Source organism: Nitrososphaera sp. (assembly GCA_039938515.1).
Taxonomy (GTDB): Archaea; Thermoproteota; Nitrososphaeria; order Nitrososphaerales; family Nitrososphaeraceae; genus Nitrososphaera.
The window spans coordinates 1-56,703 of sequence record JBDUUL010000016.1 but is presented as its reverse complement, the minus strand read 5'-3'; the positions used below and the strand labels follow the sequence as shown (position 1 = coordinate 56,703).

At 51.8% G+C, this 56,703-nt stretch carries 60 protein-coding genes and 2 tRNA genes; 21 read left to right on the top strand and 41 right to left on the bottom strand.

Annotated features, from left to right (window positions below; translation table 11 throughout):
- Both ABI361_10225 and ABI361_10220 read left to right on the top strand, forming a co-directional pair.
- Positions 1 to 98 (top strand): plastocyanin/azurin family copper-binding protein (locus ABI361_10225; protein ID MEO9321039.1); only part of this gene is annotated, 98 nt, incomplete at its 5' end.
- Between the two features lie 140 nt (positions 99 to 238).
- On the top strand, positions 239 to 583 hold the full coding sequence (locus ABI361_10220; protein MEO9321038.1) for a P-II family nitrogen regulator: 345 nt from the start codon (positions 239 to 241) through the stop codon (positions 581 to 583).
- Positions 584 to 592: 9 nt separating this feature from the next.
- Here ABI361_10220 and ABI361_10215 read toward each other — a convergent pair whose 3' ends face one another.
- The 16 genes from ABI361_10215 to ABI361_10140 form a co-directional block, all read right to left on the bottom strand.
- Positions 593 to 742, bottom strand: a complete 150-nt coding sequence (locus ABI361_10215; GenBank protein ID MEO9321037.1) for a hypothetical protein — start codon at positions 740 to 742, stop codon at positions 593 to 595.
- A gap of 58 nt (positions 743 to 800) precedes the next feature.
- Positions 801 to 1,145, bottom strand: coding sequence for a P-II family nitrogen regulator (locus ABI361_10210; GenBank protein ID MEO9321036.1), 345 nt, complete (start codon positions 1,143 to 1,145; stop codon positions 801 to 803).
- A gap of 129 nt (positions 1,146 to 1,274) precedes the next feature.
- Positions 1,275 to 1,787 carry a biotin/lipoyl-containing protein gene (locus tag ABI361_10205; protein ID MEO9321035.1) on the bottom strand — a complete coding sequence of 171 codons (513 nt, stop codon included), beginning with the start codon at positions 1,785 to 1,787 and terminating at the stop codon, positions 1,275 to 1,277.
- The gene (locus tag ABI361_10200; GenBank protein ID MEO9321034.1) at positions 1,787 to 3,334 is read right to left on the bottom strand and encodes an acetyl-CoA carboxylase biotin carboxylase subunit; all 1,548 of its coding nucleotides are present in this window, start codon (positions 3,332 to 3,334) and stop codon (positions 1,787 to 1,789) included. Before ABI361_10200 ends, ABI361_10205 begins: the two co-directional genes overlap by 1 nt.
- A gap of 25 nt (positions 3,335 to 3,359) precedes the next feature.
- A complete protein-coding gene (locus ABI361_10195; protein ID MEO9321033.1) occupies positions 3,360 to 4,901 on the bottom strand; it encodes an acyl-CoA carboxylase subunit beta in 1,542 nt (513 codons plus the stop codon).
- Between the two features lie 148 nt (positions 4,902 to 5,049).
- Positions 5,050 to 5,262, bottom strand: a complete 213-nt coding sequence (locus tag ABI361_10190) for a hypothetical protein (GenBank protein MEO9321032.1) — start codon at positions 5,260 to 5,262, stop codon at positions 5,050 to 5,052.
- 21 nt (positions 5,263 to 5,283) lie between these two features.
- The gene (locus ABI361_10185) at positions 5,284 to 5,670 is read right to left on the bottom strand and encodes a hypothetical protein (GenBank protein MEO9321031.1); all 387 of its coding nucleotides are present in this window, start codon (positions 5,668 to 5,670) and stop codon (positions 5,284 to 5,286) included.
- Complete coding sequence (locus tag ABI361_10180) at positions 5,667 to 6,929, bottom strand: AAA family ATPase (GenBank protein ID MEO9321030.1); 1,263 nt, start codon at positions 6,927 to 6,929, stop codon at positions 5,667 to 5,669. Before ABI361_10180 ends, ABI361_10185 begins: the two co-directional genes overlap by 4 nt.
- A gap of 4 nt (positions 6,930 to 6,933) precedes the next feature.
- Entirely contained in the window at positions 6,934 to 8,067 is a 1,134-nt protein-coding gene (locus tag ABI361_10175; GenBank protein ID MEO9321029.1) for a hypothetical protein, read from the bottom strand.
- 79 nt (positions 8,068 to 8,146) lie between these two features.
- A complete protein-coding gene (locus tag ABI361_10170) occupies positions 8,147 to 8,755 on the bottom strand; it encodes a 30S ribosomal protein S7 (GenBank protein ID MEO9321028.1) in 609 nt (202 codons plus the stop codon).
- Complete coding sequence (locus ABI361_10165) at positions 8,752 to 9,189, bottom strand: 30S ribosomal protein S12 (GenBank protein MEO9321027.1); 438 nt, start codon at positions 9,187 to 9,189, stop codon at positions 8,752 to 8,754. Before ABI361_10165 ends, ABI361_10170 begins: the two co-directional genes overlap by 4 nt.
- A gap of 4 nt (positions 9,190 to 9,193) precedes the next feature.
- Positions 9,194 to 9,673 carry a NusA-like transcription termination signal-binding factor gene (locus ABI361_10160; protein MEO9321026.1) on the bottom strand — a complete coding sequence of 160 codons (480 nt, stop codon included), beginning with the start codon at positions 9,671 to 9,673 and terminating at the stop codon, positions 9,194 to 9,196.
- 137 nt (positions 9,674 to 9,810) lie between these two features.
- Positions 9,811 to 10,140 (bottom strand): ribosomal L7Ae/L30e/S12e/Gadd45 family protein, encoded by a 330-nt coding sequence (locus tag ABI361_10155; protein ID MEO9321025.1) that lies wholly within the window; start codon positions 10,138 to 10,140, stop codon positions 9,811 to 9,813.
- Positions 10,127 to 13,945, bottom strand: a complete 3,819-nt coding sequence (locus ABI361_10150; GenBank protein MEO9321024.1) for a DNA-directed RNA polymerase subunit A' — start codon at positions 13,943 to 13,945, stop codon at positions 10,127 to 10,129. Before ABI361_10150 ends, ABI361_10155 begins: the two co-directional genes overlap by 14 nt.
- A 12-nt stretch (positions 13,946 to 13,957) precedes the next feature.
- Complete coding sequence (locus tag ABI361_10145; GenBank protein MEO9321023.1) at positions 13,958 to 17,308, bottom strand: DNA-directed RNA polymerase subunit B; 3,351 nt, start codon at positions 17,306 to 17,308, stop codon at positions 13,958 to 13,960.
- Positions 17,309 to 17,315: 7 nt separating this feature from the next.
- On the bottom strand, positions 17,316 to 17,567 hold the full coding sequence (locus ABI361_10140; protein ID MEO9321022.1) for a DNA-directed RNA polymerase subunit H: 252 nt from the start codon (positions 17,565 to 17,567) through the stop codon (positions 17,316 to 17,318).
- Positions 17,568 to 17,805: 238 nt separating this feature from the next.
- Here ABI361_10140 and ABI361_10135 point away from each other — a divergent pair, with 238 nt between their 5' ends.
- On the top strand, positions 17,806 to 18,657 hold the full coding sequence (locus ABI361_10135; GenBank protein ID MEO9321021.1) for a PEFG-CTERM sorting domain-containing protein: 852 nt from the start codon (positions 17,806 to 17,808) through the stop codon (positions 18,655 to 18,657).
- A gap of 68 nt (positions 18,658 to 18,725) precedes the next feature.
- Here the strand turns inward: ABI361_10135 and ABI361_10130 are convergent.
- Positions 18,726 to 18,818, bottom strand: a tRNA-His gene (locus tag ABI361_10130).
- A 46-nt stretch (positions 18,819 to 18,864) separates the two neighbouring features.
- A complete protein-coding gene (locus tag ABI361_10125; protein MEO9321020.1) occupies positions 18,865 to 19,686 on the bottom strand; it encodes a Nif3-like dinuclear metal center hexameric protein in 822 nt (273 codons plus the stop codon).
- Positions 19,687 to 19,795: 109 nt separating this feature from the next.
- On the opposite strand from ABI361_10125, the gene twy1 reads away from it, so the two are divergent.
- Entirely contained in the window at positions 19,796 to 20,833 is a 1,038-nt protein-coding gene (gene twy1 / locus ABI361_10120) for a 4-demethylwyosine synthase TYW1 (protein MEO9321019.1), read from the top strand.
- A 45-nt stretch (positions 20,834 to 20,878) separates the two neighbouring features.
- On the opposite strand, the gene rdgB is transcribed toward twy1, so the two are convergent.
- Together rdgB and ABI361_10110 are read right to left on the bottom strand one after the other, a co-directional pair.
- Positions 20,879 to 21,430 carry an RdgB/HAM1 family non-canonical purine NTP pyrophosphatase gene (gene rdgB / locus ABI361_10115; protein ID MEO9321018.1) on the bottom strand — a complete coding sequence of 184 codons (552 nt, stop codon included), beginning with the start codon at positions 21,428 to 21,430 and terminating at the stop codon, positions 20,879 to 20,881.
- Positions 21,431 to 21,469: 39 nt separating this feature from the next.
- A complete protein-coding gene (locus tag ABI361_10110) occupies positions 21,470 to 22,078 on the bottom strand; it encodes a KEOPS complex kinase/ATPase Bud32 (GenBank protein MEO9321017.1) in 609 nt (202 codons plus the stop codon).
- Between the two features lie 33 nt (positions 22,079 to 22,111).
- Between ABI361_10110 and ABI361_10105 the strand changes: the two genes are divergently transcribed.
- Positions 22,112 to 22,441 (top strand): hypothetical protein, encoded by a 330-nt coding sequence (locus ABI361_10105; GenBank protein ID MEO9321016.1) that lies wholly within the window; start codon positions 22,112 to 22,114, stop codon positions 22,439 to 22,441.
- Here ABI361_10105 and kae1 read toward each other — a convergent pair.
- Both kae1 and ABI361_10095 read right to left on the bottom strand, forming a co-directional pair.
- Positions 22,407 to 23,423 (bottom strand): KEOPS complex N(6)-L-threonylcarbamoyladenine synthase Kae1, encoded by a 1,017-nt coding sequence (gene kae1 / locus ABI361_10100; protein ID MEO9321015.1) that lies wholly within the window; start codon positions 23,421 to 23,423, stop codon positions 22,407 to 22,409. The two genes, ABI361_10105 and kae1, sit on opposite strands and share 35 nt — an antisense overlap.
- A gap of 17 nt (positions 23,424 to 23,440) precedes the next feature.
- Positions 23,441 to 24,652: a redox-regulated ATPase YchF gene (locus tag ABI361_10095; protein MEO9321014.1), complete on the bottom strand. Its 1,212-nt coding sequence runs from the start codon at positions 24,650 to 24,652 to the stop codon at positions 23,441 to 23,443.
- Positions 24,653 to 24,775: 123 nt separating this feature from the next.
- Between ABI361_10095 and ABI361_10090 the strand changes: the two genes are divergently transcribed.
- The 5 genes from ABI361_10090 (at position 24,776) to ABI361_10070 (ending at position 29,725) form a co-directional block, all read left to right on the top strand.
- Positions 24,776 to 25,483, top strand: coding sequence for a 7-cyano-7-deazaguanine synthase (locus tag ABI361_10090; GenBank protein ID MEO9321013.1), 708 nt, complete (start codon positions 24,776 to 24,778; stop codon positions 25,481 to 25,483).
- A gap of 10 nt (positions 25,484 to 25,493) precedes the next feature.
- A complete protein-coding gene (locus ABI361_10085; GenBank protein ID MEO9321012.1) occupies positions 25,494 to 26,234 on the top strand; it encodes a 7-carboxy-7-deazaguanine synthase QueE in 741 nt (246 codons plus the stop codon).
- A gap of 6 nt (positions 26,235 to 26,240) precedes the next feature.
- On the top strand, positions 26,241 to 26,825 hold the full coding sequence (folE, locus tag ABI361_10080) for a GTP cyclohydrolase I FolE (GenBank protein ID MEO9321011.1): 585 nt from the start codon (positions 26,241 to 26,243) through the stop codon (positions 26,823 to 26,825).
- Positions 26,826 to 26,915: 90 nt separating this feature from the next.
- Complete coding sequence (locus tag ABI361_10075) at positions 26,916 to 29,327, top strand: FTR1 family protein (GenBank protein MEO9321010.1); 2,412 nt, start codon at positions 26,916 to 26,918, stop codon at positions 29,325 to 29,327.
- A gap of 125 nt (positions 29,328 to 29,452) precedes the next feature.
- Entirely contained in the window at positions 29,453 to 29,725 is a 273-nt protein-coding gene (locus ABI361_10070) for a hypothetical protein (protein MEO9321009.1), read from the top strand.
- A gap of 10 nt (positions 29,726 to 29,735) precedes the next feature.
- Here ABI361_10070 and ABI361_10065 read toward each other — a convergent pair whose 3' ends face one another.
- Entirely contained in the window at positions 29,736 to 30,764 is a 1,029-nt protein-coding gene (locus tag ABI361_10065) for a replication factor C small subunit (protein MEO9321008.1), read from the bottom strand.
- 140 nt (positions 30,765 to 30,904) lie between these two features.
- Here ABI361_10065 and ABI361_10060 point away from each other — a divergent pair, with 140 nt between their 5' ends.
- Positions 30,905 to 31,441: a hypothetical protein gene (locus ABI361_10060; GenBank protein MEO9321007.1), complete on the top strand. Its 537-nt coding sequence runs from the start codon at positions 30,905 to 30,907 to the stop codon at positions 31,439 to 31,441.
- A complete protein-coding gene (locus tag ABI361_10055) occupies positions 31,434 to 33,515 on the top strand; it encodes a minichromosome maintenance protein MCM (GenBank protein ID MEO9321006.1) in 2,082 nt (693 codons plus the stop codon). The genes ABI361_10060 and ABI361_10055 overlap by 8 nt, the downstream gene beginning before the upstream one ends.
- Before the next feature lie 15 nt (positions 33,516 to 33,530).
- On the opposite strand, the gene ABI361_10050 is transcribed toward ABI361_10055, so the two are convergent.
- Together ABI361_10050 and ABI361_10045 are read right to left on the bottom strand one after the other, a co-directional pair.
- A complete protein-coding gene (locus tag ABI361_10050; protein ID MEO9321005.1) occupies positions 33,531 to 33,869 on the bottom strand; it encodes a hypothetical protein in 339 nt (112 codons plus the stop codon).
- A 60-nt stretch (positions 33,870 to 33,929) separates the two neighbouring features.
- The gene (locus ABI361_10045; protein ID MEO9321004.1) at positions 33,930 to 34,673 is read right to left on the bottom strand and encodes a response regulator; all 744 of its coding nucleotides are present in this window, start codon (positions 34,671 to 34,673) and stop codon (positions 33,930 to 33,932) included.
- A 202-nt stretch (positions 34,674 to 34,875) separates the two neighbouring features.
- Between ABI361_10045 and ABI361_10040 the strand changes: the two genes are divergently transcribed.
- From ABI361_10040 to ABI361_10025, 4 genes are all read left to right on the top strand, one after another.
- Positions 34,876 to 37,026, top strand: coding sequence for a DEAD/DEAH box helicase (locus tag ABI361_10040; GenBank protein MEO9321003.1), 2,151 nt, complete (start codon positions 34,876 to 34,878; stop codon positions 37,024 to 37,026).
- 250 nt (positions 37,027 to 37,276) lie between these two features.
- Positions 37,277 to 38,308: a UDP-N-acetylglucosamine-1-phosphate transferase gene (locus ABI361_10035; protein ID MEO9321002.1), complete on the top strand. Its 1,032-nt coding sequence runs from the start codon at positions 37,277 to 37,279 to the stop codon at positions 38,306 to 38,308.
- 1 nt (position 38,309) lies between these two features.
- Positions 38,310 to 38,546, top strand: a complete 237-nt coding sequence (locus ABI361_10030) for a hypothetical protein (protein MEO9321001.1) — start codon at positions 38,310 to 38,312, stop codon at positions 38,544 to 38,546.
- A 179-nt stretch (positions 38,547 to 38,725) separates the two neighbouring features.
- Complete coding sequence (locus ABI361_10025) at positions 38,726 to 39,700, top strand: lamin tail domain-containing protein (protein ID MEO9321000.1); 975 nt, start codon at positions 38,726 to 38,728, stop codon at positions 39,698 to 39,700.
- A 123-nt stretch (positions 39,701 to 39,823) separates the two neighbouring features.
- On the opposite strand, the gene ABI361_10020 is transcribed toward ABI361_10025, so the two are convergent.
- Positions 39,824 to 40,189, bottom strand: coding sequence for a winged helix-turn-helix domain-containing protein (locus ABI361_10020; protein MEO9320999.1), 366 nt, complete (start codon positions 40,187 to 40,189; stop codon positions 39,824 to 39,826).
- Between the two features lie 177 nt (positions 40,190 to 40,366).
- Here ABI361_10020 and ABI361_10015 point away from each other — a divergent pair, with 177 nt between their 5' ends.
- Positions 40,367 to 40,714, top strand: a complete 348-nt coding sequence (locus tag ABI361_10015; protein MEO9320998.1) for a P-II family nitrogen regulator — start codon at positions 40,367 to 40,369, stop codon at positions 40,712 to 40,714.
- Here ABI361_10015 and ABI361_10010 read toward each other — a convergent pair whose 3' ends face one another.
- Both ABI361_10010 and ABI361_10005 read right to left on the bottom strand, forming a co-directional pair.
- Positions 40,715 to 42,151, bottom strand: a complete 1,437-nt coding sequence (locus tag ABI361_10010; protein MEO9320997.1) for a DUF87 domain-containing protein — start codon at positions 42,149 to 42,151, stop codon at positions 40,715 to 40,717.
- Positions 42,148 to 43,155 carry a DNA double-strand break repair nuclease NurA gene (locus ABI361_10005; protein MEO9320996.1) on the bottom strand — a complete coding sequence of 336 codons (1,008 nt, stop codon included), beginning with the start codon at positions 43,153 to 43,155 and terminating at the stop codon, positions 42,148 to 42,150. The genes ABI361_10010 and ABI361_10005 overlap by 4 nt, the downstream gene beginning before the upstream one ends.
- Before the next feature lie 103 nt (positions 43,156 to 43,258).
- Between ABI361_10005 and ABI361_10000 the strand changes: the two genes are divergently transcribed.
- Positions 43,259 to 43,747 (top strand): hypothetical protein, encoded by a 489-nt coding sequence (locus ABI361_10000; GenBank protein ID MEO9320995.1) that lies wholly within the window; start codon positions 43,259 to 43,261, stop codon positions 43,745 to 43,747.
- Here the strand turns inward: ABI361_10000 and ABI361_09995 are convergent.
- The 4 genes from ABI361_09995 to gatE form a co-directional block, all read right to left on the bottom strand.
- Positions 43,719 to 44,276, bottom strand: coding sequence for a hypothetical protein (locus ABI361_09995; protein MEO9320994.1), 558 nt, complete (start codon positions 44,274 to 44,276; stop codon positions 43,719 to 43,721). The genes ABI361_10000 and ABI361_09995 overlap by 29 nt on opposite strands.
- A gap of 64 nt (positions 44,277 to 44,340) precedes the next feature.
- A complete protein-coding gene (locus ABI361_09990) occupies positions 44,341 to 44,979 on the bottom strand; it encodes a CPBP family intramembrane glutamic endopeptidase (GenBank protein ID MEO9320993.1) in 639 nt (212 codons plus the stop codon).
- A gap of 75 nt (positions 44,980 to 45,054) precedes the next feature.
- Entirely contained in the window at positions 45,055 to 45,381 is a 327-nt protein-coding gene (locus ABI361_09985; protein MEO9320992.1) for a hypothetical protein, read from the bottom strand.
- 2 nt (positions 45,382 to 45,383) lie between these two features.
- Positions 45,384 to 47,297, bottom strand: a complete 1,914-nt coding sequence (gene gatE, locus ABI361_09980; protein MEO9320991.1) for a Glu-tRNA(Gln) amidotransferase subunit GatE — start codon at positions 47,295 to 47,297, stop codon at positions 45,384 to 45,386.
- 216 nt (positions 47,298 to 47,513) lie between these two features.
- Here gatE and ABI361_09975 point away from each other — a divergent pair, with 216 nt between their 5' ends.
- Entirely contained in the window at positions 47,514 to 48,728 is a 1,215-nt protein-coding gene (locus ABI361_09975; protein ID MEO9320990.1) for a trypsin-like peptidase domain-containing protein, read from the top strand.
- A 33-nt stretch (positions 48,729 to 48,761) separates the two neighbouring features.
- Here ABI361_09975 and gatD read toward each other — a convergent pair whose 3' ends face one another.
- The 3 genes from gatD to ABI361_09960 form a co-directional block, all read right to left on the bottom strand.
- On the bottom strand, positions 48,762 to 50,114 hold the full coding sequence (gene gatD / locus ABI361_09970; protein MEO9320989.1) for a Glu-tRNA(Gln) amidotransferase subunit GatD: 1,353 nt from the start codon (positions 50,112 to 50,114) through the stop codon (positions 48,762 to 48,764).
- Positions 50,115 to 50,233: 119 nt separating this feature from the next.
- Positions 50,234 to 50,581: a hypothetical protein gene (locus ABI361_09965; protein ID MEO9320988.1), complete on the bottom strand. Its 348-nt coding sequence runs from the start codon at positions 50,579 to 50,581 to the stop codon at positions 50,234 to 50,236.
- Positions 50,582 to 50,797: 216 nt separating this feature from the next.
- Positions 50,798 to 51,328: a nicotinamide-nucleotide adenylyltransferase gene (locus ABI361_09960; protein ID MEO9320987.1), complete on the bottom strand. Its 531-nt coding sequence runs from the start codon at positions 51,326 to 51,328 to the stop codon at positions 50,798 to 50,800.
- A 109-nt stretch (positions 51,329 to 51,437) separates the two neighbouring features.
- Between ABI361_09960 and rtcA the strand changes: the two genes are divergently transcribed.
- Positions 51,438 to 52,505, top strand: coding sequence for an RNA 3'-terminal phosphate cyclase (gene rtcA, locus ABI361_09955; protein ID MEO9320986.1), 1,068 nt, complete (start codon positions 51,438 to 51,440; stop codon positions 52,503 to 52,505).
- On the opposite strand, the gene ABI361_09950 is transcribed toward rtcA, so the two are convergent.
- Positions 52,502 to 52,999 (bottom strand): CopD family protein, encoded by a 498-nt coding sequence (locus ABI361_09950; protein ID MEO9320985.1) that lies wholly within the window; start codon positions 52,997 to 52,999, stop codon positions 52,502 to 52,504. The genes rtcA and ABI361_09950 overlap by 4 nt on opposite strands.
- A gap of 95 nt (positions 53,000 to 53,094) precedes the next feature.
- Between ABI361_09950 and ABI361_09945 the strand changes: the two genes are divergently transcribed.
- On the top strand, positions 53,095 to 53,598 hold the full coding sequence (locus ABI361_09945; GenBank protein MEO9320984.1) for a hypothetical protein: 504 nt from the start codon (positions 53,095 to 53,097) through the stop codon (positions 53,596 to 53,598).
- Between the two features lie 36 nt (positions 53,599 to 53,634).
- Here ABI361_09945 and ABI361_09940 read toward each other — a convergent pair.
- From ABI361_09940 to ABI361_09920, 5 genes are all read right to left on the bottom strand, one after another.
- A tRNA-Gly gene (locus tag ABI361_09940) sits at positions 53,635 to 53,725 on the bottom strand.
- 53 nt (positions 53,726 to 53,778) lie between these two features.
- Positions 53,779 to 54,342, bottom strand: a complete 564-nt coding sequence (locus ABI361_09935) for a hypothetical protein (protein ID MEO9320983.1) — start codon at positions 54,340 to 54,342, stop codon at positions 53,779 to 53,781.
- A complete protein-coding gene (locus tag ABI361_09930; GenBank protein MEO9320982.1) occupies positions 54,343 to 54,669 on the bottom strand; it encodes a hypothetical protein in 327 nt (108 codons plus the stop codon). It abuts the gene before it with no gap.
- A 28-nt stretch (positions 54,670 to 54,697) separates the two neighbouring features.
- Positions 54,698 to 56,164 carry a UbiD family decarboxylase gene (locus ABI361_09925; GenBank protein MEO9320981.1) on the bottom strand — a complete coding sequence of 489 codons (1,467 nt, stop codon included), beginning with the start codon at positions 56,162 to 56,164 and terminating at the stop codon, positions 54,698 to 54,700.
- The gene (locus ABI361_09920) at positions 56,112 to 56,516 is read right to left on the bottom strand and encodes a hypothetical protein (GenBank protein MEO9320980.1); all 405 of its coding nucleotides are present in this window, start codon (positions 56,514 to 56,516) and stop codon (positions 56,112 to 56,114) included. The genes ABI361_09925 and ABI361_09920 overlap by 53 nt, the downstream gene beginning before the upstream one ends.
- Positions 56,517 to 56,703: the final 187 nt, after the last annotated feature.

The following is a 56,703-nucleotide window of genomic DNA, read 5'->3' as shown; positions in this document are numbered from 1 at the left end:
CAAAGTCAAGCTACAGCTTTACCTTCACAAAGGCAGGCACGTACAAGTACTTCTGCCAGCTGCACCCGACGATGCTAGGCACCGTTAACGTATCTTAAGGGTCGGATAAAGCCGACTCCCTCTTTTTCCTTTTTCTAAAAGCAGTCCTTTCTACGACAGGCAATATCGCGCAAAAGAGCTCCGCAGGCACAATAAAAGATTAATAAAACATGCTGGAATTCCCAGCGGTCATTTAAACATGAAAAAGATCGAGGCAGTAATCCCTACCGCCAGGCTCGATAAGGCATTCACAGCTCTCAAGGAGTTGAACCTTGGCGGACTGACTTATTATGATACCAAGGGGCGCGGTGAAATACCTCGGCCCGAGGTTCACGGAAGCAGAGGCACCACAACGTTCCGGCCAGCGTTTAACATGAATTCGACGATTGTTATAGTTGTCAATGAAGCGATGGTAGACAAGGTGGTTGAAAAACTGCTTTCAAGTACTAGCACCGGAATAAAGGGAGAGGGCAAAATCTTTGTCTCTGATATCGACGATGCCGTGGATATCGGATCAAAAGTGAGGGGAGAAAAAGCGATCTAGCCGCGCAGGCTAGTTTGCGTTGCCTGCCACGTCCTCAATAGCTTGGCTGGCATTGAGCATTCCTTTGCTCTTTGCGTACAACTCGATTACCTTCAACTGATCCGGGCTGAGGCAAACCGGCATAGTCCTTCTCTCTTGCGCTTCAGACTGGTTTTGCATTACACACTCTTGCGCGCACACAAGATTATAACTTTTTCTTTGGATTAGTCGCCAGTGACTAGAGGGCCACGTCCCCGGTTTCTCCGCTCCCGATGTCGTACGCTTCTGCTACATCGTAGACGAAAATCTTGCCGTCTGACGCAGAACCGGTTGTAATTACTTTGAGGACATCTTTGATAATTTCCTGTGCGACAGAGTCCTGGACTAGCACCTCTATCTTGGTTCGAAAGCTGAATTCTGGCACGTATCGCATGACGCCCCTGCCGACTGAGACGGGTTCTCTCTTTGCCCTTCCCCTTCCCTTGACATCGTAAAACGTCATGCCACCAACCTTGTGTCTGTGGAGGAGCTCATTAACTTCGGTAAGGCGCTCGTGCGGGATTATCAGGTCCAGTCTCTTCATGGATAATTGCCTGTAAATGCTCGGATTATAAAAATATAGCAAAAGAAGAATTTCATGTTGCTATCCGCTGATCTCGAGCAACATTGCTCGGGATGCGAAATACATTGCAGGGAGTTCAGTGACAGGCGATTACTCGATTACCGCCAGAACGTCATGGCGCGCAACACTAGCGCCCTGCTTCACCCTGATCTCCTTGAGAGTCCCGTCTTTGTGTGCTTTGACGGCTACCTGCATCTTCATGGATTCCAAGACTACGACCACGTCGCCCTTCTTTACCTCCTCGCCGGCTTTGGCGTTGATGCTTACAACCCTGCCAGGTATCTGGCTGGCAAGGTTCCTGTCTCCGCCCGAAAGCCCCGCCGCAGCAGAGGACTTTTCGAGGACCTCTGTAAGCTTTGAGTGCTTTCTCAGGGTAACTGGGACTCCGTCGACTACTAGCCTGACTTCTGCACTGCTGGACTGCAGAATCTTTGCGTGGTGGTATGAGTTGTCGAGTATGAACTCAAAGTCGTTGCTGGTAGATTTTAGGAGCCTCAGTGTCCTTTCCTTTCCACCGATGTTCAAGATAACCGAAGAATTGTCTGCAGTCCGGACAATCTCACCTCCCAGCAGCTGCGCCAGGTCGCCTATTTTGAACTCCACTAGTTGTTCCCCACCCTGGACTTCCAGCGCGCCGAAGAGCTAGGGCTCTTGGTGACAGACTTGGCCTGCTCAGTTACCGGAGCCACACTACTTCCCTTTACAAACTCTGAGTAAAGCAATGCCGCGGCCACAGCTGCAACAGAAGACTTGGACGTCTCAGCCTTCTGGTCCTCGGCCATCCTGTCGAAAACCTTGTACCTCTCCAAATAGTCCGTCGAAAGCTCCCCCTTGATGAAATTTGGCTCCTCCATGATAGTCTTGTACAAGGGGATGGTAGTGTTGATACCCTCAATTGTAAATTCAGACAAGGCGTTTCTCATCCTGACACGCGACTCGTCAAAGTTGCGCCCCCATGCAAGTAGCTTTGCAACAAGCGAATCGTAGTAGCCTGATACCGTGCATCCTGGGTAGAGATAGGTGTCAACTCTGATGCCGGGCCCGTATGGAATGTTGCAATTCGGCACGGGTCCCACCGACGGCGCAAAGTCATAGAACGGGTCTTCCGCGTTGATCCTGCACTCCATTGCACAGCCATTCATTTTCAAGTCCTCCTGCTCGAAGGGAATTTCCTCTCCTTCTGCGACAGCAATTTGCAGCTTGACAAGGTCAAGACCTGTGACAAGCTCGGTGACAGGGTGCTCTACCTGAAGCCTGGAGTTTATTTCTATAAAGTAAAAGTTGCCTTCGGGGTCGCGCAGAAACTCGGCCGTGCCTGCATTGAGGTAGTCAACTGCATGGGCAGCCCTCACCGCGATCTCGCCTATCCTGTCCCGGGTCTTTTGATCAACTACCGGGGACGGGGACATTTCAATGAGTTTCTGGTGCCTTCGCTGTATGGAGCATTCGCGCTCGAAAAGATGCCTGCCATTGCCGTGGGAGTCTCTTATCAATTGGAATTCGATGTGCCTGATTTTTTGTAGGTACTTTTCAACGAAAAGGGCTGCTTTTCCAAAGGCAGCTCTCGACTCAGCGGAGGCCATCTCGAATTCCTGCCGCAACTGTTTTTCGTCCCTAGCAAGCCTGATGCCCCTTCCCCCGCCTCCAAACGCAGACTTCAGAAGCACAGGGTAACCGGCGTTGTGAGCGATATCTGCGGCCTTTTCCACGTCTTCGATTATCCCGTCGCTGCCCGGAACGGTTGGAACCTTTGCGTTTTTCATCACCTCTTTGCATTTCATCTTGTCGCCCGTTACTTCCATGGCTTTCGCTTTTGGACCGATGAACACAATGCCGTTTCTTTCGCACATTTCCGGAAAGTTCTCGTTTTCCGACAGAAAGCCATAGCCGGGATGGATTGCGTCGGCACCCGCCGCCTTGGCGGTCTCGACTATCTTTTGCATGTTGAGATAACTTGCTGCCGGGGCCGCCGGTCCGATGTGGAACGCTTCGTCAGCGCGCTTGACGTGGACTGCTCTGACGTCCTCGTCGGAATAAATCGCCATGGATTTTATGCCAAGCTCGCTGCAGGCCCTGATTATTCGCAGGGCTATTTCGCCCCTGTTTGCGATCAAAATGCTTGATATTTTCCTGCTCATTTTCTCAACCATTCCTTTCCTGCCATTCTATCCACCTTTAGAGGTTGATGTTCCCGTGCTTTTTCCATGGCCGGGCCTCACGCTTGTTCGCAAGTGCTTCGAGAGCCCTGATTATCATCGGCCTGGTCTCTGCGGGGTCGATCACAACGTCGATTGTCCCCTTTTCGGCTGCGATGTATGGGTTTGCAAACTTGTCCCTGTATTCTTTGGCCAGCTTCTTCTTTGTTGCCACAGCATCCGGCGAGCCTTTCAGGTCCTTCCTGTGTATTATGGTGATGGCTGCTTCCGGTCCGAGCACGGCAATCTCTGCAGTGGGCCATGCGTAGTTAATATCCGCTCTCAGGTTCTTGCTTCCCATGGCGATGTAAGCCCCCCCGTAAGCCTTGCCTACAATGCAGGTTATCTTTGGCACTGTCGCTTCGCAGTAGGCGAACAAAAGTTTGCTTCCGTGCCTGATAATGCCGTTGTGCTCCTGTTCGGTGCCTGGCAGATAGCCTGGCGTGTCAACTAGCGTGACTATCGGGATGTTGAACGCGTCGCAAAAGCGTATGAATCTTGAAGCCTTGTTGGACGAGTTGATGTCAAGTGCGCCTGCAAGGTACATGGGCTGGTTCGCGACTATTCCTACGGTCCTGCCGGCCATTCTTGCAAACCCGACCACTATGTTTTCGGCAAAAAGCTCGTGGACCTCGAAAAAGTCGCCGTTGTCCACTATTGACTTTATGATCTCCTTCATGTCGTACTGCTGGTAGGGGTTCTCTGGAAGGATGTCAACCAGTTTGGCGTCTATTCTGTTGGGGTCGTCACCCGTTTCAATGATGGCCGGCTCTTCTGTGTTATTCTGGGGCAGGAATGAAATCAGCTTCTTTATCCTGTCAATGCATTCATACTCGTTTTTGGCGACAAAGTGCGCAACGCCTGACTTGGATCCGTGCGCCTTTGCGCCTCCCAGCTCTTCAAAGGAGACTTCCTGGCTGAGGACTTCCTTTACGACTTCCGGGCCAGTGACAAACATCTGGCCAATGTTTTCGACCATTATAACAAAGTCAGTCATTGCAGGCGAATACACGGCCCCGCCGGCACATGGGCCGATGCTCGCGGTAATCTGGGGTATCACGCCGGAAGCCATTGTGTTTCTAAAGAAAATGTCGCCGTACCCGTCGAGGCTGAGGACGCCCTCCTGTATCCTTGCCCCGCCAGAGTCAATTATCCCAATAATCGGGCAGCCGACTTTTGTCGCATGATCCATTACCTTCGCAATCTTTTTGCCAGTCATTTCCCCGAGCGATCCTCCAAGGACGGTAAAGTCGTACGCAAAAACAAAGATCTGCCGTCCGCCGACCGTCCCAAAACCTGTTACCGCGCCGTCGCCGAAGGACTTGCCAACTGATGGGTCGTCGCTCCGGTGCGTGACGTACTTGTCAATTTCAATGAACGAGTTTTCATCAAGCAACAGGTTGATCCTTTCCCTTGCCGTCAGTTTGCCTTTAGAGTGCTGGGCTTCAACCCGTTCCTTTCCCCCTCCGCCTTCGGCAGATTTTTTTAAAGTAGCAAGTCGCTTGATTTTATCCTCATGCATAGAACGTGAAATTAGCCAGCTTTTGGCAATATAAATTCATTATTAGCGTTAAAGATTCTTGTTCAAGTCGAAACATGTGGCGTAAAGATTGATGTTTATTCGCCGATTAGGCGGATATTTCACGTCCGGTGTGCATAACGCGGAAAATCTATTCTCGCAGGCCCGCTCGGCCGCCCTGCGCTCTGCGAAAAACGTTCATTCCCAGGTTATAGTTCTCGTAAAGAGATTGAAGAGTCTCGATTTCGGTGGTAAGCGATGCGATTTCAAGCCTGTTGCGAACAGGGTCGCTTTGGAGTTTTTCAAGCGCCGCCTTCTTTTCGGCCAGCAGTTTTCCCACGTTCTGCTCGTAGTCGCTTGACATTCAGACATCAGGTCATCATGTTCAAATTTTAACTTTTGGAATCTTCCTTGCCTTCTTTAGAAACTCGCGCTGATAGGCAATATACGGATCTCCGTCTCCGGCAAAGCATTCCTCGCAAATACACCCCTGTGACACCATGGTCCTGTCGCAGTCAAGGGCCAGACTGCATTTTCCGCAGCCCGAAGGCTTGCCGCAGATAAAGCAGTCAAGCTCCATCACCGGTGCAGGGGCCTCGGGAATTGGAGTTTCGTTGGCGGATTGCGGTGGCTCGCAGGAGACATGCCTGACCGTCTTTGAAGCCTTGGACCACAAAGCAACCTCGCCGGACGGGATTTCGCGGCCACAGGCCGAGCACCTGCCGCGGAACTTGAGCGGAATTTTGAGCCAGTCTTTGGGAGATGCGCTCATGTCAATTTCCTCTCCAAGACCTTCACGAGCGACTCTGCAACCGACTCGTCGCCAAAGTTCTCTAGCGCGAAGCGCTCTATGTCAACTTTTGGCTCATGCCTGGCAAGGATTTGCAGAAGATAGGGAAGCATTGCAGCGCTGCATGTCCTCCTAGAGGTGATGGTGGCAGGCGCCAGCGCGGCTGCCAATTTCCTCGTGGTCTGGCCGCGCGCATACAGCGGGCCCATCAACGGCCAGGGGAGCGAATACTGCGAATACTTGATCCCTTTATTTCTCGTAAGCTCGTACAGCCCCTGGGAGAGCATTGGGGCGACGTACTTGAGCAATGCCCATTCCCTGTTGCTGCCGGCCCTGCCTACCACCATGTCCGCCTTTGAAATGATGTCCAGCATGGGTGCCATATCGTCAGTTTTGCCATCTCGGTCCTTCTCCCTGCTAGCTAGCGAGGATACTATACTTGAAAAAAGGGCCGCAATCATGTCTTTTCTTCTAAGTTCTGGGCTCATACCTTCGAATCTGGGATCCGGGTATGATGCATCGGCGGCCAGAAAGGCGCCGATAGCTTCCTCCCTTGAAGTGGAGGAAAAATATCTGTTGAGGGCGTGGGAAATCTCGAGCTCGGGGGCGCTTTTTGATCCGGTGGCGTAACCGGCAGCCCTCGACTGTGCATTGTTCAGAAGAGCCCGGACATCCCCGCCGCTCGTAGTGATTGCCGCCCTCTTGTCGCCCGGCCCCAGACTCCTGCCCTCGACTATTAGGACATGATCCAAGAACATCTGAAGTTCGCGCGGTGGAATCCGTGAAAACTCGATTGTCTTGCACACCTTGGCAAGATCCTTAATTTTCGCGCTCTTTTCGTTTGCAGCCATTATTACGGGCACTGTCGGCTCCTTCATCATCTCCGTCAGAGCCTCAAGCCCTCCGCTATCCTCCCTTCCGGCGATTCCGTCAACCTCGTCCAGGAAGAGCAGTATCCGCCGGCCGAGAAGGTTGCTCGTATTTGACAGCACGGGAAGTATCCTTTCCCGAAGCGAGGCCTTGTTCCTCGTGTCGCTGGCATTCATGTCAACCAGGTCATAATCAAACTGCGCAGCCAGAATTCTTGCAAGGGTGGTCTTGCCGATGCCAGGAGGACCGACAAGCAGCAGTGGCTTCGTGCCTCTAGCCCAGCTCGCAATCCAGCGTACAGCTGCCAGTCTTTCCTGCTCATTTCCAATCATTTGTTCGACTTTGCTTGGCCGATGTTTTTCGGACCACATCATGTCAATGTATTTGCCCTAGCCCTTCGATTCTTTCCCTAAATTCCCTAAACGGTGACCGTCTCAAAAGCTCGAGATACCAGTATTCGTTGTAGTGCCTCACCGTGAGAAACAGAAACTCCAAGAACGGCCGGTATTCAAATTTTTCCGGCAGCATGTCAAGCGCAAGCTTTGCCTCCTGCAGGTACAGGTCGGCCTTTTGCATGCACAACTCAAAGCCCCTCTTGACATCGTTAGAGTTCAGAGCAAAATAAAGCGGCCATGATGGAATCTTCACGTACCCGTTCTTTATGGCATCCTCTATCTCGTTTCCGCAACCGACGGACTCTGCAGCTTTGGCCATTCCTAGGTAAAAGATGTCGCCAAGTGGCCTCCTATCAAGCGCCATGTTCCGGCCAGCCGTGCCCATGACTGCCCTGTATTTTTTGTAGCAATCTGCCATCTTCTCGTCAGATATGCTCAGGGGTCGCTGCTTGAGGCCGACATCTATTGCCTGGCCTTTTCGAGCGTCCTTGAAGCCTTCCTCAAATGCCGCAAGTACCCTGTCACCGCCGATTGCGATTTTCTCCCTTGCCAGCGCGAGTATGTACGGGCACATGAACTTGTATTCTTCCAGGTATTCCAGGTCCTCGTCGCGGTCGACAATTCGGTCCATCGGCTCGGACAGGTCGATGGCAATAATGTGGCCATCGATCACCGCGTTTTTCTTATCCTCTGCGACGGAATCGCCAAAGAACGCAGCGGACGAGTCAAAAAGGGCGTGGAAAACCGGAAATGTCATTTTAACAAAGTTTGAATCTAGTATCCTCGCAACCCTGTCCTGCAGCACCGGGAGTGACGAAAGTCGCTCCCTGAGGGCGACATATTCGCTCTCGCGGGGAACAAGAAGAGCAGACCCGACCTCTGACGCAAAGTTGTCCATTGTCTTGGAAACGGATGCGTCGCTTTCAATTAGCTTGTGCAGCGACAAAGCAAAGCGCGACGAAAAGGCGCCGAATTCGCGCTCAGTCTTCTCCTTGTACTGGTTGAATTGCTTGTAGCCCTTGCTGCGAAGCAGGCCCTGCTTTAGAATGTCCTTCCCTGACTGAGTGCTCATCAGAGCCTCCTTTGAGAACACCGACTTGTCCTTGCCGCTCATGCGCTCTTGATGCGACGGGAATATTATTTAATTATTGAGAATCGTAGATTGCTAAAGGGGAAAAAGTAAGAAAGTATGGTTATCTCGATGCCATCGAGATTCTTTCTTGCTCGTTCTTCTTCTTGACGGCGTGACTGGCCATGTCGTTGTTTGACGCCAGAATGATTTCCTTGGCAAGGGCCTCTTCTATTGTCTGTGGGCTTGAATAAGTGGATTCGCGGACGCCCTCTGCGATAAACCGTAGGGCCAAGTCTATCCTCCGAAGCGGCGCGACATCGACCGATACGTGGTAAACCACACCACCGTAGACAATCCTAGTGGTGTCCTCGTTCGGCGAAGAGTTCTCGATTGCCCTGACCAAAAGCTCGACCGGATTCTTGCCAGTTTCGAGGTGAATGATTTCAAATGCCGACCTGACAATGTTGAGCGACTTTGCCTTCTTGCCTCCCATTCTGCCCGTGTTCTTTGCATATTTTTTGCCGAAGTGCATCAGTTTGTTTGCGAGCCGTTCCACGATGTGGACTTCGGCCTTTTTGAGCCGTTGGTGCTCATGCCTCCCAAAGGTATTGGGAATTGCCGCGGCCGGATCCAGCTTGATGACTCGCTTGAGGCCGATGTCGTTGACGCCAATGGTTGTCGTGTCCCACTTGTTAAAAAGTAGAATGTTGATCTGTTCCTTCCCGCTCATCTTCTCGGCTTCTCCTTTCTTCCATGTACAAGTTCATTCAACGACACTCCGTTGACCTTGAATACCTGCCATCTGACTCCCGGAATATCGCCCATTGCTCCTCCCATCGACCCTCCGATTCCGCCAATGATCACTTCGTCGTGCTCGTCGACAAAGTTAAGTGCGCCGTCTCGGGGCAAAAATGCAGTGACCGACTTGCCGTTCTTTATCAGCTGCACTCTGACACACTTGCGCACCGCAGAGTTTGGCTGCTTTGATTCGATGCCGACTTTTTCCAGCACTATGCCCCTTGCCTGAGGTGCACCCTCCAGAGGGTTCGCCTTCTTGTCAAGCATGAGCATTCTTCTCTTGTAATACTTGTCAGCCCAGCGTCCGCGGCTTTTCTTTGCGCGCAGAACCCTGCCTGCAAACAATCCTAAAGGTGATTTACCCATTTTTTCACATTTCCATCCTGTTGCTATTACCTGCTAGCTGTTGCTCGGGGCTTACTATCAGTAGACTGGTTATTTGGAAGTATCGCTTTGCAAGGAGCCTTGCCTTCTCGGCGTTTCTGCCCTCCCTGCCGACTACAGCTCCCTTCTTTTTGGCGTCAACAACGACCACTGCTTGCTTTGTGCCGTCAATCCTGTCTGAAAGCCTAATTTCGTTTATGAGTTCCGCATTGAGCATGTTGCGGATAAACTCGGCCGCGTCCTCTGAAAACTCAACCAGCTCTACCTTGCGCCCTACAACATTCTGCAACTGTTTGATTGTGGCACCACCTTTGCCGATTGCAAGGCCCATCTGGCCTTTGTTTACGACAAAAATGACGCGGTCCATTCGCTCATCAACGATGCAGTCCCTTGCGGTCGCGGTGGTGACGCTCTGGAAAAGAGACATTAGCCTAAGTTCGTCAGAGGTGAGCTTTATCTCCGTCAAACTTTACGTAGTCCCTCTGAAAGTAGCGCGACACCGCCACTAGTCGATGTCGTGGCAACGATAGCAGGCATCACAACACAACCACAGCTGTAAGGTTCAATTTAAGTTTTGACGAATTGGAGGCAAAAAAATCAGGCCTAGCCTTTGGCCTGGGTTGGGTTCTTGCTTGCGACGTCCGCAAGTATTGACTGAATCTCTTCGTTGGTTCCGGTCTTTATCGCAATTGCAGTCACGCGGAAGGGCCTGTTGCACAGCTTTCCAAGCTCTATAGAGTTGCCTGCGAACTGGTAAATCGGGATGTTTGAGGCCTTGGCCTGGTCCTCTATCTTTGTCCTGTCCTTTGCATCGATTGACCTTGATATTATGAGAAGCTTCGATCCCTTTACCGAGCCTGAAACTTCCTTGACTCCGCTCTTGTACTTATTTGTGGTGATTGCTTCCTTGATTACCTTCTCAATTGCCTTCATTATCTTGATCTCCGTCGCCAACCTTCATGTAAAGGTCAACCATTCCAGTGCCGACTGGTACGGTTGCTCCCACTATAACGTTTTCTGTCACTCCTTTCAGCGTCTCGACCTGCCCTTCAAGGGATGCTCTGGCAATCGTGGGGACAGTGATTTCAAACGCTGCCCTGGCAAGGACAGAAGTCTTTGTTCCTGCAATTCCGTGCCTTCCGATTTGTTGCAAGTATCCCTTTGAGGTCATGAGATCGGCCACAAGCATGATGTGCCTCACGTCCACTTCAAGGCCCTGCTCTTCCAGCGTGTTTGTTATTTCGCGGACAAGCGCGGTACGCGCAGCCTCGATGCCGAGAACCTGCCAGATCTCGTAGACGTTGTTGGTTGTAGTGCGGGTGGTGTCTATTCCGTCAATTGCCACTACCTTTGCAAGGTTAGAGCCAGCGGTCTGTATTACCCACTCATCGTCCTGCTTTACAATTGTTACACGCTCAATGTCCGGAACGCCTTTTACCCTGGTGTTCTGGAGTTTGTTCTTTAGCGTAAGCAGGGTCTGTGCGTCAGGCTCGTCGGGCACGGTCACCTTGATCGAGCGCTTGCTCTCGTTTACCTTTATCGTGTACTTCTTTTTCGCGCTTTCCAGGACATCGACTACTTCCTGCAGAGTACAGCCTCGCTCGGCCAGCTTTGCCTCGGAAAGGTAGAAGGTCAGTATGCCGCTATAGTCAGTATCGGACTTTTCAACAAGGTCTCCAATCTGGGTGTAAAGCACTTCACGGGCAACTTCCAGAGCCTTTTCTCTAGATACGCGGTGCGCCTCGTCTAGGTAGATATCCATAGTGGGAGTAACCGGCTTCTTTCGGGCATCTACTAGCTCGATGAGCCTTGGAAGACCCAGTGTGACGTTTCGCTCCTTTACGCCTGCAAAGTGGAAAGTTCTGAGCGTCATCTGCGTGCCCGGTTCGCCTATCGACTGAGCGGTCACTACCCCCACAGCCTCGCCTGGCTCGGCAAGCGCCCTGTCGGTAAGATCGAGCACTCTTTTGATGAGTTTCTCCGTGCCTTCCTTTGAAAGCCTGTTTTCAAGCAGCGCCGCCTCAAGCGTAGACTTCATCCTTGGATTCAGGTTCTGCGCATGTTCTGAAATTATCTTTTTAATGACGTCCTCGGTCGCCTTGCGGCCATCGTCTACAATTGCCTCAGACTCTATGAGCCTTGCAATGTTGACTGCCTCACCGTGGTCAGACTTGGCAGGGTCGATGCCGTCCTCACCGTAAACGTACTGTATGATATTACCGTGCGGGTCGCGCACCGTCTGGTCGTATTCTATCTTTAGGTGCTCAAGCGCGTTGATAAGCCTGCGCTGCATGTAGCCTGACTGCTGCGTTCTAACTGCCGTGTCCACAAGACCCTCCCTTCCGCCCATGGCGTGGAAGAAGAACTCAAGGGGAGACAAGCCGTCCCGGTAGTTTGACTTGACAAAGCCGCGCGCATCGGGGTTGTTGTCGCGGGGCTTATAGTGCGAGAGTGCCCTGTTATGGTATCCCTTCTGGATTCTCTTGCCCCTGATAGACTGCTGGCCAAGCGCTGCAGTCATTTGGCCGATGTTAAGCGTCGAGCCTCTTGCTCCCGTCGATGCCATGATTACTCCCGAGTTCTCGTCGGGAAACGCCCTGTCTGCGGTCCTCCCGGCCCTGTCACGGGCGCGTGAAAGCTCGTTCACGACGTAAAGCTCCAGGGCTTCTTCGGCAGCAAGACCCCTCGTGAGGGGAAGCGTGCCGTCATTGTACTGCTGGATGAGCTCGTAGACCTTCTCATAAGTCTTCATGATTACATCTGTAATCTCTTGGCGAGTCTCTGGAGTGAGCCAGAGGTCGGAATACCCGTAGGTAAAGCCCCTGTGAGTGATGTATGTCTTGAGCATAGTCAGGATGGAATCGAGGAACTTTCTTGCAGCGTCTGTGCCATAGTCCTTTGCAATCCTGTGGAGTACGCTGTCAGGCTCCTCTGCCCCAATCGAGGCCTTGTCTATAACTCCGCTGATAAGCTCGCCGTTCTTTATTACGACGTCCTTGCCTTCGCCCTTTGCGGCTTTGTTCCACTTTGAGGTGATGACAAAGTTAAAGTCCTTTGGCAAAAACAGCGAGAACAGCTGCTTTCCAGAGTAGAGCTTGGTGCCGTCCTTTGCAGTTACGGAAGGCTCCGGCAGGACACCGGTATACCCGCCAATCATGGCGAGGTTTGCAAATTCTTCTCTTGTCAGGACGGTTCCGTCCCTAGTAAGCATGAAGGCTCCGGTGATAAAGTCCCTGATTCCGCCTATGATAGGGCCCCCATACCTCGGCGAGATAAGCTGATCCTGTACTCTCATGAGCAGTGTTGCTTCGGCCCGCGCCTCTTCGCTCTGGGGGACATGAAGGTTCATTTCGTCGCCGTCAAAGTCCGCGTTGTAAGGAGGACATACCGCCGGATGCAGTCTGAATGTCCTGTAAGGGAGGACGACCACGCTATGGGCCATTATAGACATCCTGTGAAGGGAAGGCTGCCTGTTAAAGATGACAATGTCGCCGTTGGAAAGGTGCCGCTCAATGATGTATCCGGCTGCAACTGAATCTGCTATCGTCTTTCTGTCTGTGACATAGTCAAGCCTTATCTTTACGCCGTCGGGGCGGATGATGTAGTTTGCGCCTGGATAGGCGTTTGGACCGTTAACGATTAGCGACTTTAGGCGTTCAATGTTCCACTGCGATACCGTTTCTGGAATGGTGAGCTTCTTGGCAACGTCGACCGGCACCCCGACGTTTGAAATCGCAAGGTTGGGGTCGGGAGAAATTACGGTCCTGCTTGAAAAGTCGACCCTCTTGCCGGACAAAGACCCTCTGAACCTTCCTTCTTTCCCCTTGAGCCTTTGCGTGAGCGTCTTGAGAGGCCTGCCGGAGCGGTGGTGGGCCTGCGGTATGCCTGAAACCTCGTTATCAAAGTAGGTCGTAACGTGGTACTGGAGAAGGTCTACAAGGTCTTGAACGATAAGCGGTGGAGTGCCTGCCTCCTTGCTTTCCTTGAGGCGCTGGTTAACCCGTATAATGTCTACGAGCTTGTGCGTAAGGTCGTCTTCAGACCTGATTCCTGTCTCCAGGATAATCGATGGCCTGACAGTGACCGGTGGCACAGGCAGGACCTGCAGAACGAACCACTCCGGACGCGCCGTCTTGGGGTCGTAGCCAAGCAGCACAAGGTCTTCGTCAGGTACGTGGCTGAGCCTTTCGCGAATGGTTATAGGAAGCAGCCTGTTCTCGCCCGCGTCCGTCCGCTCGACAAAAATCGTCGGCTTTGTGAAGATAAGGTCGTACTGGTCCTTCCCGCAATGAGGGCATACCTTGACCTTCTTTGCCCGCTCTATAATGTCGTCGCGGATATTCTCTAGCGTAATAACCGCATATGCAGCTTTGGCATCGCGGATTGACTTGTAGTGAGCCAGCTCCTCAGGGTCGAGCTTTATTCTGTTGCATGACCTGCACGTTATGAGAAGCAGCTTGTGTACATCGTCGACGAACGCAATGTGCAGCACAGGCTCGGCCAGTTCAATGTGTCCAAAGTGCCCCGGACATCGGGCAGAAGTGTTGCCGCATGTGGCACACTTTTGACCTGGCTCAAGTGTGCCAAGCCTGTTGTCCATGAGGCCGCCCTGAACCGGCATTCCGTCCTCGTCATAGGTCTCGGGGGCTGTGATTTCGGCAACGCTAAATTTTCGAACCTCGGTAGGCGACCAGACGCTGAATCGAATTCCACCAAGAATTTTCGCAGACTCTTCCATCGTGCTCCCTCCCTACACCTTCTCCTTGGCTATCAATCTGGGAGCGACGTTAAGGCTCATCATCTCTTGCAGCAATAGCTTGAACGCATAGGCAATTACGACCGACGAGATCTTTGCCTTTTCGCCGCAGACCCTGCACACGTATCTTCGTTGCTTTACGTCATAGTATGCAAGTAGTCCGCAGCGTTCGCAAACGTTTACCTCCGCCTTGTCAGATTCCTCGAGCAGTCTGTCCTTGAGCATCATGGATGCGCCGTAGGCGATAAGACAGTCCCTCTCCATTTCTCCGAACCTAAGTCCGCCGCCTCGGGCCCTGCCTTCGGTGGGCTGCTTTGTGAGCATTTGAACCTGACCCCTTGCCCTGCTGTGTATCTTGTCAGCGACCATGTGGTGGAGCTTTTGATAGTAAACGACCCCGATGTAGACATCTGCCGGGAATCGCTTTCCCGTTCTGCCGTCATACATTATCTCTTTGCCAGTGTACTTGAAGCCGTACTGTTCCATGGCGCCTTTGATGTCGTCAAGCTTTTCGCCAAGAAATGCCGAACCATCCACAATCTTGCCTCTAAGTGATGCGGCCTTGCCACTTAGTGATTCCATGAACTGTCCCACGGTCATTCTTGATGGGAATGCGTGCGGATTTATCATGATGTCCGGAACTGTTCCATCTTCCGTGTAAGGCAGGTCTTCCTGGCTGACGAGCATTCCAACAACCCCCTTCTGGCCGTGCCGGGAGGCAAACTTGTCGCCTATCTCCGGAATCCTCATATCGCGTACTCTTATCTTGTACATCTTGCCTCCTTCGACGGACTGGGTCACAATAACAGTGTCAACGACTCCGTTTTCAGACGGCCTCACTCCTACTGACGTATCGCGCCTGTATGGCCCCTTGACCTCAAATTCCTTGTACTCTTCCATAAACCTCGGGGGAGAAGTTCTGCCGATCAATATGTCTCCGCCTGTTACGACCGCCTCGTGCATTATGGCGCCGTCCTGCTCAAGCAACCTGTAAGCCTTCTCGCCACGATAGCCGCGAATGTTTGCGTCTGCCTGAGGAAGCTCAAAGTTGTCCTTCATCCCGCCAGGGTATTGTTTGGCCTCAGCTTCGTAGATTCTGTAAAAGAAGGTCCGACCAAGACCGCGGTCAACGGATGACTTGTTGAATACTACGGCGTCTTCAATGTTGTAACCTTCAAAGGGGAGCACAGCAACAACCGCATTTTGACCCGTAGGTCTCTCCTCCAGGCCCAAAAGTCCGATTGCCTTGGTGCTTACCACCGGCGTCTGCGGATAGAGCATGAAATGCTGTCTAACGTAGGTGCTTGCATTCATTAGCGGAGTGGAGAACCCGAGCGACTGCTTGGCCATTGCACTCTCGTACGTATTTCTGGGCGACTGGTTGTGCTCAGGATACGGTATGATTGAGGCTCCGACGCCCAAGATTGCCGACGGAAATATTTCCAAGTGAGTGTGAGAGGGTTCGATCTTTTTCGGATCGATGGCGACGTAGCAGTTCTCCTCTTCATTTGCGTCCACCAGCTCTATGACGCCCATGTACAAAAGGTCTGTCCAGGAAAGGAATTTCTTGGTCACCTTCTCGATTGTTTCCATGCTCAAAAGCGGCCTGCCGTCCTTTACCACCGCGAGGGGGCGAAGGACTCTACCCGCGTTGCAGCTGACGTAGAGGCGTTTTGTGGCGCTCGCCTCTTGAGAGCTGTATAGATAAATGCCTACATGGGAGTGAATCTTGCCGGATCTTCTCATGGAACGCAGCGTGTCTGCGAGCATCTGGCCGTCCTCGACATAGCCTATCAGCCTGCCGTCTACAAAGACTCTTGTGCCTCCAGTCCTGAGGTTCTCGTTAGATTCGTCAACGTTTTGTACGCCAAGTTCATACAGCTTCTCCGTCACTTCCGCGGAAAGCACGTTAACTGAAATCACCGCAGAGAGCGCGAGGTTCTTTACTAGGCCACAGTTTGAGCCTTCAGGCGTCTCCGCCGGACATATCCTTCCAAAGTGCGTCGCATGCAGATCGCGGGCTTCAAAGTTGGGCTGGCTCCTGCTAAGCGGCGATTGAATCCTGCGCAAGTGGCTGATTGTTGACATGTAGTTTGTCCTGTCGAGGAGCTGGGTCACGCCTACGCGGCCTCTTCCCCAGTTGCCGGTCGCAATGGCGTTGTTGAGTTTATCCGAAACAATCCCCGGCCTGACCGCTGCTGCTACCGCGTTGATTCCTCTCTTTTGTCCTGACCTTTCAAGCTGGTATTTCATGTCCCGAATGAGGTTCCTAAATGCAGTCCGGAAAAGATCCGCCAGCATCTGCCCGGCAAATTTTATGACTTTGTTACCATAATGGTCCTTATCGTCAGCATCAATCCAGCCAAGCTTCAACTCAACAAGCTTGCACGCGGCTTCTCCTAGAAAGAGAGCTTTCTCGTGCCGGTTGTCAGGGTTCTTGCCAATGTGTGGAAGAAGGCCCCAGTCAAGCAAAGTCTCGGCACGCTTTATCTGGAACTCTTCGAGCATACCCGGCGCGATTCTCTTGCTAATGTAGACGATCGCATCCCTGCTTGAAGAAACGTCGCCAGCCTTTTCAAATGACGGCTCCAGTTCGTCCTGAATGGATGAGTTGAGTGAGACCGAGTCCGCGATATCCTTGTCCGACTCTAGGCCCAGAGCTCGGATGAGGGTGATAAGCGGTATGTCAACGGGGGAACCAGGGATTTTGGTCACGATGGAGCCATCGGGCCTCATAATAAGCTCCAGCTTTGCGCGATAGCCAACGATCGAGGAATACACTTTGGCTTTGTAGAGTATAGTGCCCGTTGTCTCCTCGGTGTCCACAATTATCTTGTTATAAGAAAGGTCTTCCAGTCCGACGATAACGCGCTCGGAACCGTTAATGACAAAGTAGCCGCCGGGGTCGCGAGGATCCTCACCAAACTCTACGAGTTTTGTTTCCGGCAGGTTGTGAAGTATGCAAGTATTGGACTTTACCATGACGGGCATGTCTCCAATGTGTATGAATCTGGATTCGAGAATTTTGCCGTCCTCTACGACGCTGCATTCAAGCATCACTGGGGACGCATAAGTGAGGTTCCGCAATCTTGCCTCCATTGGGACTACGTGGGTGATGGAACCATCAAGCTCCATTATCCTCGGCTGCTGCAGCCTTACCTTGCCAAGCTTTATTTTGTAAGGATACTCTGCGGTTTCAACTTCAATTTCGCCGACCTCATCAATTATACTTTGAAGCCCGCGCTCCATAAACTCGTTATAAGAATTCAAGTGCTGTCGTGCAACGCCCTCTCTTCGCAAAACGTCGTTTACAATCGGCCACATATCGATAGAGTTCTCTATCATTATGTACTCAACCCTCTACGACATATCGGTAATATACACTTTCACCCGCAGTCGGGCTTTTTCTTGTGATTTTTATGATGTCTCCGGGCCTGACGTCCAGATCTTCTATCGCCTTATCACTCATCATGATGTAAGGCAGCTGACTTGGCTTTGCGTTAAATTTTTCGAGAATCTGCTGTGCTTCATTATGAGGAAGAATCTCGTGCTTTGGCTGGTACGCATGGTTGGAGATCCTGATTTCTTTTTTCTCAGACAACATACTTTCCCCCGAGGGTTGCTGATTCGCTGCGTTGAGAAAAATTCAAAGTCGGACTGAATTTATAAAAAAAGAGTATATATATGTATTTTGAATTGATGTGCAAATCGTCATTTATTTTAAAATTTGAGATTTCGTTTTTAACTTGAGTTATCTGAATTGAGCTGATGTGTTAGAGATTATCCACAAAAAAGATAAATAGTAATGGAAATATAGCCGTGCTAGGTGTGCATGAGGGATCATGGACTATAAGGCATATGCACTATTAGGAATATTGCTGGCCTCAGTTATCGCAGGAGGCGCATCGTCTGCGGCTTTTGCTCAGACGGCAATAACCATCAAAACAGACAAGGATTCATACACGGCAGGCGAAACCGTCATGATTTCCGGGAGCGTTGGAACAGTTTCAGGCGGACAGACTTCGGCAGTAATTCAAGTCACCAATCCATTGGGTGCTTTTTCAGCATACAGCCCAATAACGGTTGGCTCTGACGGGTCATATTCATACTCTATGAAGACCCCTGCAAGCGCTAACAAACTATTCCCCACAGGCCAGTACACTGCGATTATCACATACAACGGCAACCAAAAGTCGACAACATTTACATTCACTGCGTCAACCAGCAATGGTGGGCAGTCAGGAGGTTCTGGTCAGTGGAAAACAATCACCGTTAATCTCGGTGGAAATCCATACACCATCAAATATCAGGTTACAGGCGCCACTGTGACCGGAGTGAACGGCAACCCAGACACCCAGACACTGAACTTTACACTCAACACACAAAGCGCCGGCATGTTGACACTACAGCTCCCACGCAACGTAATTGATTCAAAGAAGACAGATGGCAGTGATGATTCATTCGCAGCATTTGTTGACGACATCGACACTCCAGTCACCGACAACTCCAGCGACAGCCAGACAAGAACAATTACAATTCCATTCGACCAGGGTGCAGGCACTGTTGAAGTTGTAGGCACCTTTATGATTCCAGAGTTCGGCACCATCGCAATGGTAGTACTCGCAGTCGCAATCGTCGGAATCGTAGTCGCCACAACAAGATACAGCAAACTTAGCTTCCTTCCAAAGTTCTAGGAAGAAGCAACTCTTTTTCCTTTTTCTATTTTCCTTACCTCAGTCTAATCTTCTCGAATTAAAAACAGGGCCTTCGGAGGGATTTGAACCCTCCTCGAGCGGTGACTGCCGGTTTGACTTGTCCACAGCCGCCTATACTAACCAGGCTATACTACGAAGGCCAGCAAGAATTTTGCCACTTGCACTGCACATATAATCGTTAGACGGCTATGTGGCTGGAAGAATCCCAATCCTGACGGTCTCGACTCCCTCCTGCTTTTCCAGGCGGTCCGCAAGAGCATTCATACCCAGAGAATCACCTGCGAGGTGACCGAGAATTACCAGGTTGCCCGTGCATTTCTCCTCGCGCAGCTTCAAAAGTTCGCCGTGATCGATGTGCAGGTAAATCAGAGTGTCAGTTCCGTATTCAAAGTAAGCCTTGGCAATGCCATAACCGCCATTTGTTCCTGCAGCTATCACAAGCGCCCACTGGCCAAGCTTGGAACCTGCATTACCGCACCGAACTGCAGGCCGCACCGCGGCATTAGAGAATTCCGGAATCGAGTTTACCGACTCAAGGAGGTCGCGTACGCGTTCTGTCTTTCCCGACCTTATTTTGCTCAGAATGGCCTGGCGCATGTACTCGTCGCACGGCTGATGGATATTCACAAGGGGCATCCCCAGCGCCTTTGCAGCACTTACGGTCTGGCTGTAAATCTCGGCATGAGTCCTGGTCTCAACGCGCTCCTTGAGTTTTTTCACGGCCTTCCTTGCAACCCGCGCGGGAACTCCGTGCTCGGTCATAAACTCGACATGCCTGTCAAAGACCTTGTAAAAATTGACAGATGCAACTCCTATCGGATGATGAGCTATTACTGCATCGCAACCAAGCGCGCCGGCCAACTGGAGCTCTGCCACGCCGACGTCTATGGCCATCAACACTTTGCGGATGTTGCTTCCGGGAACATGGACAGCAGTGTCGGCAGGCTTTTTGCTCCAGCCTGCTAGTTCAAGCCCAACCCGCATTATGCGCTGTGTTGTAGTTGCCACACCCTGCCTAATCCTGTTGCAGTAATATCTCTTCACTCTCTGCGAACAATTGTCTAGAATCCTGCCAAGACTTAAAAATCGGGCGCAGCGTATTCGCACTGGATATCTTGTGAGCTGCTCCGGTGAAACCTTTTCTCATCAAACCTCGGAGAATCTTATACAGATAACTCCTCAGGTAATGTCAAAACTCAAGAAGGCAAAGTACGGGGTGTACAACCACTCCGCCGTAGAGTTATGCCACTGGACAAAAAAGTCCTTTGCAGAGGAAGGGGCGTCATGCTACAAGCACAAGTTTTACGGAATAACGACTCACAGGTGCATGGAAATGACGCCTGCTGCAATGAATTGCGAGAACAGATGCATTTACTGCTGGAGACCGACCGAGTTTTACGACACCCTTGAAATGCCAAGAGAACTTGTCGACGAGCCCGATGTCATAGTCAACCATCTTCTCGCCGAGAGGAAGAAGCTCATTGACGGGTACTTTGGCAATCCCAAGAACGACAAGTCAAGGCTCCGCGAGGCCCTTTTTCCTGCACACTATGCCATTTCGTTATCCGGCGAGCCTACTATGTATCCCAAGCTTCCGCAGCTGATAAAGTATCTCAAGACGCTAAAGGAGACAAAGTCAATTTTCCTCGTCACCAATGGACAGGAACCGGACATGCTGTATCGGCTGTCAACGGAAGACGCCCTACCAACGCAGGTATACCTTTCAACTAACGCCTGCGACAGGCAGATGTTCCACCGGATTAACCGGCCAATGCGGGCGGATGCCTGGGAGCGCTGGAACGAGTCGCTCAAGTGGCTTTCAACTGCCGACACGCGCACTGTTCTCCGAATGACTTTGATTCGGGGTTACAATGACGATCCCACTTCTACTGATGAATTTGCAAAGTTAATGTCCGCCGGCAATCCCCACTTTATAGAACTCAAGTCCTACATGCACATAGGCATGTCCACGCAGCGACTCGAAGAAGATAGGATGCTTGAAATGTCGGAAGTACAGCGCTTTGCATCCCGGCTCAGCGACAGCATGGAGCGATTTCAAGTCATGGACGAGAGCGAAATATCGAGAATAGTAGTTCTGCAAAACAAAGAAAGATACATCGACAGGTGGATTAAAGAATATTTTGCGGAGAGCTGACTGGACAGCGCCCAATTATGGCCGGGCGGCCTTCACAAATTCTTCTCAGCTCTTCCATGACTTCGCAAACTCTTCAAGCGCCCTGCTTCTGTGAGAGTACCGGTTTTTCGTCTCGCCCATTTGGGCAAAGGTCATGCCGCTCCCCTCAGGCACGAAAATCGGATCATACCCCCATCCGCCTTTGAAAATATCATTTGAAATGGCGCCGCTTACCCTCCCAGTATGAAGCATCGGCGATTTCTCTCCATCATAAAATGCTACTATGGCCAGAAAGTACGCTCGCCTGTCCGGAGCATCCTGGAGCAGTCTGAGTATTCCCTCGCAGCCAATGGTCCGAAAAACGTACGAAGAGTATGCACCCGGAAAACCTCTTAGCGATTCAATAAAGAGCCCGTCGTCTTCAACGACAACAGGTCTGCCGACTTTGGAATAGGCGTCGATCGCCTTGCGTGAAGCAATCTGCTCAAGCGAGTCTGATTGGATTTCTTGGAGTTCAGCCCTTACATAGACCGGAGAAAAGCCCCGGTCGGATAGTATCGCTATTATTTCACGTGCTTTGGACTCGTTGCCAGAAACGACAGCTATTTCTTTGGCCAACTCTTAACCATGCTTGTTCAGCTAACTGGGACTATTGAATTACTCTACCCTGGCATACCTGCCCCTGCGCTCTATATCTAGGACGGTCTCCATGACTTTGGGGGACTTTTTATGGGCGCCGGCGTAGCCCGCCATGAACGATTCAAATGCCCCCCGCAGGCCGGCATGAGCACTAGAGAACACTTCCTTTATGAGCCGGATGTCAGTAGCCATGTCCTCCACCCTTTCGGAATGGTGCGCAAGCCCAAAGTCTATAATCACCGGCTCGGAAGTATCTGTATCGACGATAAAGTTCGAGGTTGTCAAGTCGCCATGAATGATGCCATTCGCATGTAACCTGCCTGCGAACCTGCCAAGCTCGACGCACAACTCCGTGGTCAGGACTTGCTTTGCGGTGCTGCCATTCACAACTTCCATTACAATTTCGCATTTTGCCGGGTCGACAAAGTAAATCAGAGGTGTCCTTACGCGTGCAAGTTTGGCATTGGACATTACCTGGGCTTCGTGGACGGTTCTGCGCCTGCGGATCTCAAAATCAAGCGCCGGGTGCCTGTAGGTCTTGGGTCCGCGGTACTTTACGATAGCTTCGCGGCCGTTCCAGCTGCTTCTGAATATCTGAGCCTCGGCCCCCACACTGACAGGCTGCAAATCATATTATACGGTTCATGTGGAGATAAAAACGTGAGCTTTCAGCCACAGGCCGACGAAAAGATGTTGATGGAAGAGGACTGCTCGGAGGATAAACTTCGAAGCGGGATTCTTGTTCTTACTAACAAGCGGCTGGTATTCCAAAAGACCGAAGGGCGGATAGCCACTTTTTCAAAGAAAGAAGGAGACGTCCTCATCGACGTTCCACTTGCAGATATTTCGGCAGCCTCCTCCGAAGGATTTCTGGTGAAAAAGCTTGTCGTATCCCTAAAGAATGGCGTCGTATACAAGTTTGGAGTATTTAGCATCGGCAAGTGGCAAAAAAAGATCACCGAGCTAAAGCACGGTCCTGCCGCCAGCTGACATTTACGCGGTCAAGCCTCCAGGACTGGCGCACTCCCGAGTCTCTGATCTCGACGCTTCGCTGGTTCTTTGCGAAATCTTGGATTCCAGTCCAGGCGATCTGGGCGCCATTATCCCCTGCAAATTTTATTGGACACGCGAGCACCTTGCAGCCGTGTCCGGCGCAGGCTCCCTCGAGCATCGTTGCAAGCCTCTTGTTGGCCGCCACCCCGCCGACTACCAGGAGTTCCTTTTTCGATGTAAAGGCCACCGCTCGCTCGACTACCTCTGCAAGCATTGCAAACGCGGTTTCCTGAAGAGAAAAGGCCACGTCCGATACGGGACTTCCACTGGCGTGGAGTTCCTTTGCAGCTGTCAGTATCCCAGAGAACGACACGTCGTTCCCCTTTACCACATAGGGGAGGTGGAGGAACTTGTTGGACTTTTCCCCCACAAAAGCCAGCTGCTCGATCTGCATTCCACACGGCGATGCATACCCAAGGCTACGCCCGAACTGGTCCAACAGCTGGCCGATAGTAATGTCGAGTGTCTCTCCAAAGACTCTCCATCTTTGCATCGAGAAAAGCAGAATCATTGTGTGGCCCCCGGAAACGAGAAGAACAAGCGGGTCTTCAGCCCCCGTGAGCAGACAGCCGAGTTCCACGTGGCCCAATGCGTGGTTGACGGGGACAAGGGGCTTGTTATGAAAACCGGAAAGAGCCCGAGCGGTTACTGCGCCCACCCTCAGACACGGCCCAAGACCGGGGCCCGCGGCAAAGGCCACGATATCCAGCGCGTCTGCTCCTATGCCGGCTGACGAAAGTGCTTCGCTGACTATGCGGGAAGAACATTCTGCGTGATGCCTCGACGCCTCACGCGGATGTATCCCGCTTCCCGAGGGCGGCCTGTACACATCACGCGCGTCAGACAGAATCCTTCCTTTATTATCCACAACCGCGCACCCAAATGTGTGGGCCGTGCTTTCAATCCCAAGGCAAAGCACCGACGGGTTCTCCTCTGCTATCCTCTGCTAGTAGCCGATACTATCTTTATTACATCCCTGTCCTTCAAGGGATGGTCGGCACCCACTCTCTGCTTTGTCCTGGCGTCGATTGCGTAGAGAAAACCCTTTGCCAGTTCAGCGTGAACCGATTCGGCCAGTTGCTTTGCAGTCGAGCCGGCTGGAAGAAGGCGGACGTCCGGAAGCACGTTACCTTTCTTGTCCGAGAGCCTGACTTCGTCCTCGACCGGGTAAACCGCTATCATTTTCAAGGTCTCAAGGACTGCAGAGTTGATTGCCTGCTGAACGCCGGTAGAGCCGAATTTTTTCAGTATTGCCATGACAATTTCAAGAGCCCTTTTCTGGGCCTCATTTAACGAGGAAGCGCCTTCTTTTGAGAGCGAAAATGAGCTGTCCCCCGGAAGGTAATGCAGAACCCCCTTTTTCGATGCCTTCCGCAGGAGGGACTCTGCCTCTGAAGCACATGGAATTACAGTCAGGCCGTTTGACCGCATCTTCTCAATGTTATTGTCTGAAGTGGGAAGATCCGCTTTGTTGGCGGCGACGATAAACGGCTTTGCCTTCTTTCGCAGCACTGCGCAAAAGCTCCTGATGTCATGTTCGTCCCATAAAATCGGCTTTTTCATTGCGAGTCCTGATGCATGAACTGATGCTGCGATCGTTGGCTCGGAGATTGACAGGCCCGAAAGCCTCTTGGTGAGCATTTGCTCAAGCTTCAAACCCTGACTTTCAGAATCCCGCACTGCCTTGCCCCAGTCCCTGCTTACAATGGAAGCAAGCCACAATTCGAATTCCTCCTCCACGAAATTAATGTCAAACATGGGGTCGCCTGACCCATGCGGGACTGGCTTGCCGTTTGCGTCAGTGCTTCCCGAGGCGTCAACCACATGAATCAAGACGTCTGCCTGCCTTGCGTCGTCGAGGAACTTGTTTCCCAGTCCTTTGCCAGCATGCGCGCCGGGCACAAGCCCCGCGACATCGATCAGCTTGACGGGAGCGAACCTAACGCCGTCGATGCAGAGCGAATGGACGGGGTTATCCTGAACACCAAATTCCCTGCAAACGCAATTCGTGCGTACAAACGCGACTCCCACGTTAGGGTTTACGGTCGTAAAGGGGTAGTTCGCGGCGGGCACGGCAAGCTCTGTCGCGGCGTTAAAAAAAGTGGACTTGCCGACGTTTGCCTTTCCGATAAGCCCGATAATCACTATAGCGCGCTTGGATGCGCCTACCCTGAATTAATGTCTTTCAAACCTTTCTTGTACAAGTAGAGCAAGCTGGAGGCACATGATTCTAGTACCGTTTAATACCTCTTCTGTTGAAAGGTTTGTCCTGTGTCCAGACCAAAGACAGTCTGCGTCATAAGCGGCGGCCTGGACTCAGTCTGCTATGCCGCCATCCTGTCAAAAAGTAGTTCGCAGCTGTTCACAATAACGTTTGATTACGCCCAGAAGGCCAGTCCCGAGATCAGCCGTGCAAGGTACTTTTCAAAACTCATCGGAGCGCAGGCCAGTAGGATCGTAGACATTAGCTTCATGAAGTCGCTCTATGGAAATTCAAACGCACTCACTTCTCGCGACATCACAATCGGACCCGCATTCAAAAATCAACTAGTCGTCCCAGTTCGTAATGCGGTCTTTCTTACAATTGCTGCTGCTTGGGCAATTAGCATTGGTGCCAGCAAGCTCGCTTACGGTGCACACCTGGGAGATGTGCCCCACTATCCTGACTGCAGGCCGGAATTCGCCAGTTCCCTGCAGGAGACATTGAACCTTGCAGAGGCCGACAGCATTTCCTCCGGCAGGCGAGAAAGGCTCGAGCTGGTTTCGCCCGCCATCGAGGGGCTCGACAAGACCCGACTGCTTGTATCGGGGCACGAGATTCTGGGAGACAAGGTCTTCAGAGCCTGGAGTTGTTATACACCCGGGGTCACGCGAGGCAATCGTTTACTTCACTGCGGTAAATGCGAATCATGTATAAGTAGGAAGAAAGCATTTCTTGACGCAGTCATTCAGGACAAAACTGGCTATGCAGACCGTTGAGGCAAAAAATTTGAGCGTTAGACTAAGTGAAATATTCACTAGTATCGAGGGCGAAGGCATATACTTTGGGACAAAGTCTATGTTTGTCCGTTTTGCAGGCTGCCCTTTGAAGTGCCACTGGTGCGATACAACGTATGCGTTGCCGTTTGAAAGTGGCGATGCCGTACCTATTGAAAAGGCAAAGGAGCTCGTCGAATCTTCCCTTGCTCCAAACACCTTCAAGGTGAATTTCACTGGAGGAGAGCCACTCTCGCAACACGAGGCACTGATAGAGCTTTCAAAACACGTCCGTTCCCTTGGGCTCAGGACATACCTTGAATCCGCATGCTATGATTCGCGAAGATTTGAGAGTGTTTTGCCTTTTATTGACATTTGCAAGATTGAATTCAAGCTGAGTGATTCTCGCGTCGTGGCACCAGAGAATTACAGCAACCTCTTGCGCAACGAACTTGAATGTCTTGATGCAGCCTTGTCGCATCACCGCAGTGCCTCCGCAGGGAGTCCCGCGAAGGTCGTTTATGTGAAAGTCGTCGTAAGCTCTGAATCGAGCCTGGACGAGTTTGAGCGCCTGGTTCAACTGATTTTTGAAACCGATAACGCAGGGTCTTTAGCTGGATTTATAATACAGCCGACTCATAAAATCGCCGAGCCTTCATTGGACAGGCTTGTCAAGTTTTATGATGCAGTGTTTCCCTACTGCCCCGACGTTCGAGTCATCCCGCAGCTGCACAAGATCCTTGGAGCAAGATAGAGACAAATGACGCCACCCCCGTACCAGCAGGTCAACAAGAAACGCGTCACCAAGCTCCTAAGGCAGCTGCTTGTCGAGCTGGGCGAGAATCCCGAGAGGGAGGGACTCAGACAGACCCCTGAGCGGATCGCAGACATGTATGAGGAGATCTTTTCCGGCTACCGTATGGATGCGGAGCTGGACGTTAGTTTCAGCGAGGAGACCGACGCAATAATCGCAAAGGATATACAATTCTACAGCATGTGCGAGCACCACATGCTGCCTTTCTTCGGCAAGGTCCACATCGCGTATGTGCCGTCGGGAAAAGTATTTGGCGTTTCAAAACTCGTCCGTCTTGTGGAAAAGTACTCTCGAAGACTACAAATTCAGGAAAGGCTTACCAAGCAGATAGCCGACGAACTGATTCGCATGGGCGTAAAGGGAGCCCTTGTCATATCTGAAGGCGAGCACCTCTGCATGAAGATGCGGGGCGTGCGTAACGACAGCTCCATAACTACCATGGCGCACCGCGGAATCCTGGATCAGAAGGATACTCGGGAGAGCATCTTGTCGCTCATTTACAGTCCCAAGCATGAGGCCCGGTCAGTCTAAACAATCTCGCGCTCGCTTGACATGGTTTAAATAACATTCTGAGTTAGGTAAGCCTAATTTGTCCTGCGGCTCTGCCGGAGTCTTCACAAAATGAGAATTCGCAAAAAACAAGGCCTTCCGCTTGCGGCAGGTCTATTGCTCTCGGCAATGCTCCTGCTAACCGTCACCTTAATTCCAGCTTCGCGGTCAATGGCACAGACCGATAATGCCGCTTCAAGTGATAATTCGGTCATGGTTATCCTCGTGGACCTTGACAGGATTTCCGTGCAGCTCCACCTTGCACTGGACAGCTATGAAACTGGCAATTCGCAGTCGGCGTTCGATCACGCGTTTATTCCGCGGACTGCGACCTTTCCCACGCTAAAGCCGCTTCTTACAGGCGGTAATTCCCCCTACGCGGTGCAGCTCGAGTCGCTTCTGACTGACATCCCGCTCAAGATAAAGTCCGGCTTGCCTGCCATTGAGGTATCTAATGACATCCAGACTGTTGACAGTATCGCAGGCAATATTACAGCGCAACTCGGGGAGCCGGCAGGCGACAAGTCGGTTCAATCTCATGTACTTGCCTATCTGATTCAAGACGCAGCGCAGTCCTACCAACTGTCCTCCTCATCAGGGTACTCCGGCGTAGACTTTGAGAGCGCAAAGGGCCTCGCCCTGAAAGCACAGAGCAAGTATCAGGCCCTGTCGGGTTCGCTCGCGTCAACCGCAGCCGCGGACGACCAGATAAAACGCGGCCTCCAAGGTCTGGTTGAGTCAATTAATTCAAAGGCGCCTTCTGACTCGGTCTCGTCCAGCGCCAGTGCGCTGGAGCAGCTCATAGCACTAAATGCATCTGCTGGCGCGCAGGCGTCGGATAGACAGAGGTACTTTGACGGCGTTATCAGCGGTCTGTCAAACGTTGTGGTTGACGTGCGCTCAGGCAACTACGATTCAGCATTGCAGTCTGCAAATACCGCATACCTTGACAACTTTGAGTACTTGGAGATTCCGCTTGAGAGCCACAACGCGACTCTGAAGCAGGTACTGGAGAATGAGATGAGGGTTGAATTGCGTGACTCTATCAAGGCTCACGACTCGCCCGGCAGTATCTCGGGGCTCGTTGCCACAATAACGTCTCAACTTCAGGTAGCCAGGCAGCTGATGCAGAATGATTCGGCGCAAAACTCTGCCGTTCAGTCGGGCTTTGCAGACATTGAGACCTTGAAGCAGGGTTTTGGCAGCTACTCCGGCGCCAGAAAGGCGATTGGCCAGACCGATGAAAGCCTCAAAGGCGTGGTCAGAAACAACATCGACCAGATTAGGATAAAGCTTGATCAAATGCTTGCTGCATACAGGGCTGGTCAGTCTGCTGACGCACTCCAGATTTCTCGCTCGGCTTACCTTGACAGCTACGAGAATATCGAGGTGCCCCTGAGGCCGATTGACCCAGACTTTACTCTGGACATGGAAATCAAGTTCGCAGAGCTCCGGAACCTCATTCAGGCGGGTTCCCCTTACGCCGGCGTCGAAGCCAAGGTTGCAGAAATAAAGAAGGGACTTGACGAATCCGAGCGGCTCGTATCAGGCCCGGGCATTCTTGCACCCGCAATAGCCTTTTCGAGCTCCTTTTCCATAATATTTCGAGAAGGCCTCGAATCAGCGCTTATTATAGGCGCCATCCTGACCTATCTTGAAGCTTCGCGAAACATCAAGTTCAAAAAACAAGTCTATTTGGGAATAGCAATCGCCCTGGGAGCGACCGGCGTCACCTGGTTCATTGCGCAGTACATTATCGATATTGCAGGAGCAAGCAAGGACATGATCGAGGCAATCGCCAGCATATCTGCCGTTGCAGTGCTCTTCTGGGTCAGCTTTTGGATCTTGAACAAGGTAGAAACCAAGCGCTGGATTGAATTCGTAAAGGCAAAGGTCTGGAAGGCAACTGCGACCGGCAGCATGTCGGTCTTTGTTATGCTCTCGTTCTTTACTGTTTACCGCGAAGGGTTTGAGACCGTATTGTTTTACCAGGCCATGATCTCGTTTTCAGTGCATATGGAATCTTTTGTCATAGTGGGCCTGCTTTCGGGTCTAGCCGTTATAGTAGGTCTGACCTTTGTCGTGCGGAAGCTGGGCAAGCGGCTGCCTCTGCGAGTGCTGTTTGGGCTGACAATGGGAATTGGAGCGTACATGTCAATCGCATTCATAGGCAACGCCGTTCGTGAATTTCAGGACGTAGGCTACATCAGCACTACCAGCCTTATTGGCACTGTGCCCCGCCTGGACATTAATACTGCCACCATGACCGGAATCCACCCGACGCTTGAAACAATCGCAGCCCAGATTGTACTCCTCGGCGTATACTTGGCCGGCTCAGCATACGTATTGCTAATCCAGCCCCGGAGAAAGAGACTCCTCGAGACTTCAAGAAAGTCTCGAGCCGACCTCTCGCGCGCCCCTGATTCTGCCGAGCCCAAGAGCACGGGTCCGGGTGCCGGTAGAAATTCGAATGAGCTGGACTAGGATTTCCCGGAATCCTGCACGTCGCACATAAACCCGGTGGTTTTTTGCAGCCTCGGAGCGATTACATCGGCAATTCAAGAACGCTTATAAAAAAGGGCACTTCCAATAGGTAGGAAGAAATTCATTTGGCAATCACCTCCTTCAGGGTGCAGGCACACAAGTTTAGCCAAGAGAATATTCAGACAACCCTTGTGTGCTCAAAATGCGACGAGGTTTTCTCGAAGGACTTCCCTCTCGATCTCGAGGGCCAGACCATTGAGTTCAGGTGCCCGGTATGCGGTGCTCCTGGAGAGGCGGACTTGCCGTACAAAAGCGCGGCGGAGCGAGACGAACTCGAGGAAGATTTTGAGGAAGTAGAAGAAGAGGAAGGCGGCGAAGAATTTGAAGAAGAATACTAACGTTTAACCGTTAGCCCTTTTCCTTCCTGCCTAGTTTGCCCAGCTGTGCCAGCAGAGACGTCAGCTGTATGTCCGGGTGCGCGCCTGCCGTTAATCTGTAGTCATACTCTGCCATGAGCGACGCGAACTCGTCAGGCCTGTCCAGTTTCAGATCATACGCTTCCTGGTTGGCATACTTCATAAAGTCAGTCTCCGACATCCCGTATACCTGAGTAAGTTCCAATAACTTGATGCGAGCCTCGGTAAACTTGCCCGACAGGGCAAGCTTCAGCACGTCGGAGACCTTCGACTTGCCTGAAAGCCCTACTGCGGAGCTGACATTATCAAGACTCACACTTCCCATGCCTGCAGCGGCCTGGAGTATGTTAATGGAATGCCTGAGGTCGCCTCCCGTTGATTCATAGATCTGCGCCAACGCTTTTTCCTCAAACTTTACGGCCTCTTTCTCGCAAATCTGCCTGATATGATCAACAACATCGTTCTTTGAAAGCCGGGAGAACCGGAAGACCACACACCGGCTCTGCAAAGGCTCGATAATTTGGGATAGATAATTGCAGATAATTATGAATCGGGTGTTCGCGGCGCTCTGCTCGATAATGGTGCGAAGGGCAGTCTGAGCATCAAAAGTCATCTCGTCGGCTTCGTCAAGGATTATGAACTTGAAGAGCCTTCTAACGGCTTCGTCGCCTGTGGGCGACGACCATGCGGCAAAACCTTTCACCCGCTCTCGGACCATCTTAATTCCGCGCTCGTCAGACGCGTTCAGCAGAAGCGTGTTGCTCTCCCAGTTGGGACCAAGCAGTTCCTTGGCGATGCAAATTGCAGCAGTTGTCTTGCCGACTCCTGCGGGCCCTGCGAACAGCATGTGCGGCAGGTCAGGCGTCTTCATCAGGTTCGATATACTCTTTATGATCTCTTTCTGGTTGACTATCTGCTCGAGAGCATGTGGCCTGTATTTTTCAGACCACATGAGGCGAGAGACGAGCAAATCTGAGGCCTGGTCTGCAGATTTTTCCTCCTTTCTATCGTTGCGTGACATGGTATCGGTGCATTTACGTCTCTCAAAAATCAATTAATACATTGCTCCTGGCTCCAGGGCATACGCCGGGTTAGGATATATCCCCTGACGTCCTTGGGATAAGATATAACTGCCGGAAAGTCTATGCAGCACCAGCCGCCATGGCAGACAGTCCGTCTGATTCTCGCATCCGCGACATCCAGGAAGCTTATGGCATAGGCTACCTTAACGAGGAGGTGAGGATATCTTACAAGAGAGACGTCAAAGTTACTGTTGGGGATGTGACTCTTGACGCCCGCGAGGGCGACATGTCATCTCTCCCCCGATGGCTTGCCAACGTCCTTCTTGAGCAGGGCGCAATTGAAATTCAGCCAACCGAGGTTGCTGCATATGTGTCGCGAGCGTTAAACCGCGAGCGGATTTCAAGACCGCATGACCTCTCTGGGTTGGATATCGACTTTTACATCCGTGTAAGCGACTATTTTGCGGGATTGCGCGAGAGAGAAAAGGAGAACCTGTCCGTCGCCCTCAATACATTTGTGGCATCGAGGCTTGAAAAAATTGTAAAGCTTGCCGCAGCTACGCCACTTTCTGCCGAACTTAACTCCAAGCTGGCGGCAGAAGAGCGCGAGCTATATCTTCGGGTCCACGGCGCAGCGGTCCAGTTTAAGAAAGAGGTCTTGAAAAAAGTTGGCTGAGCAGCAACAGCAGACCGGGGCCGCGATTGTCGATGACCTGAAGACTTTTCTGACAAGCTTTAGGGACCGTGATGGCTCGTACAAGTACTTTGACAGGGTGAACAACATGATGGCAATGGGCACTCCTGCACTCACGGTCGATTACCTGGACTTCGATACCTTCAACCCCGATCTTGCCAAGAGGATGACGCACGAGCCGGATAGCATGCTGCAGGCTTTCAACACCGCGGTCCTTTCGATACTGGCTGAGATTCATCCGGATTATGAAAAAGAGGTCCACGATCATGTCGCAGTCCGCATAGGAAACTATACTGTATCCAAGGGGCTGAGGGAGATAAACGCAGAAGTAATCGACAAAATGGTAAGCGTCTCCGGAATGGTTGTCCGCTCTTCGGAAGTCAAGCCACTTGCCAAGAGGGTTGCCTACCGGTGCTTCAACTGCGACAGGGTCACGGTAACCGAGGAACTGCGAAAACTAGTTGCGAAAAAGCCGACCAAATGTCCCGAGTGCGGCGAGAAGGATCTGGACCTCGATCCGGAAGCAAGCGTGTTCATAGATTTTCAGATGGTGCGCCTGCAGGAGCTGCCCGAAGATCTTCCCGCTGGCCAGCTTCCACATTACGTTGAGGTCACTGTCATGGCTGACCTGGTGGACAGGTGCAGGCCAGGGGACCGGATAATCCTCACAGGGGTTGTAAGAATCGAACAGGAAGCTGTAGGCCCCCAGATCCGATCCAGCCTTTTCAGGCTGAGAATGGAGGGCAACAACATCGAGTACCTGGGAGGCAGGGCAGGCAACAAGGATTCAAGAACAGTTGACAGGCTAGCAATAAGCCCTGAGGACGAAAAGCAAATAGTAACAATCGCCAGCAAGCCCGATGCCTATGAAAAACTGGTCGGGTCCTTTGCACCGCATATCTACGGTCACGAGATCTTGAAGGAAGCCATCCTGCTGCTGATTGTAGGCTCTGTAGCAAAAAAGCTGGCCGACGGGACCTCGAGGAGGGGTGACCTTAACCTGTTGCTTGTTGGCGACCCAGGTGTGGCCAAGTCTGAAATGCTCAAGTTTGCCGCCAAAATCGCCCCCCGGGGACTATACACTTCAGGCCGTGGCTCTACCGCCGCCGGGCTTACTGCCGCCGTAATCCGGGACAAGTCTGGCATTTTCATGCTCGAAGCCGGCGCGGTTGTCCTGGGGGACCAGGGGCTCTGCTGCATCGACGAATTTGACAAGATAAAGCCAGAGGACCGCTCCGCGCTTCACGAAGTGATGGAACAGCAGACCTGTTCAGTCGCCAAGGGAGGAATAGTCGCAACTCTGAACGCCAGAACATCTATCCTAGCGGCAGCCAACCCCATGTACGGCAAATACGATGCATACAAGAACATTACAGAAAACGTCAACCTGCCGATACCGCTTCTCACTCGCTTTGACCTGATCTTTATTGTTCGAGACACCCCCGACAAGGAAAAGGACGGCCTGATAGCCAGCCACATTCTTCAGATTCACAAGGATTCTGAGCGCGCTGCAAGGCCACCTATCGACATTGACTTGTTCAGCAAGTACCTCTCTTATGCCCGGCAGCGTGAACCAGCGCTGACGCAGGAAGCCACAGATCTCATCAGGGAATACTACATGAACATGCGAAAAGTTGAGACGGAGGGCATGATTACTGTAACCCCGAGGCAGCTCGAGGGACTCGTAAGGCTTGCAACCGCTCGGGCGAGGCTTTTGCTCAAGGACCTGGTCGATGAGGAAGACGCGCGACGCGCCCTGTTTCTGGTAGACCAGATGCTTAAGACCGCGGGCGTAGACGTGAATACCGGCAAGACGGACATGGGAGTGCTGTATGGAAAGCCAATAAGCGAAGTCTCCAAGTCAAAGGTCTTCATGGACATCTTCAAAGGGCTTGCCGGAAGCGATAACAATGATGTTGAAGAAAAATCCCTAATCTCAGAGCTTGTAAAGAGCGGCAAGTTTAGTGATGACAACGACGCCAAGAAGTATATTGAAAAGGCAAACAGGGAGGGCCAGATTTATGAAAGAAGGTCTGGGTACTGGGCCAAAGCCTAGAACTTTACCGTTGGCTCATCCAATCAGCTCTACGGACAAGACTTTTGCAACCTGCTTTCTTACCTTTCCGTATTTGCCAGAGTTCTTCAAAGGCACGTGATGTCCACACAAGCTGCATTTTGCTCTCCTGGTGCTGCTGAGGTCGAGCTTGTAAAGCGGGAGCATCTTGCAGCAGTTACATCTGTAGTGGGTTGCAAACATGCGTTGGATGGGTGACATACTCCCAAAGGAAATACCATATTCTTCACATGCCCTGGAGGTAGCGTCAGTCAAGATTTGATTAAGGCGTCGGTCCTGTGAGGTTTCGTGATCATCAAAGTCTGGGGGACCGTCAATCCATGTCGCGGTAGCCATGACCGTTTTGAAAATTTATAGTAATTAAGTATCGCTCATTGAGGGACTACTGATTAGCCGCTAAGTTTTCCTTTTGGACAGCGAACCCATTACTGCTTGAATGAACGCTTCCCTGCTGATTGGCTTTTTGACTATCTGGGACATCCCGATCTCAGGGTACAAGCTCAATACCTCTCGCGCACCGTCAAGTGAAGACACAAACAGAAACTTGCAATCCTTGTTTAGCACCCTGAAGATCTGGTAGAGCTGCAGTCCGTTTACTTCTGGAATCTTTATGTCCAGAACTGCCAGTTCCATGTCTCTATTCCGATCAGCAAAGGCCTTCAGGGCCTCGAACGGGTCTGAAAACGCCTTCGCAGGACAAACCCCGTTAAGAAACGACTGAAAAGTGAATGCGACGTCCGGCTCGTCGTCGACGATAATGACCTGGCCCACCCGCTCTCTCCAGCCGCCTGTCCTGGCTTGGGAGGGTGATGGGGATCCAGGATTGATCTCGGACCTGGCAGCGCCCTTTCTCCACTCGAGCGCAGCGGTTTCCTGTGCTTTTTTCACAAGGCGCATCTCTTTAAATGAGTCTGGATCGAGCAAGACACCTCCGACCACTCTTCCTGCCTGAGTGACAATGACATCCATGTCGACCTCGACCCAGCCCAGGGCATCGAGCAGTTCAAGATATCGCTTGCAGACGGCAAAGTTGAGGCCCGCCTTTGTTGCAAGGTTTGTCTTCTTGAGCGGACCATCCTCAGAGAGGATGTCTAAAATGCGCTTGATAACCTTGAACGAAAAAGAGCCAAACTTGGTCACACTTTACATTCATTGGGTCTTATATATGAGAATTCTGTGGACGGCGAAAATCATAGGCTCGTTTGCATAAAGGCACCAAAAACACCTAGATGACGGCAGGATGGACATCAGCGCTCGCCCTCCGACACGGACTGATGCATGCTTGCTGAAACGCAAAGCAATAAAGCCCGCGCTAGCGTGTCATGAACCCTCTCTACCCGCAATGTCTTCCAATCATCTTGAGCTTCTTGCTAGCCGCCTCCTCAAACTGCTGGGCTATGATTCGTTCTACCCTCCGCAAAAAGCGGCGATCGACGCTGGCGTCATGACTGGCCAGAACGTTCTCCTGACCACCCCTACTGCCAGCGGCAAAACACTTGTCGCAATGCTTGCTATCGCAAGCGTCCTAGCAAAGCGTCAAAAGTGCGTGTACCTTACGCCTCTGCGGGCCCTGGCTTCTGAGAAATTTGAAGAGCTCCGAAGGCTTGAAGACCTACTCGGGGACACGGGACGCATCAGAACCGCAGTTTCTACAGGGGACTACGACTCCACCGGCAGGGAACTTGCCGGAGCCGACGTTATCGTGATAACGAACGAAAAGATGGATTCATTATTCCGCCATGGCGCTGAGTGGCTGGGCCAGGTTGGCCTGTTCATCTCGGACGAGGTACATCTTATTTCAGACAGGGAACGCGGTCCCACTCTGGAAATGATGCTGACTCGGATACGCGAGAGATACCCCCAAGCGCAGCTGATCGCTCTGTCAGCGACAGTGGCAAATAGCTCCGAGATTGCTGATTGGCTGGGCTGCAAGCCTGTCGAAAGCAAGTGGCGCCCGACAAAACTGATAGAGGGTGTTTTCGATTACGATTCAATAAGAACAAACGATGGAAAGGGAGCGAGAACGATTCGCGTTCCGAGATCCGGCGCGGCTGCAGCCATCGACGTCGCTCTGCAATCCCTAAGCGATGGCGGCCAGGCACTCATATTTGCCGAGACACGAAAAAGGGCAGTCTCTATCGCGGTAAAGGCTTCCGATGCGGTCTTTGCCAGCATGTCAGATGAGGGACGCAAAGCAGCTGGGGAGCTTTCATCGAAAATATTGCGCACTGACGAGGGGACGGAAACCACCAAGGTTCTTTCCGAACTTGCGAGAAAGGGCGTAGGATTTCATCACGCCGGACTCGGGCAGCATAGCAGACAGCTGATCGAAGATGCATTCAAGTCAGGCACGGTCCGGCTCTTGACCGCGACGCCGACCCTGGCAGCAGGCGTGAATCTTCCAGCTAGGCGAGTGGTTCTGGCAAGCGTGCTGCGATACGACTCCGAGTACGGGGGAAGCACACCAATCAGCGTCCTTGAATACAAGCAGCTCTCCGGCAGGGCTGGCAGGCCGAAATACGATACTTTTGGCGAGTCGATAATCGTCTCGGAGCAAAGCGGAATAAGTGCCGACGAGCTGTACGATCACTATGTCCTGGGGGAGCCGGAGCCGCTAAAGTCTAGGCTTTCAAGCGAAAAAGCCGTACGATTCCACTTACTGTCTACTATTGCCTCAGATCCTGGCTTAAAGCACGGCGAGATCCTCGGTTTTTTCTCCAAGACCCTCCTGGCGCAGCAGAGTAGCAGTTCCGTCATTGAGTTCAAACTTTCCGGCGCTCTTGAATTCTTGGAAAAAGAGCGCTTGATACTTTTGCGAAACCAGAGGTTCATCGCAACCGAGTTTGGCAAAAGAGTTTCCCAGCTTTACATCGACCCCCTGACGGCAGTCAATTTCAGGGAAGCTCTGGATCGACTACCCCGCAACAATGGTGACAGGCACACTCTCGGATTTCTGCACCTTATCTCCAATTGCAGCGATTTTTATCCGAAACTTGCCCTGAGGAAAAAAGACTACGAGATGGTATCACAGCTGCTTGAATCGAAAGGCACCGAACTGTTTTATTCATTAAGCGAATATGAGTCGTCAAGGAGTTTTTGGGCGCTTGCCCAGTGGCTCGACGAGGCCAGCGAAGCGGCTATTGGCGAATCGACTGGCATTGAGCCGGGAGACCTTCATAGGATAGTCGAAGTCAGCAGGTGGCTGTCCTCCGCCCTTTATGAAGTGGCAAAAATCAGCGGTCGCGAGGATTTACTCGGAGAGATTGGGAACCTCCGAACGCGAATCAGGTACGGTGTCGGTGAAGAACTTTTGCCCCTGGTATCGCTTGAAGAGGTGGGAAGAGTTCGAGCCCGTGCGCTTTTCAGGGCCGGATATACTGACGTGAGCAAACTCGCAAAGAGTTCAGAATCCAAAATAGCTGCCATCGACAAGATAGGACCAGCGGTTGCGAAAAAGATAAAGGATCAGCTAAAACAGCGCCAAGGAGGTTAAGTCCCGGGTATCAGTCCTTCATTCAGACGGCCGGGCCATGCCGCAATTAATCCTGACAATGTTCAGTAAAGGCTAAGAAACGGTGGAATAAACCCCTAAGAAGTGAGCTATCAGGCGAGATATCCTCCCCGTCCTTCCATTTCTTTGAATGCAGAAATAACAACTGCCAAAATTGCTGCTTGCAATATCGGGTTTTGCGCCCCTTTTGATGTCCCAAAAGATCAATTAATCAATCGGTCAAAGGCATAGGTTGGTTGAAACGATGCCTGTTGGCACGCTGACCTTGATAGAAGTAGTGGCCTACGCCCTCATCGCAGCAGCAATTTCATTCGGGGCGACGTTCTTGGTAATGCCGCGGTTCATCCGCTACCTTGTCGCGCATGGGCGGACGGTTCAGGACTATCACAAAAAATCAAAGCCACTCGTTCCAAGGCCAGCTGGGCCTGTCCTGATGCTTGCGGTTGGGTTGTCGGAGGCATTCATCTTCGCTGTCACATCAAACACCACAGTTCTGGCAATCCTCCTCTCTACCACTATCGCGTTTCTGGTCGGCTATGTCGATGATCGTAGGGTTATGCCGGGCTGGTTCAAGCCCGTTGCGCTGCTGGCAGCGGCGATCCCGATGATAGTACTACAGGCTCACGGTGACGATCTTAACCTCATTTTTGGCCACGCCTTCATCCCGCTTCTCTACATTCCCCTGATACTCGTAATAATTCCTATAACCGGCAACACCATCAATTCCATAGATGTCCTAAACGGCGTCGCTTCGGGTTTTGTGATTATTGCGTCTATCCCGCTATTGGTAAGCATTGCGTTATTCGGAAATACCGTCGTCCTGGTCGCCGCTGTTCCGCTTTTGGCCGTGTCGATCGCATTCTACAAGTACCATAAATTTCCGAGCAAAATATTCCCGGGCGACTCTGGAACCCTGCTGCTCGGTGTGCTTTATGGTGCACTGGCAATCGCCGGTAAGTCAGAAATAATCGGCGTGATTGCCTTGCTGCCTGCGGTAATGAACTCCTTTCTCTTCCTGGCAAGCGTAAAGAAGGTCGTTGAACATCGGGAAGTTGAAAGGCCCACAATGCTTCTTGAGGATTACCGTCTTGCTGCAACAAAGTCAAAGAATGCGCCTGCCACCCTTGTTCGGTTGATTCTGGCCGACGGTCCGCTTGACGAGAAAACCATAGGCCGGAAAATATTTGGTCTTGCCGCATTTTCCTCGGGGCTTGCGTTCATTTCCATTGTGCTTCAAAGCATCTTTGTGGGGGTTTCTAACTGAATTGGGATTAGTAAGCTTGGCCATTTTCATAACAGGGATGTGGCTTGTCGTTCTGGCAGTCGTGGCATTCCTGGTGGCGTTTGTCACTCCTATCGACGGGACGCTTACGAAGGCAAACTTTAGTAGGTTTGAAATCTCGATCATTCAGGCCGGCATAGCCGTAGTCGCGGTTCTTGCCGCAATTCTTGTTCTAAGCAGGATGAAGCGCCTGTATCTTCGGATAAAGCTGCGCAATTGAACTGAACTTGTTGATAGAGCCGGACTTCATAATCGTTATTATTCGACGCGCAGACATATCGATGTAAACGAGTTATGAACCTGCATGGCGCTCGGTCGGGATTAACGGCGGTGCTGCTGGCCGCCTTGACTTTCTCGCTAACATTTGCCAATGTGGGTTCCATTGGAACCAGCTCCCAAATGGGGATATCACCTATAGCAACCGCTAGCGCTTCATCCCAGTTCGGAGGCAGCCAGTTTGGCGTGCCCCTGCTTTCAGCCTCACCGAGCAACCCTGCCGTAGCGCCTTTCCTTGACCGGCCTGCTGTGGCCGTGGCGAATCAGTCAAGAGGGCAGGACATTAGGATCAACGAAGTCGAACTGAATCCCCCAGGTAGCGGTAGCCCATGGATTGAATTGTACAACCCTACGTCAAGGACAGTTTCGCTTGCTAATTACACGATGCAAACCATTAACTCGACCCTATTGTTTGCACAGAGCCCGTCATTGGCGCCCGGAGGCTTTTATGTCCAGTTCATTCCAAGAAACCAAGTTTCAAACATTGCCGACATGATGAGGCTCTCCAATTCTTCGGGTGCAATTGTGAGCAAGACACCTCTGTTGATTGACAGGTTCCATGATGCGAGAACATGGCAGGCCGTTCCTGACGGATCAGATGAATGGGAGTTTGCCAACCAAACAATGGGCCGATCAAATGGGCCCTCGGTGCTTGCAAATTCCAGCAATCCTGCAATTCCCTCCACTGTGGCAGGAAACCCTCCTTCAAACTCCACCGCCTTATGCAGCGGCTCCGCAGGATGTGCTGTCGGGACGATAATCAGAGTAGCCGGACCTAACTCGCTATACCTGCAGCTTAACAATACTATCTACAAGGTTCAGCTCGCGCTCGTCTCCAGTTCAACAGTCCCCAATCAGGGGGGAAGGAGCGAGTCCGCAGTTTCAATCTTGGAGACATATTGCCTAGGGAACAGCGCGCTCATAGACCAAGATGATGGCAATCCTACCAGTGGAGACAGCATAGTTGCTGCAGTCTACTGTTCTGGGCTAAGCATGAATGAGCAACTGCTTCATTCCGGTTCTGCTCTTCTTGACAAGTCACAGTGCAGTGTTAGTGAGTTTGCCACTAGGGACTGGGCAAAGTTAGCCGGCTGCTAAAGAAAGCCCTCTGCGTCTGGAATATCCGCGCTAGGACCAGAGAGTTAGCCCAGCGAATGTTCCCAAACGTCGTGGGCTGTAGCATCGGTAGAGTTCAGCGCCAACAGGGATTTGTGCTCTGGCTCAGACGAACACAAGCGGATCGAGTAGTTCTGTTCCGGCGCGCTTGGCAGTTTTTGATGTGGATGGGATCAGCGACTTTATCTGCGCGCAACAGTGGATAAACTTGAGCCCCTTCTCTGTTGTCTTGTAGACCGGATTGTCGTCCATGTCCCGGGATTCGCCGATCAGACTTTGTGAGAGAAGAGAATTGAAGTAAAAACTCATTTGTTCGGAGCTAAGGTTGGCCTTTGACATTATGTGGGTCTTTTTTACCCCTCCAACTGCTGATACTAAAACGTCGAAAATTATGTCCAGTTTGCTGCGGTTCTTCAGCCTGCTCTGAAGGTCTTGGTCGATGCTACTCATGAGCATGGAATCAACGCCCATGTCCTTATCAGTAGATCGGTGTTTTGTTCTAAAACCCCTTTCCAGAATTGACGGGTTTACGTTACCTTGTGAGCGTATTTTATGATAATTTCATGCCAGCAAGCCATAGCACATAATCTGAACAGCAAGAGCGGATTTATTGAAAACCTTATATTGTAATTTCTGTGAACACGGAATATGAAGCGAATTGAGGCCATCATCGCCGCCGAAAAGACAAACGCTGTAAATGAGGCTCTCAAAAGGGCAGGGGTTGGGGGCGCAACTATACTCGATGCTAAAGGAAGGGGTAAAGGCGAAAAGCCGCGGGTAGCCAGCGGGAGGGGCACGGAGCGAGTTCCGGCGGAATTTTCTGCTCGAGCCAATGTTATGACAGTTGTCGATGATTCGGATGTTGACAAGGTTATCAAGGCAATACTGGACACGATAAGCACTGGCTCCCCTGGTGATGGCAAGATATTTGTGTCGTCGATCTCCGAGGCCATCGACATAGGCTCAAAGAAGCGCGGACAAGTCGCACTGGTCTAGTCAGCTCTTCCTGCTGAAAAACCTCTTCGTTTCGCCCAGCGTCATAACCTCGACAGGCGATACCTTGAGGACGATGGGGAGATCCGAAAACGCCTTCCCTATCGCAAGGCACTGCCTCTGTGGCAGGGTGCGGACAATGGACTTTAGCGTGTCGCTGTCGACCAGCGAAATCCTCGCCACCTTGTCGAGGTCATTGTCATTCGTAAAGTTGAAGAGGAAGATATTGTCGACCTGCCTGTAAATGCCATCGCTGATGGCATCCGGCTGGTTTGTAACAAATGTTGTATAGACTCCAAAGTGGCGCATCCGAGTAATAATGTCCTCCCAGTAGGTATCCCTGATGTAGAGATGCGCTTCCTCCGCGAAAAGAAAAATTGGGCTAATCAGCTTTCGTTCCAGCAGGTCAACTATTTTACCCAAAACCAGCTCCACAACAATCCTTCTGACGACGCCCGGGGCTTCTGCCATGCTTATTACAAGCGCCCTCCCATCGGAGGAAATTGCGTCCTCGAAGCGAAATGAACCCGAGTCGGTGAAGAGACGCGAAGCCTGAATAATGTGCATCCTCGATACTAGGGCGTCTCTAACAAGCTCGTTGAGGTTCCATGTGTTCACCGCGTTTGACAGCGCATCGATTCCAAGCGAGCCTTTATTTTCAAGCCAGTCCCAGATTCTAAAAAATTCTCTCAGAGATGCGGGAGGCGTATCAAGAGAGTTCCTAAGAATTCCTGAAACCGCTGCCTTGCCGCAATAGTTTAGCGAGAAAGCAAGTTTCTTTCCCGGCTCAAGTACCATTATCTTGTCATGCACGACAGACGGGCTTCCGTCCCTGTTCAATGCTAGGCCTCCATACTCATTATTCAAGTCAAAAACAATCACGGTTGCCCCGTACTGGACTAGCGTTTTTACCAGCACCTTTGAAAGGTGCGATTTGCCTGACTCCTTCTTGCCTGTTATGATAGTCAGCCTGCCGTCTAGGTCCTCCGCGAACACCTCGAAAGGCTCGTCACCGGACTTGCCAACGGGGATCGGGTAGATGCCTGTCCTACCTAGAATCTGGGCAAGCTCTCGCGTCCGGAGCTTTCTAACCGTCGAGTCTACCCTTGAGGGCAGCCATGAACCACCTGACGAAAGTTTGCCTTCCGCAATGTAGCCCCTGATTTTCGTCTTGACAATCCTCGCGTCACGAATTAGTTTTGCAATGCGGCCAATGTTCAGTGGATCGTAGACGTTCTCCGTGCTAGACGCGCGAATAATCTCTTCCTTAACAATGTCCTCAGTAAGGGCCTGGGAAGACAAGTATTCTTCATCATAAGCCTGAACCACCATCGACCGGCCATCCTCCTCGATCAAGAGGTATTCGCCCTTGGGTGTCTGGTCGTCGTCTTTCATTGCGAGAAACAACACCTCGTTGCCATTCTTTGAAAGTATTTTCAAACGTGCATCGACCCCAAAAGGCTTGCCCGCAAATCGTGGGAAGCAAGTTCCACGACGCCGAACCTCTTCACCAGGTAGCTTCGCAGGCAGGTGATTTCGTTAGCCGAGAAAGTCGATATATGGTGTGCAAGTCTTAGCGACTCGGGATACCCCCCATGAACCTGATCGTTTCCAAGTAGCAGAGAAAGTGCTTCGGCCCCGCCACTCGCAACATCCGCCCGGAGGACAGGGCACCTCTCCTCTCCTAATGTGACCATGAAATTATCACCATAGGAACTTTTAACCAGGGCCCTCACCAGCGAAGTGACATCCATGCAAGCAGCTGTGGGTACACTGCAGAGCAAAGAAGAGGCTCTCTCTAGGACCCTGAACTTTGTGCTCTTGCTCAGGCCGATGAGAAGGTTTCCTGCAAGCGCGCAGTTTTCAACGATTTCAGTAAGACGATTCTGCCTACCCTCAAACTGAGACGGCCTAAGCGACCCGTCCACCAGTATAATCGCCCGGCTAAGAGATTTTGATAGCTCATTCTGAACTGAACGCTCGGTCCTTATCCTTACAAATCGCTCGACACGTTCCGAATCGGCGAGCAGCAGCCTCACGAGCTTGTCCTCTATGCCTGCTTCAGACAACGCATGCTCATTGATGTAAAATAGAAAAGGTCCTATCCTTTTATGCAAAAGCGAGCTGCCCGCATAGGAGATTGCTACGCCGCATTTTACGGCACATACATAACCGTCCTCGCTATCTGCGACTTTTATGCAACTAGAATCAACTGCCGCGACCGCCATTGGCTGTTTTCTGGCCCGCAGCGTTACAATCGGACGCTGGATGGAATCCAAATGCGAGATCCCCCAGCCCTCGATGGGCACCATGTTCTTGTCCTCCTGACTGAATACCACCTTTTTGCCTCGCAGGGCACCAAGCTTGTCTGAAATGCAGAGCGCAACTGACTCACCTAGCAGTGGATGCTGCAGAAACGGAATCGATGAAATCTGAGCGGCCATGTTGTTCAACAACAACTGCGGGCACAACTATATTAATATTGTGCAACATGCGCAATATGGTCAGCAACAAATTTATCAATAGACAGCCGTAATGCGTCAACGATTGGCCGGTAATCAGCCCATCGACGAGGTTCGCGTGAAATTGCGTCACCGGGACTGGGAGGTCGAAATCGCATGTTCGGAATCGCGGCTACGTGATGTCGTCTCAAAGGTGCTCTCGACTCTCGATGAATCGGCTAAACGGTGGACCGATGAAGGTCTGGAGGAGCAGCTGCGGCAGATTAGAGCAGAGATGGACGAACTGAAGAAGAACGCCATGCAACAGCGGGTAGTGCCCGAGTCTGCCGACCGACAGAGGATCGCAAAAACCAGCAGCATGACGTGCAGAGGCCTGCTAGAGCAGCTATGGACCGAGTCGTATCTCTCAGAGGAGCGATCTCTATCAGAGGTTCATGAAGAGCTTGGGCGGAGAGGCTACAACTATGACAAGACTGCTGTCTCTCACTCACTCGCTGATATGGTCCGCGAGGGTATTCTCACGCGAACTGGGACAATGAGAAATTTCAGGTACCTGCAGAAGCGTCCGCCATAGGAGTGTTCTTCCAGGCTTTTGTTCCTACCTTTTTTGAAATCGTCGAATGTAGCCAGCGGATGCCCGAGGTGGTAATCCGGTACCTACTGGTTTCCGCGCTGTCCCGCTCCACGTGAGAGCTTTTCAGCATTTCTGATATCCTGGAGCTTATGGACTTGGGGTTAAGGGCTGTTGCAGAATGGATTTCCGATACCTGCATTGCATCGCTGGCTGCTTTGCCTAGATCTTTTGCAATCTTTGCTCCTACAAGCTGCAGAGCTACAACCTCCTTGTCTGATAGTTTTGCGTCCGAGTCGTTTATTACCCGCGGTCCCTCCGGCGTAATCTTGACAAGGCTCGAGTAAGTATCAATCAGCTCTGTAACAGAGTAGTTGAGGGAAATTCTTCTTGCAAGGTCGAGGCCGGGCACTTCTTTTGACAAAAAGCTGACGATCGAGGCCAAGACGGACTCGGCGCCGCCATTGAATTGTATGCGGACATCGCCAACCGTTATTGACGCCGTAACGAGGTCATTGTGTTGCTGAGTCATTTGGCCACTTCATCCTTGAACATCCGCAATCATACAATTTATCTTGGGAATATACCTTACTCGACTAGGTCGATTCTGTAGTCAGGGGTTGCCTTTCCCTGCTGTTCCTCAGCCTGTATAACACATAAGTAGCCGCGGTCAGACCCACCGAAGCAGCGATGCTTCCAGCCGTCGCCTCGATTGTGGGATCAAAAATCGTGCATGAGAACTCGCCAGAATTGCATCCGGCCTCAAAGAAAATCACATTCCAGGCGGAGTGAACGATTACGGCGAACCATCCCCTGCCCGTGGCCCAGGTCCGCAGGCTGAAAAACAGCGATGGTGTGACAAACAACAGATTGCCAAAGGCTAGGTGCGCAGCGTCAAATGAGTTGGAGTTGAAAACATGGAGTATGGCCCAGAACGAACCCGTAAGCAAGAGAAGGTAATTGCTACCCACCACGTAGTATGGAATCCCGAAGAACAGCGATTCCTCTATAGGTCCCGCAGTCAGAACGCCTGACAGGGAGTGCGGAAGTGACGGTTCCTGGTGGCTCGGGAAGGCATATTCGATAGCGGCGCTTCCACCAATCAAGAGCGCAATGCCTATTCCGTGATAGAAAAGGAGCATCTCAAAAAGGTAACCAACTGAGCGCCTGCGGTATTTCGAGAGCCAGGATTTAGGATTAAAGTCGGCCTTTTCGTCCTCAAATCTGCCCCCCACAGCTGCTCGAATTGAGCATTCAACTTGCAATTAAATTCTACCCTTCAAGAAATTATCGGGCTGCAATCCGGATGGCTACCCCCAGTCATTCATTGCAGTCACATATTCGCGAAGCAGTGAAGATGCACTCTCGGGTATCGAGTTGGATTTCGAATAATCTCTGATGCATCTTACAAAGAGCTCTAGGGGGCTGGGAGCGCCTTCTATTGCCATCATGTCAGCGTCGCACTCTATTGCTATTTTCTCAGCCTCTCGGTCGTATGCCTTTGCGAGGGCAGCAGAAATCGTGCGGATTAGATCTGCTGCTACACCACGTTCGGCGAGCTGCCTGACAAGTGTAGACAGGTTTACAGAGATAGAGTCCGCATAAATCTCTCTGATTGACTTGGGCTTGTGCGACATCGCTAATTGCTTACCATGCCGGAAATCTTTTCTTTTAGCATCAAGTTGATGCGCTGCCCGTCCGCCTTCCCGCGCAGTTCTGCCATTGCCCTTCCCATGACGGCGCTCAGGGCCCCTAGCCCCTTGGATTTTACAACCTCTATGTTTTCGTCAATGATTCTGTCAAGCGCCGATGACAGTTCGTTCTCGGACAAGGATTTTGCTCCCACTTTTGAAATGGCTTCCTGCACTGTGCTGGCCTTACCGCCAAGAACCACCTCAAATATCTGAATTACCGACTCCTTTGCTATCTGCCCTTGGCTGAGTTTTGTAAAGACCTCGAGAATCATGTCGTTTGTCAATGCTGAGACGTCGTAGCCTTTTCGTCTCAAGCTGGTGAGGTCCTCGGTCAGCTTGGATGCAGCAAAAGTCGGGTTGACGCCGGTTGTTGCTACGAGTTTGTCAAACAAATCCATGAAATCCGAATCGAGCAGCTGATTTGACAGCTTGCTGTTGAGCGAATACTTGGCAGAAATGGCTTTTACAAGCTCGTCCCATGGCAGGGGGACTTTTCCTGCCAACTCGCTCAGCAGGTGGTCGCTTATTCGCACCGGCGGGATGTCGGTCTCCGGATACATCCTAGCCGAGCCGGGCCGCGGACGGAGGTACGTCGTCTGGCCGTCGGAAGTTGCAGCACGCGTTTCAGCTGTCACACCGGAAAACGCCGCTTCCAGCCTCTGCCTGATGGCAAATAAGGCCAGATCCAAGCTGTCCGAGGGTCCGCCGACAATTACGAATGCGTCGCCTGGCCCAAGTTTTAGCACTTCTCTGACGGCGTCGACTTGCCTCTGGTCTATTCCATAATTTGGAAGCTCATCCGAGTGAAAGACTCCGCTTAATCTATAGTACCCGACAAGCTTGCCCAGCTCCCTCCCTAACCGGACGCCGGGAAACGGCTCAAAGCCAAGCATACCTGCAAACCCTTCAGCGCGCATCGCCTTGAAAACCGAATTGCCGGATTCTAGAATCTTCCTGACTATCTTCGAGTCAGAGTCAGCAAAGATTTTGGTTACGTCAATAACGGAATATCTATCACCCGCAGAGCCGGCCGGAATTCTTTTGCGCAGTTCGTTTGCAATCAGTACAAGCCCGTATTGCCTTTGCGCTTCGAACTCGATTACGGGCACGAGCTGGTCGAGTTGTTGAACACCCTTCACTTCTACTACAGGTCCTCCGAGTATCGAAACATTGACATCCTGCCTGATGGTGCCGAGACCCCTTCCGACTCTTTTGCTTGCACGCAGCAGCCTCCCAAGCGTAAGTGCTACATGTTTGATCTCTTCCGGCATTCCGGAGACCGGCTCGAGTGCGATTTCTACTAGAGGCACCCCGAGGCGATCCAGCCCGTACTTGCGGCCTGTCTTGTCATCGGAAATAAGCTTCGATGCGTCCTCTTCAAGGCATATGCTCTGTATTCCCACCTTTTTCTCTCCGACCAAAAGCTCTCCGCCCGTCGCAACAAGCATGGTCCTCTGAAACCCCGAAGTGTTCGAGCCGTCAATCACTATCTTCCTCATGACATGAATTTCGTCCATGATTCGAGAGCGAAGCGCAAGTGAGAATATGAGTGTCGATTCTAGCGCGGTCTTGTTTATTTCGCATGGCGGCTCTTCATCGGCCTCGACAAGACAGCTTGATCTGTGCGCGGCGGCATATTCTGTGGTGCGCATTCGGCTTGACTCAAAGAGCGCAGCAGGGTCGAACCCTCCCATTTCGCTGCGAGAAGGCCTGAGCTTTCTGTCAAATGTAACGTAGTATTGGTTCAACGCATCCTCGCACGAGCACTTGCAGAAAAGCTTGGTATCAGCTGCCAGCTGCTGATGAATCTCAAATCCCACTTTTAGCTGAAGGTCAGCCGGATCCGGGAGGGTTCCCAATAGCCGCAAATCGCTCGGTTGGTCGTATTAACCATTCCTCGCCGGAGGCGTCGATTGAATGGATGAAGCGTTCGCGACAGGATGCGAATAACTGGCTTTACGAAGCAGAATTTTGTTTAGCCAAGGTGCAACGTAAATCAAAATAAAACACCCTACCGGTACTGCCTTGTGTAACTGATAAGTGCGTTAGATGCAGTGACCTTCCTGTTGCGCTTCTTGTCCAGCCGTCAAAGTTTGATTTCACTTACGATAGTGGCCATCATTTCGTCCTCCATTGGCATTTCATCGCTTGGCATGCATGGTCCTAACGGCGGGATGGCGCTTGCCCAGCAGTCTTCAAATGCAACCCAATTGGCGCAGGTTCCCTCGACTGAAGCCAAGATTAGTTTTGCGCAAGTGTTTGTAAACTCTGAGCCATCCGTGGTTCAGGTCACATCGAGCAGCCCGACGTCAAGCGACCCCCTCGCGACTTCCCTGGGGTCAGGGTTCGTCTATGACACCTCAGGCCACATCATAACTAATTATCACGTGATTTCCGGTCAGAGCGGCATTGTGCATATAACATTCACTGACGGGACTGTATACAACGCTAAGGTAGCCGCCTCGGATCCGTATTCAGACATTGCAGTGCTCCAGGTGCAAAACATCTCAAGTTCCAAGCTGGTGCCGCTGCAACTTGCAAACTCTTCCCAGCTTGTGGTAGGCGAGCCGTTGGCTGCAATTGGAAACCCTTACGGCCTGTCGGGATCGATGTCTGAAGGAATAGTGAGCGGACTCCACAGGGTTATTCCGGAGCAGTCGCAGGCTCAGAACCAGAGCTTCTTTGACCAGTCATCCCCTCCAAGCTACATGATTCCAGACAATATTCAAACCGACGCGGCAATAAACCCGGGCAATTCCGGCGGCCCTCTATTGGACGGCACTGGTAAGGTCGTGGGAATGAATACCGCAATCTACTCCACTTCAGGAGCCTTTCAGGGTGTGGGGTTCGCCCTGGCCTCCAACACGATAAGCAGGGTGGTTCAGCAGCTATTTGCCACGGGGAATTACCAGCACCCGTGGGTAGGCGTATCGGGGATGGACATGACCCCTGAGCTAGCAGCCGCCCTTGGTCTTAAGGATCCACGCGGATTTCTTGTCGAGGGTGTGACCTCTGGAAGTCCGGCAGCCGCCGCCGGAATCAAAGGATCACAGGCCTCCGGCGGGTCACAGCCGCTTGCGTCCGGGTCTGCCAATAGCCTTCCGACCGGAGGCGACCTGATCCTGGGGATCGATAACCAAAAAGTAAGCAAGCTCGATGACCTTCTGACTTATCTTGAAGAACATACGAAGGTAGGCGACACGGTCCACCTAGATGTTCTCCGCGATGGCAAACACGTTGATATTCCGCTCACCCTGGGCGCCCGACCGTCAGTCACTCCGGCATCGTGAGTACAAGGGGAAAAACTCGTGGGCGTATCTTTGTCAGATTTCAATCGTGTCTGACATCTCGAAGGCAAGGTTCTGAGTCATTGCCTCTTTAAACTCGTCCTGGCTGCTGGAATTTGCAAGCGCCCACATTGCTTTTGTCAGCGCGGTCTCCGAAATCATATCCGAGAGCGGGATGACTCCTATTTCAAGCAGGTCCCGGCCTGTGTCGTAAACTGTCATCCTGACTCTTCCCCAGATGCACTGTGATGTCATGAAGACTGCCACTCCGCCGGCTATCGCGCGCCGAATTGATTCAAAGGTACTTCTGCTCACATGGCCCAGGCCGGTTCCTTCGAGAATCAACGCCCTGTGTCCCGCAGCAACAAGATTTTCTATAATCGAGGGCTCAAATCCCGGATAGTACTTGAGGAGAGAGACGCGCGGATCAAAACGCGGGTTTGCAACAAACACGTTAGAAATTCTGAACTGGCTGTCGAACCTTGCCCGCCATTCGCCGGACACGGTTATTTCTGTGCCTCTCACCAGGGCAACAGGCTCTGCGTCAATAGATTCGAAGGCGTCGCGCCTGCTTGTATGATTTTTCCTCACCCTGGTTCCCATATGGCAGGCAATGACCTGGTCCGAAAGGTCCGCATGCATTGCTACAAAGACTCCCGGCGTCTTCGATTTTGCGGCAAAGGTAGCCGCACCCTGAAGGTTAAGGGCCGCGTCAGAGGATGGCCTGTCCGATGACCTTTGCGCGCCAACAAGAACAACGGGAATGGGGACGCCTCGCAGAGCAAAACTAAGCGCGGAAGCCGTGTAATGCATGGTGTCCGTTCCATGGGCTATCACGATGCCAGCGAAGCTACCCGCACGAACCTTTTCAGTAACTGCCCCAGCAATACCCGTCCAGTGGGCTGGAGTGAGGTTTTCGCTGTATTCGCTAAAGAGAACCGTAGGCTCTATCTGTGCCACCTTGTCTAGCTCCGGCACGGACTCGTACAGTTCTTGGGCGCTGAGCGCGGGCCTGACCGCGCCGGTCCTATAATCGACCTTACTCGCAATCGTCCCGCCGGTACTTAGAAGCGAGATCTTTGGAAGCTCGTTTGACACGAATCCGGACCTTGTCTCTCCCCTCTGAACTGAGGGGGCATGCTGTTGCGAATCTTCAGTATCTTGCCTGATAATCGATTTTATTTTTGCCACCTCAACACCCGCGTTATAGCCGCTCCTGAGTTTAATTACGACATAATCACCGGCTGCAGACTCGTATCTGGGCATCAGGATGCCCTCGAGCCGCGCGTCCTGTTCGACAATCGTGACCTTGTCGCCAACTTTTGCGCCAGCTGCGGCTAGTAGCTGAGCTGTCTGCCCCTTGTAGCCTCCTGACTCCCGAAATGACACGTTGAGTCCGGAAATGGATCAGAGTATATTAAGATAGGCGCTAGGCCTTCGTGCCGTTGTATCTTTATCAACGAGCTCGGCCTGGGAGTCTCGCCTGCACTGTGCTCCTGCGAAACAAGCTAGAGCGGCTTTGTTATCTCGATATTGCGGGATTCAAGTATTTTCAGAATTGCTTTTTCGATGTCAAGCTCTGAAATTTGACCAAAGTCCCAGGCATCAATAAAACTGCGGAAATCCTTTTCCAGGACCTTTGCCGTGTCTTGAAACTCTGCCATCTTGTCGAGAGTATCCGGAGATCTGAATCCCTTAGCGACCATAATGGGACATCGTTGATCGCTTCCAAGCGGGATGTACCATGCGTTTTTTGCAAACCTGTACTGCCCGTCTGCCAGCATCGTATACATTCTCATTAGCTCCTCATTGGACAGCTTGTTGAGATCCTCATACCATGCTGCCTCTTCAAACAACGCACCTCGAGTGGCCTCATTCTTGGGTTTGCCTGCGCCGAACACTGCGTTCTCTATGGAACACATCATAGAAATATATTTTTTCCCTGTTTGGCATTCGATCGGTTGTTTGTAGGCCGTATAACCAACCGATTCGGCCGCGAGCCCACCCATTCAGGCACCCAGCCTGCCCTGTGACTACTGGGATTCTTTACTAAAAGGCTGGCGACTGTCCAGCTAGTGGCCCATATGGCCCGTATTGCTCAGACTCTTGATTCTGTGCTCACCGTCAAGCTGCCGAATAAAGTCAACTACTTGCTCTGGAACGAGCTCTTGCCAGCTCTCATCGGAGGTAATGCGCCGCCGAACTTCTGTCGCGGACAGGTCCTTTCTGCTTATGAGAGCCGGCTCGTCGACCAGCTTGCCCCGCTCCTGGAAGAGTAATTTTGTAAGCGGATCGTTAGTGAAAACAACGTCATACTTGGGCACGAAAAGGTCTAGGTAGCTCACCCAAAGGTTATGTACGTCGATGTCGGGCACCGGGATAAGCAAAAGCCGTCGCCAGTCAAATCCTTCCTCGGCATCGAGGGAAGCCTTTATCATGCTTATCCGCTCGCCAGCGGTAAAGGGGTTACGCCACTCGTGGCTCTTCTGGGCGCTTCCGACGACGATTACCAAGCGGTCAACCTTTTCGAGCGAATACCTGGCGCTGGCAAGGTGACCATTGTGGAACGGCTGGAACCTTCCAACAAACAGGCCGGTGCGCAATGATTTGCCTGCACCAGACTAGTAATTTAAATTAAATTTATTTTGTGTCATTTGAAAGAAAGACAGTGGTACGTCGTCCGCCTTTGAGTGAAACTGGCCTGGTGGTATATTGAGGGAAGTAATCACTGTAGACGGGTCTATCGGCGAAGGCGGCGGCCAGATACTCCGCACGTCGGTTTCCCTCTCCATAATTCTCGGGACTCCTCTTGTCGTTGAAAAAATTAGATCAGGACGGCCAAACCCCGGTCTGAGGCCCCAGCACCTATCGGCCATCAAGCTGCTGGCAGAGCTGTTTTCTGCAAAGGTCGAGAATCTTCAGGTGGGCTCTGAATGGATTCGTTTCGAGCCTCCCGACTCGCCTTCTTTTGAGCCCATCGGCGATACAGCTGACATTGGTACCGCAGGAAGCATCCCCCTTGTCCTGATGACCATCGTGCCTGCAGTTGCTTTGACGCGCAACAGGGCATCACTGCGTATTATCGGAGGCACAGATGTCAGAGCCAGCCCAACTATCGATTACATTCGCCATGTTGTCCGGCCAGCCTACCGTGCGATTGGACTGGAATTTTCCGTGCAGGTGGAACGGAGGGGGTACTATCCAAAGGGCGGCGGTATTGTGTCCGTGGATATCTTTCCATGCAAGCAGGTCCTGCCCTTTGAGCTTCCAGCATTCCGTCAACCCCCACCCAAAATCATCAGCGTATGCAGTGACCTCCCAAAGCACGTGGCAGACAGACAGATCGCTGCTGCGCTCGCAGCAATTGAAAGAGCGGGATTGAGCGCGCACACGTGCACATCCTCGATAGAAACAGCACGCTCGCCCGGTTCGTCTGTCTTGGTATACTCATCAGATGAGCCCGGCGTGTTTTGCGGCGGAGACTGCATCGGGGAACTTGGCAAGCGCGCAGAGGAGGTCGGAAGGGAAGCCGCGCAGGCATTTCTGGACACTATAGATTGCCGAGCGGCAGTCGACTCCCACCTCGCAGACATGCTTGTCCTGCCTCTCTCACTAGCTACAGGCAAGTCCGCTGTCAGGACTCCTCGGAGGACTCCTCATCTGCTTACAAATCTCCACGTAGCCGCTGCCCTCACGGGGTGCAAATATTCACTGCATGCCGATTCAGACAGGCCTGGGGATGTTGTTGAAATTGTGCCTGTGCAACAGGGTATTTCCTAAAGCGCGCCGCTGCGCAGCATGGCTGCGAGCAGGAGGATAGCTACGGAAAGAATTACTATTACGCGACCAAGATGGATTATCTTCGAACGGACGGACTGTACGTACACGTTTCCGCCGTAGCCGGACATTATCTTTTGTTCAAGTTTTGCGTCCAAAATCTTGATGTGGACGATGTACGTGACAATCGTCGCCAGTACAAGCGCTATCTTTACGAGCAAAATTTCACCGTATGCGGAGCCGAGCAATCCTGATGGTTCGCCTATAAACGCACGCGAGTTGTAGATGCCGGTCGCAACGAGGATGGCAAAAGCGGGGATGGTAATCTTGTTAAACCGCCTGCCGACTTTTACCATCAATGCAACAAGCTCCTCGGTGCTCCGAGTGTAGGTCTTCAGAACGGGCACCAGCACGGCTCCTATGAAAATGGAACCTCCGACCCAGATAGATGCGCAAATCAGATGCACCCAGAGAACAAGTGCATCCGCAAGCGCCATTTCTTCGCGTTTCGCGTTCTCGATATATTATCGATGCTGCAACTGCTAATTTCCAGAAACATTTTAATCCGCTGCACGAAGAGGTAAGGCGAAGTTTGATAATAGGTCCAAGGCGGGCCGCCTTGATTGCGTCTATTGCGGCAGTCGGTCTCACGATTGTTCTTTACCCGCTTATCGTTGAAACGCCCATTGACGTCAACAAATTCGACATTACCCTGACAGGCATTTCGGCAAGCGTTGACCCGAACAACGATCAGAACCTCATCTTGAAGCCAACTTTTACGGTAACCAACCACAACGACCGGACTCTTACAACTTCAAAAATAGACTATGACATCATGGCAAACGGAACCAAGGTGGCGAGCGGAAGCCTCTCGTACGAGGATGTGCCCCTGAATGGCCGCCCTGCGTTGTTTACCGATTCGTCAATACCCGTCACGGATTCGACGACAATGCAGTATTCAGACTCCAACGCTGCACTTTTCAAGGCTATCCGGGCCAACTCTACGAGCCTGAACTGGAGCGTCCAGGGTAGCACGGACATCGAGTCAGGTACGACGCTCGTTTCAAAGACCTTCAGCTCGAATCTTCAGAAATGATTTGACAGCAGGAATGGTCCGCACCCTAAACATAGGTGCGGTCACCGGGATTTGAACCCGGGTTACGGGCTGACCTCGCACGACGCATGGAAGGCCAGTGTCCTAGACCAAACTAGACGATGACCGCTTTCGAATATGCCGAGCTGGTTATGGATATTAAATCTTTGTCAGCCCGAGGGCTCAGTCAGGAAATATTACGTTTAGGAGCATGTCAACTGCCCTGTTCTGCGCCTTGCGCTTGTAGTACTCTGTGCCTTTCTTCGGCGCGTCAGCCGCCCTGTCTGCTTCAATTTCCTGAAGAGGTCTCTGGTCCAGGGACCCGTAGAACTGCACCTTGATGCCCTTTAGTTTGGAGATTACTGTAGAATTAAAGACATCCTGGAGCCAGTATGATGCTATAAAGTATATGAAAGGCGGGTTGGGCTTTGACTGGATTATGCTGTGGACGTTTTCAATCGCCTGTCCAACGCTCTGCGATTCGGTATCTGCAGCTACTATTTTTTCATCGATCCCTCCACTTGCAAGCATTCGCTTTATGGGCTCTACCATGTTGGCGTCTGCCACCAGCACGACCATGCTCTTGTTGGCGTCCGGTTTTGACTTGACAACCATGGTATACGTTTCGATGCAGGTCTGAATCCGCCGGATGATGTATTCCGGAAGGGCGCCAGCATCAGACGAGTGAGGCCTGAACTGCGCGTAGAGGATAATCAGGTTTCCGTCGGTGAACCTGAATTCGGACATTTAGAACCACGTTGCAACTTTCTTTGGCGCACAAATCTGCCTTTCAAGTTCATCCAGACGCTGGAGCGATTCCGGGCTCTTTTGCAAATCCCGGAACTGCTTGTCGTGCCTAATTTTTCTCACCACTGCCATTACTTCTTCCATAGTAACGCCATGTTTGATATCGTATTCAATTTGCTTGCCGCAACTCGAGACTGTGCTATATTTTTTGTAATTCCTTTTCTCAAAAGATGAAGCGTCAGGCGAAAGCCCCTTTACAAACCTAAGAATGACTTTTTCAACGTGCTCCAAATGCCAGTCTCTCATAGCAAAGTTGTTGGGCTTCATAGCCCCAGTCTTTACTTAGCAAGGATATTTATTCTCTTGTCGAGTGGTTTTTCCTCGCGGGGAAATATCGTTCTATACGGATCCCAGCCTGGTTTGGAATCCTGGCGATCTCGAATCGCTCTTTGGGCTTGAGCAGCGTTGCGGTCGCGTCTATGCCTATTTTGGTAGTCAAGAGGTTGGCCTGATCGCTTGAAGGATCCAAGCTCGAACCTTTCGCTCCGGGTACCGTCACAATGTCCCTGTCGGCCTGGCATCTGGTAGCAACGGCGTACTCCACGGCCACTGCGCTGGTAGGGTCGATGTCATGGTCTACGATCGTGACCATCTTGAGGGAGGGATGAGACGAGAATGCGGCCAGGATGGCATTCTTTGGCTCGCCTTCGAGCCTCTTTTCGATCTGGACGACCGCCGAGAGCCAGTTGCAGCCGCCGTCAGTAAGATGCACGGACTTGGTGTTCGGTACCGTTGCTTTGATTTGGTCGTACATCTTGGACTCGACCGGCATCCCCATCAGCAGTCGGTGCTCCAAGTAACCCGGCAAGATGTCGTAATAAATCGCGTTGTCGCGGTAAAGGATCCTTTCAAGCTCGAAAACTGGCTGTTGTCTCTTGAAATCATAAGTCCGCAGCATTTCGACCATCCATTCCTCGTGAGTCTGGTCGTGCAGGATTCTGCCCTCAAGAACAATCTCTGAGCTGGCCGGAACCATGAGACCAGAGCTGGCCAGTTTTTTCGCATAAAGTCGGCCGTCCAGAAGTGCATTGGCAATTTGCATCTCATCAGTGCCGTAGCTTGCCTGGTAGGCCGATGCGATTGTGATGGCCGGGTGCAGCCCGATACAGACTGCAACGCGGAGATCCTGGCCGTGCTCCTTTGCGTAGGTGAAGCACTTGTGAAGGTGCCTTCCCTCGACCATCCTGATTGCCATGTGCTTGCTGTCGAGGTACAGCATCCGGTGTACGGACGAGTTTTGATTTCCTCTCTCCTCATCTCTTACGAATACGGAAGAAGAAGTAATGAAGGCCCCTGCGTCTTTCTCAAAGTGGGTGACAATTGGCAGGTCAGCCAGATTTTTAGAAGTATTGGTTTCAAAAGGGGCTTCAGACGTGATCTCTGTTGGTGCCGACAGATGACCAAGCGCATAAGCGACCCTCTGATGAATCAGGCGCTTGACTTCTGTCCGCGGCATAGAACTTTCGGTCGCACCTTTTGAGTCGATTGACAGGAGAAATCTGTAAGGCGTGCCGCAGCCATTACAGGCCACGAGCATGCTGCTTTCCTTGACCTTCCGGAACATGACAGCCTCGCGACCTTCCATCTCAGCGACTGCGGCGGCAAGTTCAAACTTGGTGCTTATCTCCGTCTCAGTCTCGAGAAGCTCGCCCTTTTCACGCAGGACTTGAAGAAAACCCCTCAGATCAGCTGCCGCACCGGAGGGTGAATTATCCTTCGATGTCTTTATGTTTGCTCTGTCCCAATTCTGTCGCTCCTTCAACCGAGGCCCTTCCACCAAGTACCCTCATTATCTCTCCCATAATTGCTTTCATATCCTCTAGTTCAAGTTGCGCCTTTGAGTGGAGCGAAACAATGGAGATTCCATTTGTCATCAACGCAATCTTTTCCGTGACAGTATTGACAAACACTGCATTAAGCTTGCTTGGTATGACCTTGGCGGTGTTCGCCCTGTTGGAAGAGGAAATAGAGACGGAGAGCGCGCCTATTCTGGGCTCGCCCTCGGAAATCATGACGAAAATCCCATTTGGGTAGAACAAAAACTGGGTAAGAAATTCCCTCCCAAGATCGCTGCTAACCTTGGTGGTTAGCATAGGCTCCGGGACGTGGTCCAATTTTCAGGATCAGCGAGTTCTGACAGCGATGGGCTTGGGTGGAACCTTGAGTTCCTGCTTCTTGTTCTTTGCCCTCAGCTTTGCCTTGTACTTTAGGTTCCTCGGCTTTGTCCTAAGTCTATAGCCGCAGCACGGGCACCATAGGCCATCCCACTTTATGAATATCTCGCATATCTGGCAGCGCTTT

Coding starts and splice junctions, on each gene's coding strand:
- ABI361_10220 (MEO9321038.1), top strand. CDS start 239: ATGAAAAAGATCGAGGCAGTAATCCCTACCGCCAGGCTCGATAAGGCA.
- ABI361_10215 (MEO9321037.1), bottom strand. CDS start 742: ATGCAAAACCAGTCTGAAGCGCAAGAGAGAAGGACTATGCCGGTTTGC.
- ABI361_10210 (MEO9321036.1), bottom strand. CDS start 1,145: ATGAAGAGACTGGACCTGATAATCCCGCACGAGCGCCTTACCGAAGTT.
- ABI361_10200 (MEO9321034.1), bottom strand. CDS start 3,334: ATGGTTGAGAAAATGAGCAGGAAAATATCAAGCATTTTGATCGCAAAC.
- ABI361_10195 (MEO9321033.1), bottom strand. CDS start 4,901: ATGCATGAGGATAAAATCAAGCGACTTGCTACTTTAAAAAAATCTGCC.
- ABI361_10190 (MEO9321032.1), bottom strand. CDS start 5,262: ATGTCAAGCGACTACGAGCAGAACGTGGGAAAACTGCTGGCCGAAAAG.
- ABI361_10185 (MEO9321031.1), bottom strand. CDS start 5,670: ATGAGCGCATCTCCCAAAGACTGGCTCAAAATTCCGCTCAAGTTCCGC.
- ABI361_10180 (MEO9321030.1), bottom strand. CDS start 6,929: ATGTGGTCCGAAAAACATCGGCCAAGCAAAGTCGAACAAATGATTGGA.
- ABI361_10175 (MEO9321029.1), bottom strand. CDS start 8,067: ATGAGCGGCAAGGACAAGTCGGTGTTCTCAAAGGAGGCTCTGATGAGC.
- ABI361_10170 (MEO9321028.1), bottom strand. CDS start 8,755: ATGAGCGGGAAGGAACAGATCAACATTCTACTTTTTAACAAGTGGGAC.
- ABI361_10165 (MEO9321027.1), bottom strand. CDS start 9,189: ATGGGTAAATCACCTTTAGGATTGTTTGCAGGCAGGGTTCTGCGCGCA.
- ABI361_10155 (MEO9321025.1), bottom strand. CDS start 10,140: ATGAAGGCAATTGAGAAGGTAATCAAGGAAGCAATCACCACAAATAAG.
- ABI361_10150 (MEO9321024.1), bottom strand. CDS start 13,945: ATGGAAGAGTCTGCGAAAATTCTTGGTGGAATTCGATTCAGCGTCTGG.
- ABI361_10145 (MEO9321023.1), bottom strand. CDS start 17,308: ATGATAGAGAACTCTATCGATATGTGGCCGATTGTAAACGACGTTTTG.
- ABI361_10140 (MEO9321022.1), bottom strand. CDS start 17,567: ATGTTGTCTGAGAAAAAAGAAATCAGGATCTCCAACCATGCGTACCAG.
- ABI361_10135 (MEO9321021.1), top strand. CDS start 17,806: ATGGACTATAAGGCATATGCACTATTAGGAATATTGCTGGCCTCAGTT.
- folE (MEO9321011.1), top strand. CDS start 26,241: ATGACGCCACCCCCGTACCAGCAGGTCAACAAGAAACGCGTCACCAAG.
- ABI361_10075 (MEO9321010.1), top strand. CDS start 26,916: ATGAGAATTCGCAAAAAACAAGGCCTTCCGCTTGCGGCAGGTCTATTG.
- ABI361_10065 (MEO9321008.1), bottom strand. CDS start 30,764: ATGTCACGCAACGATAGAAAGGAGGAAAAATCTGCAGACCAGGCCTCA.
- ABI361_10060 (MEO9321007.1), top strand. CDS start 30,905: ATGGCAGACAGTCCGTCTGATTCTCGCATCCGCGACATCCAGGAAGCT.
- ABI361_10050 (MEO9321005.1), bottom strand. CDS start 33,869: ATGGCTACCGCGACATGGATTGACGGTCCCCCAGACTTTGATGATCAC.
- ABI361_10040 (MEO9321003.1), top strand. CDS start 34,876: ATGTCTTCCAATCATCTTGAGCTTCTTGCTAGCCGCCTCCTCAAACTG.
- ABI361_10025 (MEO9321000.1), top strand. CDS start 38,726: ATGGGGATATCACCTATAGCAACCGCTAGCGCTTCATCCCAGTTCGGA.
- ABI361_10020 (MEO9320999.1), bottom strand. CDS start 40,189: ATGGGCGTTGATTCCATGCTCATGAGTAGCATCGACCAAGACCTTCAG.
- ABI361_10015 (MEO9320998.1), top strand. CDS start 40,367: ATGAAGCGAATTGAGGCCATCATCGCCGCCGAAAAGACAAACGCTGTA.
- ABI361_10005 (MEO9320996.1), bottom strand. CDS start 43,155: ATGGCCGCTCAGATTTCATCGATTCCGTTTCTGCAGCATCCACTGCTA.
- ABI361_09995 (MEO9320994.1), bottom strand. CDS start 44,276: ATGACTCAGCAACACAATGACCTCGTTACGGCGTCAATAACGGTTGGC.
- ABI361_09985 (MEO9320992.1), bottom strand. CDS start 45,381: ATGTCGCACAAGCCCAAGTCAATCAGAGAGATTTATGCGGACTCTATC.
- ABI361_09950 (MEO9320985.1), bottom strand. CDS start 52,999: ATGGCGCTTGCGGATGCACTTGTTCTCTGGGTGCATCTGATTTGCGCA.
- ABI361_09935 (MEO9320983.1), bottom strand. CDS start 54,342: ATGTCCGAATTCAGGTTCACCGACGGAAACCTGATTATCCTCTACGCG.
- ABI361_09930 (MEO9320982.1), bottom strand. CDS start 54,669: ATGAAGCCCAACAACTTTGCTATGAGAGACTGGCATTTGGAGCACGTT.